This window comes from Desulfatitalea tepidiphila, assembly GCF_001293685.1.
Lineage (GTDB): Bacteria > Desulfobacterota > Desulfobacteria > Desulfobacterales > Desulfosarcinaceae > Desulfatitalea > Desulfatitalea tepidiphila.
Genome location: NZ_BCAG01000003.1, coordinates 519045 through 576715 on the forward strand (window position 1 = coordinate 519045; position 57671 = coordinate 576715).

The 57671-nt window shown below is 60.2% G+C and carries 42 protein-coding genes and 1 pseudogene (2 of these 43 cut by a window edge); 30 read left to right on the forward strand and 13 right to left on the reverse strand.

What is annotated here, in order from left to right; genetic code table 11:
- Positions 1-393: the final stretch of a B12-binding domain-containing radical SAM protein gene (locus DFT_RS06945; protein WP_054030503.1), read on the forward strand. 1206 nt of this gene lie to the left of the window's left edge; only the last 393 of its 1599 coding nucleotides appear in the window; the start codon falls outside the window, past its left edge; the stop codon is at positions 391-393.
- A 71-nt stretch (positions 394-464) separates the two neighbouring features.
- On the opposite strand, the gene DFT_RS06950 is transcribed toward DFT_RS06945, so the two are convergent.
- A complete protein-coding gene (locus DFT_RS06950) occupies positions 465-3044 on the reverse strand; it encodes a hypothetical protein (RefSeq protein ID WP_054030504.1) in 2580 nt (859 codons plus the stop codon).
- A gap of 13 nt (positions 3045-3057) precedes the next feature.
- Positions 3058-3957, reverse strand: coding sequence for a serine/threonine-protein kinase (locus DFT_RS06955; protein ID WP_161807094.1), 900 nt, complete (start codon positions 3955-3957; stop codon positions 3058-3060).
- A 980-nt stretch (positions 3958-4937) separates the two neighbouring features.
- On the opposite strand from DFT_RS06955, the gene polA reads away from it, so the two are divergent.
- The 3 genes from polA to DFT_RS06975 all read left to right on the forward strand — a co-directional run bounded on the left by polA (position 4938) and on the right by DFT_RS06975 (position 9991).
- Positions 4938-7649, forward strand: coding sequence for a DNA polymerase I (polA, locus tag DFT_RS06965; protein ID WP_054030506.1), 2712 nt, complete (start codon positions 4938-4940; stop codon positions 7647-7649).
- 271 nt (positions 7650-7920) lie between these two features.
- On the forward strand, positions 7921-8910 hold the full coding sequence (gene sppA, locus DFT_RS06970) for a signal peptide peptidase SppA (RefSeq protein WP_054030507.1): 990 nt from the start codon (positions 7921-7923) through the stop codon (positions 8908-8910).
- Between the two features lie 265 nt (positions 8911-9175).
- Positions 9176-9991 carry a hypothetical protein gene (locus DFT_RS06975; protein WP_054030508.1) on the forward strand — a complete coding sequence of 272 codons (816 nt, stop codon included), beginning with the start codon at positions 9176-9178 and terminating at the stop codon, positions 9989-9991.
- Between the two features lie 343 nt (positions 9992-10334).
- On the opposite strand, the gene DFT_RS06980 is transcribed toward DFT_RS06975, so the two are convergent.
- Positions 10335-10478, reverse strand: a complete 144-nt coding sequence (locus tag DFT_RS06980; protein WP_235506190.1) for a conjugal transfer protein TraB — start codon at positions 10476-10478, stop codon at positions 10335-10337.
- A 454-nt stretch (positions 10479-10932) separates the two neighbouring features.
- Between DFT_RS06980 and DFT_RS06985 the strand changes: the two genes are divergently transcribed.
- The 14 genes from DFT_RS06985 (at position 10933) to DFT_RS07050 (ending at position 29314) form a co-directional block, all read left to right on the forward strand.
- The gene (locus DFT_RS06985) at positions 10933-12552 is read left to right on the forward strand and encodes an alpha/beta fold hydrolase (RefSeq protein WP_054030510.1); all 1620 of its coding nucleotides are present in this window, start codon (positions 10933-10935) and stop codon (positions 12550-12552) included.
- Positions 12516-13547, forward strand: coding sequence for a T6SS immunity protein Tli4 family protein (locus DFT_RS06990; protein WP_054030511.1), 1032 nt, complete (start codon positions 12516-12518; stop codon positions 13545-13547). The genes DFT_RS06985 and DFT_RS06990 overlap by 37 nt, the downstream gene beginning before the upstream one ends.
- Positions 13548-13917: 370 nt before the next feature.
- On the forward strand, positions 13918-14328 hold the full coding sequence (gene queF / locus DFT_RS06995) for a preQ(1) synthase (RefSeq protein ID WP_054030512.1): 411 nt from the start codon (positions 13918-13920) through the stop codon (positions 14326-14328).
- 37 nt (positions 14329-14365) lie between these two features.
- On the forward strand, positions 14366-15292 hold the full coding sequence (locus DFT_RS07000) for a hypothetical protein (RefSeq protein WP_054030513.1): 927 nt from the start codon (positions 14366-14368) through the stop codon (positions 15290-15292).
- Positions 15293-15481: 189 nt separating this feature from the next.
- Positions 15482-16882: a magnesium chelatase ATPase subunit I gene (locus DFT_RS07005; protein ID WP_054030514.1), complete on the forward strand. Its 1401-nt coding sequence runs from the start codon at positions 15482-15484 to the stop codon at positions 16880-16882.
- A complete protein-coding gene (locus DFT_RS07010; protein WP_054030515.1) occupies positions 16879-18468 on the forward strand; it encodes a VWA domain-containing protein in 1590 nt (529 codons plus the stop codon). Before DFT_RS07005 ends, DFT_RS07010 begins: the two co-directional genes overlap by 4 nt.
- A 279-nt stretch (positions 18469-18747) precedes the next feature.
- On the forward strand, positions 18748-19026 hold the full coding sequence (locus DFT_RS07015; protein WP_054030516.1) for a 4Fe-4S dicluster domain-containing protein: 279 nt from the start codon (positions 18748-18750) through the stop codon (positions 19024-19026).
- A gap of 164 nt (positions 19027-19190) precedes the next feature.
- A complete protein-coding gene (locus DFT_RS07020; RefSeq protein WP_054030517.1) occupies positions 19191-20336 on the forward strand; it encodes a 2-oxoacid:acceptor oxidoreductase subunit alpha in 1146 nt (381 codons plus the stop codon).
- Entirely contained in the window at positions 20336-21181 is an 846-nt protein-coding gene (locus tag DFT_RS07025) for a 2-oxoacid:ferredoxin oxidoreductase subunit beta (protein WP_152971890.1), read from the forward strand. The genes DFT_RS07020 and DFT_RS07025 overlap by 1 nt, the downstream gene beginning before the upstream one ends.
- 28 nt (positions 21182-21209) lie before the next feature.
- A complete protein-coding gene (locus DFT_RS07030) occupies positions 21210-21785 on the forward strand; it encodes a 2-oxoacid:acceptor oxidoreductase family protein (protein WP_054030518.1) in 576 nt (191 codons plus the stop codon).
- On the forward strand, positions 21782-25165 hold the full coding sequence (locus DFT_RS07035) for an FAD-dependent oxidoreductase (protein ID WP_054030519.1): 3384 nt from the start codon (positions 21782-21784) through the stop codon (positions 25163-25165). The genes DFT_RS07030 and DFT_RS07035 overlap by 4 nt, the downstream gene beginning before the upstream one ends.
- Before the next feature lie 3 nt (positions 25166-25168).
- Positions 25169-26755 carry a hydrogenase iron-sulfur subunit gene (locus DFT_RS07040; protein WP_054030520.1) on the forward strand — a complete coding sequence of 529 codons (1587 nt, stop codon included), beginning with the start codon at positions 25169-25171 and terminating at the stop codon, positions 26753-26755.
- Between the two features lie 126 nt (positions 26756-26881).
- The gene (locus DFT_RS27520; protein ID WP_076750642.1) at positions 26882-27520 is read left to right on the forward strand and encodes an FAD-dependent oxidoreductase; all 639 of its coding nucleotides are present in this window, start codon (positions 26882-26884) and stop codon (positions 27518-27520) included.
- Between the two features lie 15 nt (positions 27521-27535).
- Entirely contained in the window at positions 27536-29314 is a 1779-nt protein-coding gene (locus DFT_RS07050; RefSeq protein ID WP_054030522.1) for a hydrogenase iron-sulfur subunit, read from the forward strand.
- Here the strand turns inward: DFT_RS07050 and DFT_RS07055 are convergent.
- The 4 genes and pseudogenes from DFT_RS07055 to DFT_RS07070 form a co-directional block, all read right to left on the reverse strand.
- A complete protein-coding gene (locus DFT_RS07055) occupies positions 29303-30340 on the reverse strand; it encodes an adenylate/guanylate cyclase domain-containing protein (protein WP_054030523.1) in 1038 nt (345 codons plus the stop codon). The two genes, DFT_RS07050 and DFT_RS07055, sit on opposite strands and share 12 nt — an antisense overlap.
- 567 nt (positions 30341-30907) lie before the next feature.
- Positions 30908-32002, reverse strand: a pseudogene (gene dusB / locus DFT_RS07060) (tRNA dihydrouridine synthase DusB).
- Complete coding sequence (locus tag DFT_RS07065; RefSeq protein WP_054030524.1) at positions 31929-32843, reverse strand: DUF1848 family protein; 915 nt, start codon at positions 32841-32843, stop codon at positions 31929-31931. The pseudogene dusB and the gene DFT_RS07065 overlap by 74 nt, the downstream one beginning before the upstream one ends.
- A complete protein-coding gene (locus DFT_RS07070; protein WP_054030525.1) occupies positions 32844-33167 on the reverse strand; it encodes a hypothetical protein in 324 nt (107 codons plus the stop codon).
- Positions 33168-33457: 290 nt separating this feature from the next.
- Here DFT_RS07070 and DFT_RS07075 point away from each other — a divergent pair, with 290 nt between their 5' ends.
- Together DFT_RS07075 and DFT_RS07080 are read left to right on the forward strand one after the other, a co-directional pair.
- Positions 33458-35863 carry a 3-hydroxyacyl-CoA dehydrogenase/enoyl-CoA hydratase family protein gene (locus DFT_RS07075; RefSeq protein WP_054030526.1) on the forward strand — a complete coding sequence of 802 codons (2406 nt, stop codon included), beginning with the start codon at positions 33458-33460 and terminating at the stop codon, positions 35861-35863.
- 56 nt (positions 35864-35919) lie between these two features.
- Complete coding sequence (locus tag DFT_RS07080; protein ID WP_054030527.1) at positions 35920-37104, forward strand: thiolase family protein; 1185 nt, start codon at positions 35920-35922, stop codon at positions 37102-37104.
- 86 nt (positions 37105-37190) lie between these two features.
- Here DFT_RS07080 and DFT_RS07085 read toward each other — a convergent pair whose 3' ends face one another.
- The 3 genes from DFT_RS07085 to serC form a co-directional block, all read right to left on the reverse strand.
- Positions 37191-37796 carry a hypothetical protein gene (locus DFT_RS07085; RefSeq protein WP_054030528.1) on the reverse strand — a complete coding sequence of 202 codons (606 nt, stop codon included), beginning with the start codon at positions 37794-37796 and terminating at the stop codon, positions 37191-37193.
- Positions 37797-37864: 68 nt separating this feature from the next.
- Entirely contained in the window at positions 37865-39607 is a 1743-nt protein-coding gene (locus tag DFT_RS07090; protein WP_054030529.1) for an aldehyde ferredoxin oxidoreductase family protein, read from the reverse strand.
- Between the two features lie 428 nt (positions 39608-40035).
- The gene (gene serC / locus DFT_RS07095; protein ID WP_054030530.1) at positions 40036-41124 is read right to left on the reverse strand and encodes a 3-phosphoserine/phosphohydroxythreonine transaminase; all 1089 of its coding nucleotides are present in this window, start codon (positions 41122-41124) and stop codon (positions 40036-40038) included.
- 602 nt (positions 41125-41726) lie between these two features.
- Here serC and hisD point away from each other — a divergent pair.
- The 3 genes from hisD to DFT_RS07110 all read left to right on the forward strand — a co-directional run bounded on the left by hisD (position 41727) and on the right by DFT_RS07110 (position 46441).
- On the forward strand, positions 41727-43037 hold the full coding sequence (gene hisD / locus DFT_RS07100) for a histidinol dehydrogenase (RefSeq protein WP_369688305.1): 1311 nt from the start codon (positions 41727-41729) through the stop codon (positions 43035-43037).
- A 75-nt stretch (positions 43038-43112) separates the two neighbouring features.
- Positions 43113-44120 (forward strand): HD domain-containing phosphohydrolase, encoded by a 1008-nt coding sequence (locus tag DFT_RS07105; RefSeq protein ID WP_054030531.1) that lies wholly within the window; start codon positions 43113-43115, stop codon positions 44118-44120.
- Positions 44117-46441 carry a nucleotidyl cyclase domain-containing protein gene (locus DFT_RS07110; protein WP_054030532.1) on the forward strand — a complete coding sequence of 775 codons (2325 nt, stop codon included), beginning with the start codon at positions 44117-44119 and terminating at the stop codon, positions 46439-46441. The genes DFT_RS07105 and DFT_RS07110 overlap by 4 nt, the downstream gene beginning before the upstream one ends.
- 48 nt (positions 46442-46489) lie before the next feature.
- Here the strand turns inward: DFT_RS07110 and DFT_RS07115 are convergent, their stop codons facing one another.
- Entirely contained in the window at positions 46490-46948 is a 459-nt protein-coding gene (locus tag DFT_RS07115) for a universal stress protein (RefSeq protein ID WP_054030533.1), read from the reverse strand.
- A 513-nt stretch (positions 46949-47461) separates the two neighbouring features.
- Between DFT_RS07115 and DFT_RS07120 the strand changes: the two genes are divergently transcribed.
- Positions 47462-48331, forward strand: coding sequence for a radical SAM protein (locus DFT_RS07120; protein ID WP_054030534.1), 870 nt, complete (start codon positions 47462-47464; stop codon positions 48329-48331).
- Positions 48332-48511: 180 nt separating this feature from the next.
- The gene (gene tkt, locus DFT_RS07125; RefSeq protein ID WP_054032393.1) at positions 48512-50533 is read left to right on the forward strand and encodes a transketolase; all 2022 of its coding nucleotides are present in this window, start codon (positions 48512-48514) and stop codon (positions 50531-50533) included.
- Positions 50534-50648: 115 nt separating this feature from the next.
- Here the strand turns inward: tkt and DFT_RS07130 are convergent, their stop codons facing one another.
- Both DFT_RS07130 and DFT_RS07135 read right to left on the reverse strand, forming a co-directional pair.
- Entirely contained in the window at positions 50649-51260 is a 612-nt protein-coding gene (locus DFT_RS07130; RefSeq protein WP_054030535.1) for a DUF3786 domain-containing protein, read from the reverse strand.
- A 16-nt stretch (positions 51261-51276) separates the two neighbouring features.
- Positions 51277-51810 (reverse strand): hypothetical protein, encoded by a 534-nt coding sequence (locus DFT_RS07135; RefSeq protein ID WP_054030536.1) that lies wholly within the window; start codon positions 51808-51810, stop codon positions 51277-51279.
- Positions 51811-52078: 268 nt separating this feature from the next.
- On the opposite strand from DFT_RS07135, the gene DFT_RS07140 reads away from it, so the two are divergent.
- From DFT_RS07140 to DFT_RS07160, 5 genes are all read left to right on the forward strand, one after another.
- Positions 52079-53074 carry a 2-hydroxyacid dehydrogenase gene (locus tag DFT_RS07140; protein ID WP_054030537.1) on the forward strand — a complete coding sequence of 332 codons (996 nt, stop codon included), beginning with the start codon at positions 52079-52081 and terminating at the stop codon, positions 53072-53074.
- Positions 53075-53154: 80 nt separating this feature from the next.
- On the forward strand, positions 53155-54378 hold the full coding sequence (locus tag DFT_RS07145) for a molybdopterin molybdotransferase MoeA (RefSeq protein WP_054030538.1): 1224 nt from the start codon (positions 53155-53157) through the stop codon (positions 54376-54378).
- 43 nt (positions 54379-54421) lie between these two features.
- Positions 54422-56347: a molybdopterin biosynthesis protein gene (locus DFT_RS07150; RefSeq protein WP_152971891.1), complete on the forward strand. Its 1926-nt coding sequence runs from the start codon at positions 54422-54424 to the stop codon at positions 56345-56347.
- A gap of 26 nt (positions 56348-56373) precedes the next feature.
- A complete protein-coding gene (locus DFT_RS07155) occupies positions 56374-56811 on the forward strand; it encodes an archease (protein ID WP_054030539.1) in 438 nt (145 codons plus the stop codon).
- A 46-nt stretch (positions 56812-56857) separates the two neighbouring features.
- Positions 56858-57671 carry the 5' portion of an RtcB family protein gene (locus DFT_RS07160; RefSeq protein ID WP_054030540.1) on the forward strand. Its footprint extends 620 nt past the window's final position, so only the first 814 of its 1434 coding nucleotides appear in the window; its start codon is at positions 56858-56860; the stop codon falls past the right edge of the window.

The window sequence follows — 57671 nt, forward strand, 5'->3', positions numbered from 1 at the left end:
GCCCGGCGGACCATGGATTTCATGCGTCGACACGAGGCCGCCCGACACCCGGGGTGCCTCAGCTGGTCGATCTTTCCCTTTTTGCTTACACCGCTCAGTCCCGTCTATGAGAAGGAGGCCCGGGCCGCTTATGATCTGTCCGGTTACATGAAGACATGGCGTCATGCCACCATGAATAACGAACAGGCCATGGGTTATGTAATCCGGGCATTTTTAGAAATTGAACATTCGGGAGCGATCTACAGGGATGACAATCAGGATCTGCTCAACGGCCTCGACCCACATCGCCGCAAATGCTTCATCAGCGTGCGCCACGCGCTGTCCAAAGCGGCCATGCAAACGGAACTTACGCTGGAGGCGCTTCAAAATGCGTTCCAGCCGCTCTTTGAATGATAAGTCCCGTGGCGGATCAAGTTTTTCAGGCAACGCCGGTATCGGAAAGATTGCCCATTTGTGGATGGTCCCTAAAACAGGACCTGGATGCTTTTCAGGCGCGCCACCATATCTGACAGCTTCTGGGCCAACTGCTTTGTGAACACTTGGGCTGTGGGCGTTTGTTCAGGGTCGAAACCGTCGGCCACCCCTGCCACGCGCAGATTCACCGGTACGCCGTTGACCTGCAGCGGCATGGAGTGAAGCACCCGAAGCACTCGGGCCAAAGCCTTCTTGGCTTCTTCTTCCGGCGCCATGGGCAGAAGCGCCACGATCTTGTTTTTCCCGATCTGGCCGATATAGTCCATGGCGCGAAAAGTGGTGGAGAGTTTGTCCAGCGCCGCTTCCAATACGGCTTCATTGGTGATTTGGCCATTGGCGGCTTTGTGCTGCGGCTTGGCCGATACAAACGAAAAGGCGAGGGCCGACAATGGCGAGGCGTAACGTTCGGCCCTGGCGATCTCTTTTTCCAGGATGAACATGATCTCCTCGGAGGTCAACACCCCTTCGGGCAATTCATCGCCCTCCGCAGTCTCCCTTCGCTTCTTCTTCAAATGGATGATCGCTTCATAAATTTGGCTGAAGTTGTTTTCCTCGATTTCGCCGTCTTCGACCTTGAGACGAATCTCCTGCAGGACCTCCACCAGCTCGTCGTCTTCGCCCACGTTGTGCTCCAGGGTTTGCAGCACGCTCAGTTGCTTGACCGGCGCCTCGGCGGCTTTTTGACCGGCCTGCATCTGCAACCACTGCACACGCATGTTGTCGAGGGCTGATTCCATTTTGGCATTAAGACGCGCCTCCATTCGGGAAAGCACATCGGCATTGACGTTCATCTCTCCCAGCTTTTTAAGAATCGATGACTCGACACTGCCCAGCACCTGTCTGACATGGGCGTCGCCGTCCACTTCACCGGACTCGGCTGCATCCTTGGCCATTTTCTGTCCTAAATGCTCCACGTACTCCACCAGGATGTCTGCCAACAGATTCTCGTCGCCGCCACCTTTGCGCAGTTCCGACGCCAGGTAGATCAGTTCGGCGGCCTGGGTGGGGTTGCGCTTGATCTCTTCAATCAGGCCGTCGCCATCCAGTCCGATACTTTCGGAACTCTCCTCGAGTATCCTGGAGAGTTCGTCGCTTTGCAGTTCGTTGCGTAGTTCGTGCAGCAGATTGAGGTATTCGGCCATGGGCATGCCGGCTTCCAGCAACGTTTTGCGGATCTTGGGCAGCAGGCGGCGCAATTCGGCGGCCTCGGGAATCATACGCCGGATGATATGAGCGAACCGCTGGATACTGATCTGACCCTCCCGATATTCCTCCTTGATCAGTTCGAGCAGGACCTGGTCGGCCAGCTCGTTTGCTTTTTGGATGATGGCCGCCTCGTTGGCATAGGCGATGCCGAGCGCTTTCTGGGCCTGGATGCCCTCGAGCAGCTGCTTTTTCATGTCGAAAATGGCCTGGGCCAGATCGGAAAGACCAACTTCGCCTTCCCCATGGAGGTGTCGCTCCACCTCTTCGTGCATCAGTTCGAGTTGATGCAACAGCATGGGACCGGGTTGCTTACTGGCGCCATCTTGAGCGTTTGCCGCGCTTCCGGGTGAACCGGCGCCGGCCGTTTCCGGCCCGGCTTCCGCTCCGGTTTCGGCATCGGAATGGGCGCCGCCCCCGCCCCGCACGTTGGCAGCGGCGGATGGCACCGCGCCCAGCGCCGCGATCGTCGCCCCGTCGCTTCGGCCGCTCGCAGCCCCCTGCGCACCGCCGGAAAGATTCTGGCCGGCAGGCCGGCCGCTTCCCAGTGAGGCGTCCACCAGCGTGTCGGCCTCTTCTCCCGAAAGGGTGTCATCGGCATTGCCATCGACTGCTGCGCCTGTGCCCGCAGTCGCGCCATGCACCGGTGCGCCTCCCTCCTGGGCCGCGACGTCGCCGCTGATCACGGCCCCACCTCCGGCTCTGGCCTGAAACTCTTGCGAGGCGGCCAAATCCGCTTCGATCAGCTGTTTTGAAAAGGCTCCCGGGTTGGCCATCAGGTTCGTGATGCTGAGGGTCTTGGCAAACTCCTCGGACAAGACACTCTCCAGCAAGGTGTCCATGAACCGTTTGCGGGTCTCCTGATCGTCCGAGTCGAGCAACGGCGTGACCTTTTTCAGCGCATCGCGGGAAACCACCTGATCGTCTTCGGTCACTTTTTTAAAGATCACGTGGTTGATCTTGATATTGAAGACGCCCTTTTTGATCAGGGTCTCTTTCGCGGCATCGATATCGGTGATCTGAGGAAGCGACGATGCGAGCTGTGAAAAGAGGGTCAGTTCGCTCTCGGTGACCCCTTTTTCAAATGAGATGGATTGAATCCCCACTTTTTTGAACAGGGCCGCGACGCGGTTGACGTTGATGCGCGGATCCAGGGGTTCCTCATCGATAAAAAACTGTCCCCGATTGAGTATGAAGACCAGCGGCGAGATATGATCGAGCAGCCGTGTGGCCGTGACGAAGACATCGGCGACCGATTGTTTGATCAGCGGATGGGTGGATTGATACATGAGCGTGCGGTTAAGCAACAGGGCGAACGAGCGTCCGAAGTAACCCAATTTGATCTTCAAGTTGGCGATATGCTCCATCGTCGCTTCCTTTTCAAGTTTGGGATGGCCTGTTGGCGAGCCAGTTTTCCAGAGCCTCGGCAAAATCCCGGCAGGAGGAGTAGCGCCGTTCCGGGTCGTAGGCGACCGCCCGCAGCACGACGTCGTCCAGTTCCTTGTCGGCCTGCGGATTGACCTGAGAGGGCGTCTTGCTGAAAATCCGGTCCTGCAGGCGCAATTTTATTTTAAGCAGTTTGACGGCCGAATCATAAGGGGGGTATGGCAGGCCGCCGCAAAGCATCTCCAGTAACATGACGCCGGTGGCATACACATCCGCCCTGCCGTCGACGACGCCTGAAATGATCTGCTCGGGCGCCATATAGGTGGGGGTGCCGACCATGATGCGATGATCGTCATCCGAGCCTCCGTAGGAGCGCGCCACGCCGAAGTCGGTGATGATCGGACGTTTGGAGTGGCTTTCGATCAGGATGTTGCGCGGCTTGATGTCGCGATGCACCACACCGAGGCGGTTGGCGTAATCCAGGGCATCCAACACCTTGAGAACGATTTTAAGGGAGGTCTGGACCGGAATCATCCGTTTGGAGGGCAGCACGTTACGCCGTGCCTGGCGGATGTAATAGGCCAAGGATTGCCCCTTGATCAACTGCATGGTGAAATAGAGAAAATCTTCTGTTTCCCCCACTTCGTAGACCGGAATGATGCTGGGGTGCGAGAGGAACGCGGCCGCCTCGGCCTCCTGCTGGAAAAGCTCCGCGATCCTGGGTGTCATCAACGCCTTGGGCAGGATCTTTACGGCGATCTGGCGTTTCAACGATTTCTGGAAGGCCACGAAGACCACGGACATGGCGCCGCGATCGAGTTGTTTCAGCAATCGGCTGGTGCCGACCGTCTGCCCCACCAGATGGTCGAAATTCATTGTTCGGATGGAAGCCATACGCAGGTCTCCGCGCCGTTCGCAGGGCCGCTGCCGCTGCGCTTGTTTTTGCATCACATGCGAGGCCGAAAAGGTCCCCACCTTTCTTATCGGCCAGGATGAGTGAAACCTAAAATAGCAACAAGACCTTTGTATCGTCCATCATTTTTGACGGCAACCAGCGAATCCAACTGAATGCAATGCATTAGACCCGACCCGGGTGGAGCAGGTGGCCGATGCCACACGCCAAGCGGTCAAGTGCCGGTAGAATGCACGGCGGGCGGCCCGGAAACTCGCTGCGCTCAAACAGTCTGGGCCGCTTGTCCGCCGTTTGCATTTAACTGGCCCTAAGACCGCTGGCTCACGTGGCCCTGGCCACCCGCCCCACCCGGGCCTTTAATAGCTGATGCCATCCGAATTTTTATCTCGAACAGCGCCTGTAAAGCATTCCCTTCAGGGCGAATCACATTCAATAAGAATTGCTGACCGGCCACAACTTATACGAGGTGATCATTTTTATGGGGGCGGGGCGGTTATTGGTTTCCGAATCCGTTCAAGTCGCCGCAGTCCGGGCATTGCCAGGTGATGCCGTTGCAAGACATACCCCAGAGGTTTTCCTGCATGCACGCCTGACAGATTTCGAATCCGCATCTGCAGCGCCAGCAAAAAGGAAAGGTCTGACCACAGCAGTGACATGTTTGTTCGGCCGGCCTCCGCCAGCGGCCTTTGCGGGGGGAAGGTTTGGAGGTGCCTGTTTTTTCCATTTCGATCGGTATCGTATCAGATCCATCATGCCGGTGAACCACTGGATGCACCATGCGTGCGCCTTGTCGTTTCCCGGTATCCATGTTAGTAAAGCGCAACCGCCGGATGTCGCAAGAGACACCCGGTCCGGCCACAGGCCTGAAGAAGACGCGAAGCTAACGCAGTTGGATCACACTGTCAAGCAGCGCGCATGCGGTCAGCCAGCATACCCAAGACTTCCAACGTGCGAGAAAATCATGGCTTCTGAAGCTACACCGTCAACCGCCGGCGGCACGGCCCGACCCTGTATCTACCTGATCGATGGCAGCGCCTATGTCTACCGCGCATTTCACGCACTGCGTGATCTGGCCAACTCCGAGGGGTTGCCCACCAATGCCGTTTTCGGTTTTACCCGTATGCTGATCAAACTGATCCAGGAGCGCCAGCCCCAATACATGGCGATGTTTTTCGATGCCAAGGGGCCGACCTTCCGCCACGAGATCTATCCCGAATACAAGGCCAACCGGCCGCCCATGGCCGACGAGCTGGTCGTTCAACTGCCCTATATCAAAGAGGTCACCGCCGGCTTCAACATCCCGGTGATCGAGATGACAGGGTACGAAGCCGACGACCTGATCGGTACCTATGCCCGGTTGGCCGAAGCCGCCGGCTGCGATGTGGTGATGGTGACCGGCGATAAGGATTTCATGCAGCTGGTCAGCGACCACGTGTCGATCTGGGATCCCATGAAGGACAAGGTGATCGATCGGGACGGCATCGTGAAAGAGTTTGGGCTTGAACCGATGCAGATGATCGACGTGATGGGGCTCTCCGGCGATACCGCCGACAACATTCCCGGGGTGCCGGGCATCGGCCCCAAGACGGCCGTGACCCTGATTGGGGAGTTCGGCAGCATGCAGGCCCTCTATGAGCGCATCGACGAGGTTAAGGCCGCCAAGCAGCGCGAGAAGCTTGTGGCCAACAAGGAACAGGCCCTGCTCAGCCGGGAATTGGTCACCATCCATCAGACCATTCCCCTGGAGCTCGATCTGCAGCAGTTTGCGGTGCAACCGCCCGATGACAAGGTGTTGGGCGGCTTGTTCCAGAAGCTGGAGTTCAGACAGCTGCAGCACGAATTTCAGAAGGGCCGGACCGGGCCGAAAACCGACTACCGCAGCATTCTCGACCGTGAGGCGCTCCAGGATTTGGTGCATCGTTTGAGCGGCTGCAAACGTTTCGCCATCGATACCGAAACCACTTCCCAGAATCCCCTGGAGGCCGTGTTGGTCGGTATTTCGGTCGCGCTCGAGCCCCATCGTGCCTACTATATTCCCGTCGGGCATCGCTACGTCGGCGTGCCCGAGCAGCTCAAAAGAGACGTCGTGCTCGAAAGCCTCCGGCCGGTGCTGACCGATCCGCGGGTCGACAAGATCGGGCAAAACATCAAATACGACTGGATCGTGCTGAAGCGGCACGGCGTCGATCTGGCGGGGGTGCGCTTCGATACCATGCTGGCCTCCTATCTGCTCAATCCCGCCAAGCGTTCCCACGGCCTCGACCAGATCGCCCTCGATTTCCTGGATCACAAGAACATCAGCTATACCGATGTGACCGGCACGGGCAAAGCAGCAGTGACATTCGACCAGGTGACGTTGAAGCAGGCAATTCCCTATGCCTGCGAAGATGCCGACATCACTTTGCGGGCCTATGAGGTGTTGCGCCCCCAGTTGGAGGAGTTGGGGTTGATGCCCCTGCTCGATCAGGTGGAGATGCCCCTGGTACCGGTGCTGATGGCCATGGAGATCACCGGCATCCGCATCGACCAGGAGAAACTGCACGAGTTGTCCAAGATGCTGCAACACCAGCTCCAGAAGGTGGAGGGCGATATCTACGCCATGGCCGGCGAGAGTTTCAATATCAACTCTTCCCAGCAGCTGGGGCGTATCCTGTTCGAAAAGTTGGGCCTGCCCACAGTCAAAAAAACCAAGAAGAAAACAGGCTACTCCACCGACGTGGAGGTGCTGACCAAGCTGGCGGAACAGCATGAACTGCCGGCCCTGCTCCTGCGGCATCGCAGCCTCTCCAAGCTGAAATCGACCTATGTGGATGCCCTGCTCGACCAGGTGGATCCGGCCACCGGCCGCATTCACACCTCGTTCAACCAGACCGTGGCCGCCACCGGCCGCCTGAGCAGCTCGGATCCCAATCTGCAGAATATTCCCATCCGCACCGAAGAGGGGCGGGAGATCCGCAAGGCATTCGTGGCACGGCCCGACTGGTACCTGCTCTCGGCCGATTACTCCCAGATCGAATTACGCATCCTGGCCCACTATGCCGACGATCCCATCCTCATCCAATCCTTCCAGCGCGACGAGGATATCCATGCCCGCACGGCCAGCGAGGTGTTTGAAACGCCGCTGGATGCCGTACCAGCCGAACTGCGCCGGCAGGCCAAGGCCATCAATTTCGGCATCATGTACGGCATGAGCGCCTATGGTCTTTCAAGGGAGCTGGGCATCAGCCCAAAGATGGCCCAGACCTACATCGATCACTACTTCGAGCGTTACAGCGGCATCAAGGCTTACATGGAGCGCACCATCGCCGAGGCGCGCGAGACCCGGCGCATCAGCACGCTGTCGGGCCGCATCCGCCTGCTGCCCGATATCAACAGCAGCAACAACAATCTGCGCCAGTTCGCCGAACGCATGGCCATCAACACGCCCATCCAGGGCACCGCCGCCGATATGATCAAAATGGCCATGATCCGCATTCACGATGCGCTGAGGGAGAAAAAGCTGGAGACCGTCATGTTGCTTTCGGTGCACGACGAGGTGGTGTTTGAAGTGCCGCCCGGGGAGTTGGCCACCATCGAGCAGCTGGTGCCCGAGATCATGGAGAACGTCATGGCCCTCAAGGTGCCGTTGAAGGTGAACGTGGCCTGGGGACGCAACTGGGCGGAAGCCCATTGACGCATGCCGGTCCAGCTTGCGAGGCGTTTTAATTTTGACGGCCATGTAAAAGTCGTTGTAGGACGGCGGCGTAAGAGATCCAAGATCAAGGCGCGCGAAATTCCGTGTCCTGAGGCGTACTTGTCGTACGCCGCAAGGACGACGGGACGAGTGCAACGCAGATATTGGGCTTCTTACGGTGTCGTCAATTTCGGATGTCTTGCATGAACTGGATTAAATTCTTATCGTATGGATCCACACGAGTGTGTGGAGAAAATGGAGGTCGGGCCTTATGAACAAAACGACTGTCACACTGTTGGCAACACTGGCCGCTTTGGTCTTCGCGGCCGTCGGCTGCTCCATGCCCAGGGTCACCCTTTTCGGTGACCAGGCCGAGCCGCTTAAAGAGTTCACCCTGCAAGGCACGGCACAGGGCAAGGTGCTGGTGCTGCCCGTTGAAGGTACCATTTCGGATAAATCCAAGAAGCAATTCGTTCGCACCCAGCCGAGCATGCTGCAGCAGACGGTTGCTTATCTGAGGCGCGCCGAGAAGGACCCCGAGATCAAGGCGGTGTTGATCAAGGTCAATTCACCCGGCGGAACCGTTACGGCCAGCGATATTCTCTACCATGAAATCAGCGCTTACAAGCAGCGCACGGGAGCCAAGGTCGTGGTCGCCATGATGAATGTGGCCGCTTCAGGGGCGTATTACATCTCGCTGCCGGCCGACCATATCCTGGCCCATCCCACCACCGTGACCGGCTCCGTCGGGGTGATCTTCATGCGGCCCGGCGTCAGCGGGCTGATGGAAAAAGCCGGGCTTTCGGTGGAGGTGAACACCTCCGGGGAGCAGAAGGATATGGGCACCCCGTTTCGACCTCCCACGGAGAAAGAGACGGCCATTTTCCAGGAGTTGACCGATGAAATGGCCGAACGCTTTCTCTCCCTGGTGGTCAAACACCGCAATTTGACGCCTGCCCAGCGCGAACAGATCGCTACTGCGCGGGTCTACCTGGCACCCCAGGCGCAAACGCTGGGTCTGGTGGACCAGATTGGTTACCTGGACGATGCGGTGCGCAAAGCCAAAGAGATCGCAGGTCTGCCCGCGGATGCGCGGGTGGTCACCTATCGCCGTTACGAAGTGCAGGACGATACCATCTACAACCCCAACATTGTATATCCAGGAGCCGATATCGAATCCATGTTGCCGCTGCTGTCACCGCTGTCGGCAGCCGGCGAGGCTGATTTCTGCTATATCTGGCCGGCGGCGCTGGCGCGTTGAACCGCGCTAAAACCGCCGGGAATCCACTGTATACCCCCAATTGCTTCGGGGCGGGCGCTGTGCCCGCCCCAGCTTCGCGCCTGTTCATAGCCCCGTACGCGATCCATGCTAAAGTTCGCCCCCCTATACGGCGATATCCTTATTGGCAGACCGTCAGGCAGCAGGCGCCTTCTTCACTCCGACACCACTTGAATCGACTGGCTTCCCGCAACCTGAAGTCCCGCTGTGGCTGCCCTGAAATAACTTTGCCAAGGGAGAAATAGACATGGAAATCAACATGCCCGCGATGTCTACCGCCGCATCGGGCACCCGGAGTGACCTGGATGCTTATCTGGGCGCATTTCGGGCCGAGCAAACCAAGGTCGCCGCGGTGAGCACCAGCCGACAGATGGAGGTTCAACTGACGACCCGGGAAGGCGACCGGGTCACCATTTCGCTGGATGCCAGGAGTGCAGCCCTGTACGGCGCCTATTCCACTGTCGCTGCGGACGAAAACGGTGCAGCTTATCAGAAGCATGAGCTTTCGGCATCGCTTTACGAGCGGGAGATGACCTTCACGGTGGAAGGCGATTTGAACCGGGAGGAGCGGCGGGACATCTTCAAGGCGCTTAAAACCTTGGACCGCATGATGCATCAGTTCAGCGAAGGCCATTTGAAACCGGTCCTGGCCGGCGCCGGAAAACTGCAGAGGCTGGATACCCTGGCCGGTCTCGATGCCACCCTGTCCATTGAAAAGCAGGTGCTCGTGGCCGAGCAGACTCGGATCGCCGCCGTGTCCGGCGCCCTCGGGGCAGACGCTTCCGCGGCCCAGGTGCCGCTCGAGGATGCGGGAACCGTCGATCAGGATTCGGTATCGCCGCTACTCGCGGCGGCCGATGCAATGGCCGAGAAAATGGCCCGAACGGTGGCGGAAACACCGGCGCCGAAGGACCGCCTGATGTCGTTCGTTGAACAGCTCATGGCGGATTACCGGGAGCAGATGGCCCATTTCGACCCCATGGGCGCCGACGTCGTCGATCGTATGACCGGCCGTCTCCACGATGCCCTGGCGCGGTTCAGCGGCGCGGCCAAGGGGTTCTAACTGAACTTGATCCATTAAACCCGGCGTGGGTGGAACAGGTGGCCGATGCCACACGCCAAGCGGTCAAGTGCCGGTAACATGCACGGCGGGCGGCCCAGAAACTCGCTGCGCTCAAACAGTCTGGGCCGCTTGTCCGCCGTTTGCATTCAACCGGCACTAGTGACCGCAGGCTCACGTGGCCCTGGCCACCTGCCCCACCCACGCCTGCCATGTCCGTTGCGATGCGAATTTTGTTATCAAAAAACTTTTGGAAGGCGCACCCTTCAAGGTCAATCGCATTCAGTTAGAATTGCTGGGAGCGGCCCACCGGTCCACCGCCGACATGGCCTGATGCCGCTGGGGTTCACGGCTTTTGGGCGCTGCCGCTCGCTGTGGCCTCGGCGCCGCTCTCTTTCGCTCTGACGGTGTCATCAATGGCATCGTATATGATCTTGAACGTCTCGCCAAAATTGCTGGGCGACAGTCTACCGACTTCGATGAATTTCACCGCGATTTCCTTGCTGGCCCGCAGGACTTGGGATTGTATCGACTCTTTTGACATTTTGTGGCTCGCTTTTTATATGTAATGATTTTGGTTTGTTAACAGCTGTCGGCATGCATGTCAAGCATTGCTGCAGGAAACCGGGTAATGAACTGGGGGTTTGAAAAATGGGTTGACAGGATTGTATTCCCGAGTGCATATGTCCCCCCGACATTTTCAAGTGCAGTTCAGCACCATTTCTGTATGCCGGCCATTCAGGCCCGCAAAATAGACGCATCCCGTCCAGCGGATGATCCAATAACCCGAACACCTTTTACCCTGCGTGAAGTCGTTGTCCTCCAGTCGGTCTATCACGCGCCCGCCTGGCAAGTGAACGTGAATGCCGTTTTCATCGCTCCTGTGCAGGCTTGCTGCCCGGAACATGGAACGAGGTTTAAAAGAGATAGAAAGCCTTTGGAATATGCCCGCAGAACGCATCCACCGTATCGACATCGGCTGGCAGGACCTGTTCAAGCCGATCTTGGGACTCAAGACCGCACCGGAAAATGATCCATTGATCAATCAGATCGCCATCCGCAAGGAGACCCTGCCCATCATCCTGGTTCCCGGCATCATGGGCAGCCGTCTCAAAAGGGCCTCCGGCGGAGACAAGACGTGGGACCCGGACGCCAACTGGTTTATGCTGAGCCGGTTCGGCCTGCCCCATGTTGATGCCAAAGACCGTAAAAACATGCTGGTGGGAGAATCCTCTCATCGAACCGGCCACCTGTCCGTCGATCCGGACAACGCCGAAGTGCCCGAACCGGGAAGAGATCGCGGATGGGGCACGGTGGCCTGGCAGCATTACGGCAGCCTGCTCGGCGCCCTGGCCGGCCACGAGTGGCCCACGACTTTGGATGTCTGCTTCGACCTTCCGGTGTACGCCTTCGGCTACAACTGGACCGATTCCAGCCACGCCTCGGGCCGGGCCCTGGCGGACTACATCGACCGGGTGATCGATGAACAGGGCCGGATCCAGCCCTGCCGGCAGGTGATCCTGGTGACCCACTCCATGGGCGGGCTGGTGGCCCGCTCGGCCTGCAAGCTGCACGGCGCCGAATCCAAAGTGCTGGGGGTGCTGCACGGCGCCCAGCCCGCCTTCGGGGCCCCGGCCGCCTACCAGCGCATCAAGCACGGGTTCCGGGAGCTGGACGGCTCGCTGTGGGACTGGCTGTGCCATCCGATCCGCAAGATCTCCGACACGCTCACCGAACGGGTGCTGGGCGACGAAGGCCCTGAGGTGACCCTGCTCATGGCCCACATGCCCGGCGGCCTGGAGCTGCTGCCCACCCGGGCGTACCGCACCAACGAGGGCCGCGCCGAGTGGCTGCACTACCGGGGCCGCCACGGCCACAGCCTCGATCTGCCCCGCCGGGGCGATCCCTACGATGAGATCTATTGCGCCAAAGAGGCCCCCTTTCGCTTGATCGATCCCCGGTGGCTGGGAGCCACTTCGGCTGGAGAATATGATCAGATGAAAGCAGGGCAATGGGGCGACTATATTGAAAACCTCAAGGTAGCAAAACAATTCCATGTCAGTCTCGGACACTACAGTCATCCCGAAACCTACCAGTTTTACGGTACGGCGCTCGAGACCCCAGATCGCATCGAAATCGGCTGCCAGAAGTTTTCCGGCCGGCAGCTGTTCGACCTTCAGTATCTGGAGGGCAAGCACTTTTTCGAGTTCCGCGACGCGCACAACCAGGTGATCGACACCGATCGCGATATGTATCTGGACGATCCGGCGGCCTTCGAGATCCCCAACCGCTGGCACACCGAATCGATCTGGGCTTACGCGGTATCGCCGCCCACAGGCTCGGGCGACGGCACGGTGCCCGACGCATCGGGCCGTGCCCTGGCCGCCCGCCCCAGTTTTTACGACAAGGGCCCCAACGGCACGGTGTCGATCGACGCCGACGATGAAAACGACCATGCCCGAACCCACGACCGGATCTTTAACACGGCGACGGCCCGGCACATCACGATAAAGGTGATTGAAAACCTATGCAAAGCCAAGATCAGACGCGAAACCGGCGCATGAGCCGCATCTTTTGCAGATGGGCGGCCGCCCTGGCAACAGTTGCCATCATGGCCGGCTGCGCCCCAACGAACAGGAACCAACCCATGCACCGTTTCAACGAACCTACCCGCACCTGCGGCGTCGGCCGCTTTGTCGTCGACATCCCCGCCGCCATGACTTTTGCCGGCGGCTACAGCATGCGCACGTTCGATTTGAAGGAAACCGTCTGGGATACAAACCATGCCCAAGAGCAGCCAGAAAACCTTTGGAATGAAATAATTGCCGAAATTCAAAAATTGCCTTTTCCTGAAGGCATCCCCAACGCCCTCTTGGAAGCCAAGCAAATCGACGACATCGGAAACGGCCTACGTTTTGCGTTTTCTCACAAAGATGCGCTTCGACCGAAAAGAGGTTATCTGGACGCACTGCTGATCACGGACACCACAGGTCTTTGGATTGCGGGCTTTGGGAAGGCGACCGGTAAAGACTTCATGTATCGAAAGTCCACCGACATAGCCCGGGCCTACCGTGCCCCGGAAAAGCGCTTCGACCGTGCCGCGGTCATCGACGGCCGCGATGCCTTTTACCTGCGCTACGGTGCCGTCGATCTGCCCTTCGAGTATAAAGAGAGCGTGGATATCGTCTTCAGGAAACACCCCCTGGACAAGCAATTGGTGTTGACCATCAACACCCGGGTGGTGGACAGGGTCAACCCTGTGGGTATGCTGGAAGGGCTGGCAGCGGCGCTGGCGGCCAACATTGCCCCCGGGGTCGAGGTCGAGAAGATCCGGACTCGAAAACGCACGGTCGCCGGATTGGCCGGCGAAGAGATGATTCTGAAAGGGACCGAACGAGGGAAAACGATGTTGAATTTCCAATGGTACTACCCTGGCCAGGCCAACGACAGCCTCCATCCCAGAATGCTGTTGATCATGGATGCGAACGATGGAGGGGTAGAAGATAAAATAGACCTCTGGGATGCGATCCTGGACTCCCTCCGTCCCGCCGGCCGATAGTATGGGTCACCGGCCGCGCCAAAATTTTTTATATAAAAATTCGCATGGCAACGGACATGGCAGGCGTGGGTGGAGCAGGTGGCCAGGGCCACGTACGCCTGCGGTCCTAGTGCCGCTCGAATGCAAACGGCGGACAAGCGGCCCAGACTGTTTGAGCGCAGCGAGTTTCTGGGCCGCCCGCCGTGCATTCTTAGCGGCACTTGACCGCTTGGCGTGTGGCATCGGCCACCTGTTCCACCCACGCCGGGTTCAATGAATAGCATTCAGTTAGAACCGCCGCTTCCCTGGATCTCTGTTTGACAGGGATTCCGAAATTCTCTATGTTCTTTGAATTTCAAAATCTAATCGCATTTTTGGAGTTGACCGGCTCATGACAGACCAGACCCGGCACAAGGTGCCCTACGCCATCGAACCCATCGCCTCGGTGCGTTCCGATTTGCTCGAACCCATCGATTATGCTTACAAAGGGCGTCGAGAGATCACCGTGACCATTCATCAACCGGAGTTCACTTCCGTGTGTCCCATGACCGGTCTGCCGGATTTCGGCACCATCACCATCAAATATTGCCCTTCGGAAAAGATCATCGAACTCAAATCGCTGAAGTTTTATCTGCTGCAATATCGTAATGTGGGCATATTTTACGAGCACGTCGTGAATCACATCCTCGACGACCTGGCGGGGGCACTCAAGCCCCGATGGATGGAGGTCCACGGTGCCTTTTCGGCCAGAGGGGGCATCACCACCGAAGTGGTGGCCGCGTATCCCGCGAACCAAAAATAATGGATCAACACTAAGGGTGGATCGGAGATCAGGGAGAATGCGCAAACCTCTCGTTCTGTTGTTTTTAGCTTTTCTGGCCCTCTGTTTCCTGAATGCCTGCGCCAAGGACCGGTACCAACGCGTCGAGTCGCGCAAGAGCTTTTTCGAGACCGATGTGGATCATCGCGCCTATGTGAAAAAGGCCTTCGTCGTATTGAATCATGGCGCGGCTACCCCCTTCGGCCCGGCGATCGATACCCTTTTTCTCCAATCTCTGGTCGAAACGATCGACGACGAGGTCGACCATTTTGTCGCGGTTTCGCCTCACAGCGCAGGGTCGGCAGATGCCTTGAAATCCCAGGATCTCTTTTCCACGCCCGCCCAAATCTTCGATATGGCAAAGGCGGCCCGCATGCAGGGCTATCACTATCTGATGGACGCCGGCGTATGGCAAATCGAGCCGACCCTGAAAAAGACCGGGACCTGGATCTTCCGCAAGGAGCGCGGCTACCTTCATCTCGTCACGGCCCTGGATGTTTACGATGTCTTTACGGCGGCCAAACTGCTCAGCCTGGTGGAAGAGAGTACCGTCAAGATCAGCCTGAATGCCTACGAATCCCTCGTGGCGGGATTGCAGGACGGCCTGGAGATCGTCGAGGAGGAACTCGTCGAACATGCTGTGCGATTGGGCGAGCAGGCGGCCGAAGCCATCGATGGGGCACCATGGATGGCCGTGGTTTCGGCCGTTGAAAGCGAACAGGTGACCCTGGCCGCCGACGGTGCGTCGGGTTTGAAGGTCGGCCACCGGTTGACCGTGTATGAAGGCCGCCGCTTCGTCACCGGGCCGGACGGGGCGAGGTTTATTGCGCCCGGCTACCAACTGGGCCGTATCCGAATTACGGGTATCGAATCGGACCAGATCCGCGCGACAATGGAAACGCCGGCCGATATTAAACCCGGCGACATCGCGACGGCGGCAGAGTAGAAAGCGTCCGTCCACAAACGACCCATTGGCCTCGTATCGGCGTCGCGCTAAAAATGTAATCCTCGACATATCAATTCAAAGAGCCTTCCGTCACATCCAGCCATTGTGATATAAAATGGTGCATTTCATATAGGCTGTTGCACCTAAATGGTCGCAACCCGCCGCCCCATCATTATTTAAGGAGTCATCATGCCCCAGGACAAACCCGCTACCTTCGGGGAGCTCAAACACATCGTCCCGCGTCTGCCCAACATCCGCCAGGAGATGCGAGGCAACCTCATCCGTAAACTCAAAAACAGGGAGCGCCTCTTTCCGGATATGATCGGTTATGACGACACCGTGATGCCCGCCTTGATCAACGCGATCCTCTGCGGACACAACATTATTTTTCTCGGTGAACGGGGTCAGGGAAAAAGCCGTATGATCCGGCGCATGATCGATTTTTTGGACGAAGAGATGCCCGCCGTGGCGGGCTGCCCCATTCATGACGACCCCTTCCATCCCATCTGCAGCGCATGCCGTCAGCGCAAGGCCGAGTTGGGCGACGCGCTGCCCATCACTTACATTCCCCGGGATCGCCGCCTGGTGGAGAAATTGGCCACCTCGGACGTGAGCACGGCCGATCTGATCGGTGAGGTGGACCCGATCAAAATCGCCAGAGGCCGAACGCTGGACGACGAATCGGCCATCCATTTCGGCCTGGTTCCCAGGGCCCATCGAGGGATCTTCGCCATCAACGAGCTGCCCGACCTGGCCGAAAAGATCCAGGTCGCCTTTTTCAATATCATGGAAGAGAGCGATTTCCAGATCAAGGGATTCCCGGTCCGCCTGCCCCTGGACATTTTCATCGTGGCCACGGCCAATCCGGAAGACTATACCAACCGAGGACGCATCATCACCCCGTTGAAGGATCGCTTCGATGCCCAGATTCGCACCCATTACCCACGGAAGCGGCAGCACGAAATCGAGATCATGGCACAGGAGGCGCGCGGGCTTTCGGTCGACGGCATAGATGTCCAAGTGCCTGATTTCATGAAGGAGATACTAGCTGAAATCACATTTCAAGCGCGCGCCAGTTCCGACATCAACCAGCATTCGGGCGTCAGTTGCCGGGTCTCCATACGCAGTTACGAGGCGGTCTTGGGCAGTGCCGTACGACGTTGCCTGGAGTTGGACGAGAAATTGGCCGTACCCAGGATCACCGATATCGACATGACCTTTCCCGCCATTTCCGGAAAGATCGAGCTGGAATATCAGGTGCCGGACGGCAGCGGTGACGATATCGTGGCGGATCTGGCCCGGCGGGCGATCAAGAACGTGTTCGACGGCTATTTTCAGTTGGAAGGATTGACCGGGATCATCGACGCCTTCGAAAAGGGCATGAGCGTGGAGATATCCCGCTTTCAGCCGTCGGACGCCTATCTCGACGGCTTGAAATTCATCCCGGGGATGCAGGCGGCCGTCGAGCGGCTGACCGGCCTCGACAGCGCCCCGCGGGTCGCCGCGGCCCTCGAATTCGTGTTGGAAGGACTTCACCTGTCCAACAAGCTCAATCGTGAAGCCCTGGAAAACGGAGTGCGTTACAAATGAAGTTTTGGCGTTACAGCCGCTGGGACGGCACCCAGCCACCGTTCGACCATCGCAGGAAAGAGATGATCGACCACTTCATGGAAAACATCATGAAGGGCATGTCGCCCGGCACGTCGCTGGCACAGATGCTTTGGGAGGGGTTTCCCCTGGCGGGCATGGACTTCCGGGTCATGGGGCTCGAAGAGATGGTCGCGGCCCTGGAGGAGCAAAAGGACGATCTGTTTTCGACCTACACTCTGGAGAAGATTTTCGAACAGCCCATGGAAGATTTCAGGTTTCTTCTCCAGAACGAAGCAATGAAGAGGAGAGAGATCGACGCCAAGCCCCCGCCCTCCTATGATTCGCTGCCGCCCGGCCTCCTGGAAAAGCTGCACAGCTTGAAAGCCTTCGATTTTATTGACGATGAGAGCAGGCGAATGCACGATGCCTGGCAAACGAGACGGCAGGATATTCGCGACCTCTATGACTTTTACAGCGAATATGCCGATCGCTTTTACGGGGAGCAGGAACTGGATTTCGATAAGGCCCTGGCACTCATGCGGCAATTCCAGGAATTGGACCGGCTCCAGCGGAAGCTCTTGAGCGGCCGGCTCGAAGCGATCGATCCCGAACAACTGCGGCGAATGCTCGGTGACGATGCCCAGACCTCCTTCAACATCTTGCTGCAGCTGCCCCCCACCCTCTCCGGGGAAGGGCTGGTGCAGGGAGCGGGCGGACGACTGGAGATGACACCGAGAGGCTTGCGACGATTGGGCGAAAGTGCCTTCGGTCGATTATTTTACCCTATTCAGAAGGATCGGCGGGGAGAGCATCAGGGCCATGCCCCCCAAACCGGGGATCTGCTTCCCGATTCCTCCCATGCCTATCGATATGGTGATCGATTTGACCTGGATTTGACCCGAACCCTTTTACAATCCATACCGCGGGGCGCGACACCGGCAGGGGCCATCGCACTGGACCCCGACGGGTTTTTCGTGCGCGAACGGGAGCAGCTGGTGACCACGACCACCGTGGTGTTGCTCGATCTTTCCTGGTCCATGTCGCGCGACGGCCGATTCGAGGCCGCAAAGAAGGTGGCCCTGGCGCTGGATCACTACATTCGTTCCCGGTTTCCCAAGGACAAGGTGCACACCATCGGTTTTTCTACGGAAGCGGTGGAGCTCAAGGGGCGCGAGCTCGCCATGGCGGTATGGGATGCCTACCGGCCCTTCACCAATCTGCAGGGGGCCCTCCAACTGGCCATGCAGCTGATCAAGCGCAGCGGCAACCGCAACAACCGCGTGCTGGTCATCACCGATGGCCAGCCGACCGCCTACTATGTCCATGACGAGCTGCATGTGGAGTTTCCAGAGACGATCAACGGCCTGAGCCGCAACGCCTGCATGGCGACCCTGGCCGAAGTGCGGCGCGTCACGGCCCAGGGCATGCACATCGACACCTTCATGCTGGACGACAGTCCGGTCTTGTTGGAATTTACCCGCGAAATGGCCCGCATCAACAAGGGTCGGGCCGTGCTCTGCCGGCCGGGCAAGCTGGGCGAACTGATTCTGGTCGAAGAGATCAAACGCAGGGGAGGGCGCACTTAGGAGCCCCGGACCTCCCTTCGTAAATTTCGTGACCCGGTCAATGCGGATTCGACATCCTTGTTTGAGAAACTCCTTGCAAAAAGTGAGGGGTCTCTCAAATAAAGTGCCAAAATGAAATTTCCCGCCTTGATGTCTGCTCTTGGATCCTATATAGAGGCTTGTCTGGTTTCGGCACCCTTTGGTGCCTCCAAGCACGAGTCCGAGTGATCCCCCGAGTGCTTGGTTTCCTTTCATAGCAGAACAACACCAGCCAGCGTGTCGCCGGTACGGGAGTGGAAAATGGATTTTTGGCGCGTGCCTCTGGATGCGGGAAGCATCAACGTATCGCAAGGCGTGGTTCACATCATCGAGGATCGCTGCAAAGGCTGTGGGTATTGTATCGAATTTTGCCCGCGCAACGTTCTGGCATTTTCCGAACGGTTCAATAAAAAGGGCTACCATCCGCCGGAACTCGTGCAACCGGAGGGGTGTGTCAATTGCCATTACTGTGAAATCATCTGTCCGGAATTCGCCATCTTTTCGGTGGCCGTCGAAGCCGTCGACGGACGGACCGGATAGCCCCTTGCTTCCCCAATATGCGCCGAGCATGAGCCAGCGCTCCGCCTCCGAAATCGAGGCAGGCCTTTAACCGGTTCAATGCGGCGGCCAGGCGGGGGCGAAGCGAAACGCATCGGTTTTGGGCGGCTTTGTAAATACTTTTTGTACGCAATGACGAGAGACCTATGAAACCAGCTGTACTTACCGGAGAGCATTACATGACGGGCGACGTGGCCTGTGCCGAAGGCGCCATGGCGGCCGGTTGCCGATTTTTCGGCGGCTACCCGATCACACCGGCCACGGAGATCGCCGAACACATGTCCGGCCGGCTGCCCGATGTGGGCGGCACCTTCATCCAGATGGAGGACGAGATCGCGGCCATGGCATCGGTGCTCGGCGCGGCCTGGTCGGGATGCAAGAGCATGACCGCCACATCGGGGCCGGGTTTCAGCCTGATGATGGAAAACATCGGGCTGGGCGTCTGCACCGAAACCCCCTGCGTGGTGGTCAATGTGCAGCGCGGTGGGCCCTCCACCGGCCTTCCCACCATGGGGGCCCAGGCCGACATGATGCAGGCGCGCTGGGGTTCCCACGGCGACTACGAGATCATCGCCCTGGCCCCCTGTTCGGCCCAGGAGATTTTCTATCAGACCATCACCGCGTTCAACCTGAGCGAGCGCTACCGCACACCGGTGTTCATCATGACCGATGAGATGATCGGCCACATGAGCGAGAAGGTGATTATCCCGCCGGCCGATCAGATCACGACCGAATGGCGGCCCAAACCCAAGGGTCGCAAGGATCGTTTCCTGCTCTTCAAGCCCGACGCGAACGGTGTGGCGCCCATGCCGGCGGCCGGCGATGGCTACAATGTCCACGTCACCGGATTGACCCACGACGAAAAGGGCTATCCCGTGATGTCGGTGGAGGCCCAAGAGGAGATGATGGCGCGCATCAAGCGCAAGATCCTGGGCAACCGCGACGACATCATCATGACCGAGGCGCATGGCCTGGATGACGCCGACATCGTGCTGGTGTCCTATGGCATTTCGGCCCGCACCAGCATGGCCGCCATGCAGCAGGCGCGGGTCCAGGGCCTCAAGGTCGGCCTGCTGCGGCTGATCACGGTCTGGCCCTTTGCCGAAGATCTTATTCAGCGGTTGGCCGAAAGGGTCAAGGGATTCGTGACCGTCGAAGTGAACCTGGGGCAGATTCACCTGGAAGTGCTGCGCGCCGCCGCCGGCAGGGCGCCCTGTCACCTGGTCGGCCATTCGGGGGGTACCATCATCTCGCCGGACCAGGTGTTGGCCAAGATAAAGGAGGTGTTCTGATGTCCGCCACCGCCCAAGCATCTGTCATGGCTCCGCCGGAGCATCCCCTCGAGGACCTGATCCGTTCGGACCGTATCCCCCACATCTGGTGCCCGGGCTGCGGCATCGGTACGGCCTTTGCGGCGTGTCTCACGGCCATGAAGGCCAGCGGCATCGATCTGCAGAAAACCTGCATGGTTTCGGGAATCGGCTGTTCGGGCCGGGCCGCCGGCTACGTGAAGCTCGATTCGTTTCACACCACCCACGGCCGGGCCATTCCATTCGCCACCGGACTGAAGCTCGGTAACCCGGAACTCAACGTGGTGGTCTTCAGCGGCGACGGCGATCTGTTCGCCATCGGCGGTAACCATTTCATCCATGCCGCCCGGCGCAACATGGACCTGACGGTCATCTGCCTCAACAACCTCAACTACGGCATGACCGGCGGCCAGGTGGCGGCCACCACCCCGCATCTGGCGCGCACCACCACCACCCCGGTGGGCAATCCCGAATCCCCGTTCAATCTGCCCCTGCTGGCCTGGGCTTCGGGGGCGACCTACGTGGCCCGCTGGACCGTGCTGCATACGCGCGAGCTGACCGATTGCATCAAAAAGGCGATCACCAAGAGCGGTTTTTCCTTTATCGAGGTATTGGGGCCCTGCCCGGTCAACTATGGACGGCGCAACCGGGAAAAGCCCCTCGAAACCCTCAAGCTCTACCGTGATCAGACCATTATCCGGAATAACGCCGATCCCGGCGATCTGGAGGTGGATTTCACCAAGAAGGTGGTGCTGGGTGAATTCGTGGACAAGGAGCGGGCCACCTGTATCGAAAACTACGACCGAACCTGCCGCCCGGCATTATGATCCGGTTCGCCGCAGCGAGGAGTTGACGATGTACAAACAGATCACGATAACCGGTTTCGGTGGCCAGGGGGTGATCCTGGCCGGCCGCATCATGGGCGAGGCGGCCGCCATCCTGGACCACCTGGAGAGCACCCTGGTGCAATCCTATGGGCCCGAGTCGCGCGGCGGCGCCTGCAGTGCCCAGGTGACCATTGCCGATGGACCGATCTATTTCCCCTACATTCAGAACCCCGATATCCTGGTGTGCCTCTCCCAGTCGGGCTACGACAAGCACGCGGCCACACTCAAAAAGGACGGTGTGTTGATCGTCGAGCAGGACCTGGTCAAGCCCGAAGGCGGGCGGGACTATTTCGCCGTGCCATGCACCCGGTTCGCCGAAGAGTTGGGCAACAAGATGATGGCCAATATCATCATGGTTGGATTTTTCACGGCCATCACCGGTGCCATTTCATTGGAGGCCGCCCGCGCTACCGTGGAGAAATCGGTGCCCAAGGCCACCATCGAGAAGAACGTCAAGGCCTTTGAACGCGGCTGGGAGTATGCCCAGGCCACCCTCAAGGGGCGGCGCGAAAAAGCCGCGGGACGGATAGGAGTCGTGGCATGAAACATCCCAAGAACAGGTTGCACAGCGTGGTGATTCTCGGTGCCACCCCGGCCGGCGTGGCGGCGGCCAACAAGCTGGGCGAGCTGGGAGTTCCCATCACCCTGGTCGATGTAGACGCCGATCTGGATCGGAAGCTGGCCGCCGAGACCTATCGTCTCGAATCCGGGGTCCCGTTCAATTATGCCCATCGTCCCGGCCTGATTCGCATCCTGCGCAATGCCAATATCCGCTGCGCCATGCCGGCCCGTGTCCGTTCGGTCAAGCACAGCCAGCAAGGTTTTCGGGTACAGATCGATCTGCAGCCGACTTACGTGGATGCGGAGCGCTGCACCCTCTGTGGCCGATGCGTCGAACAATGCCCGGTATGCGGGCCCGACGGCCACCGCCCCATCCAGATGGAAGGCCGGACGGCCCTGCCGGGTCGGGTGGTCATCGACAAGCGGCGCGAACCTTTGTGCCAGGCCAACTGCCCGCTGGGCGTCAATGTCCAGGGCTACATGGCCCTGACCGCGGCCGGGCGTTACCAGGAAGCCCTGGACCTGATCCGGCAGGACAACGTGCTGCCCGGCATTTGCGGACGCGTTTGCACCCATCCCTGCGAGGCCGCCTGCCGGCGCAGCGAAAAAGACGGCGCCCTGGCCATCCGCGACATCAAGCGTTTCGTGGCCGACCGGGCCGCCGACCGCAGCGAAACGCTTCCCGAAGCCAGATGGCACGGAGACGGCCCGCCCGTCGCCGTGGTCGGATCCGGTCCGGCCGGTTTGGCCGCGGCCGCAGATCTGGCCCGTCAGGGATGCGCGGTGACGGTCTATGAGCGGGAAAAAGAGGCGGGCGGACTGCTGCGCTACGGCATCGGTCCCCACCGACTGCCGCGGGAGATACTGGACGCCGAGCTGGCCGCCATCGCGGCCGAAGGCGTGCGTTTCGTCACCGGTCACGAGGTGACCTTGCCCGAGGGGCTGGTCGAGTTGAGCCAAAGCCACCGGGCCGTGATCGTCACCACCGGCTCGTGGCTCGACCGCCGCCTGGGGGTCGAGGGCGAGTCTCTCGAGGGGGTGCAGGGGTGCCTCTCCTTTTTAACTCGCTACTATCGCGGGAAGGCCGGCGACGTCGGCGGCCGGGTGGCCGTTATCGGCGACGGCAATGCCGCCTTTGACCTGGCCCGGGTGCTCAACCGCATCGGCGCCCGGGTGACCATCATGTCGTGGTTCGGCCGGGAAGAGATTCCCGCAGACAGCGACGAGGTCGAGGCAGCCCTCCAGGAGGGAATCGACATCCAGGATCGTTGCCAGGTAGTGGGTTTTGCCGGTCGCAACGGGCGGTTCGAAGCGTTGCAGATCCGGGCCACCCGGCCGGGGGCAGCTGACGCCAACGGCATCGCCTGGCCCGAGATCGTTCCAGAGAGTGCGGTGGTGGAACAGCCCTTTGACCGGGCCTTCGTGGCCATCGGTCAAGGCGGTGCCTACCGCGTCACCGGCGCCACCGCCGGCTGGCAAATTAGCGACCGGGGGCTGCTCGTGACCGATGCATCGGGGCAGAGCGGCCTTTCCGGTGTTTATGCGGCCGGCGATGCCGTTGCCGGGGCCACATCCGTCGTGCATGCCATGGCCGCCGGCCGCCGGGTGGCCCGGCAGGTGATCCAGGAGCTGCACCTGAAAAGCAATGGCACTGCCTGCAAACAGATCCATCCCATCCGACCCACGGGACGGGATTTCGATCCGATTCCCGACGATCTGCCGCTCCAGCCGAGAACCGTCATGCCGGAGTTGCCCCCGTCCCGACGCCGGGCCAATTTCAGTGAGGTGGCCATGGGGTTCGACGAGCGGCTGGCGGAGGCCGAAGCCGGTCGTTGTCTGCAATGCGGCAGCTGCGCCCAGTGTCTGGCGTGCCTGCCGGTTTGCGAGGCCAACCAGGCTATCCGGCATGACGATCAGATGGAAACCATCCTGGAGAATGCCGGCGTGTTGATCGTAGCGGACCCTGACCTGGCGCCGGGTATCCGCGGCGACGATGTGATTCGGGCCTACGGACCGCCGGCGGCCAAAAGCGACGTCCACGCCATGATGCTGCGCGGTTTTTCAGCCGCGGCGCGGGCCATGGTGCTGCTCCAGCAGAATGGCATGCGCATGAAGGGGCAGGGCATCACCTTCGCACCGCCCGATGCCGGCCTGGACCGCCATGTCCGCATCGGCGTCTTCGCATGCCGATGCAACGATTCCCTCGGCTGGCTGCCCGAGATGGACGCCTGTTTGAAAAGACTGGGTGACCAACCGGACGTCGTTTACACCGAAGTGCTGGCCTCGGCCTGCACGCCCGAGGGTATTCAGCGCATGGTCGACAGCGTCCGTGACCGGGGCCTCACCCGACTGGTGGTGGCCTCTTGCGTCTGCTGTCCGCTCAATTTCGTCTGCAGCGCCTGCACCGATCAGCGCAGCCGGCTCAAACGGGGGCTGTTCGAAGGTACGGGGATCAGCCGTTCCATGGTGCAGACTTTGAACCTGCGCGGCGAAGTCCTCCGGCACGCGGCGAGTGACGCTGAGCTGGCCGTGCGCCTGTTCGAAGGCATTATGGCGCGCAGCGTCGGCCGTGCGCGCAAGCTGCTGCCTTTTCCGGCCCCGGCACGCAGTTACAATTTTACCACCGCGGTCATCGGGCAGACCGAAGCGGCCCGCTATGCGGCGCTGACCCTGGCCCAGGCCGGTTTCGAGGTGCTGATGTTCGGATCGGCGCGTCATCCTCTCGGCGAGTCACCGGACCATCCGAACGTTTTCGCTTTTGAAGGATCGACCGCCCATGCGGTGAGTGGCACCATCGGAAATTTCCAGATCCATGCCATGTTTGGCGACGCCCCGCGCACCTTCACCGTGGGCGGCGTCATATTGGGAGAAAAATCCCGCAGCATCGCCATTTATCGTCCCCATGCCGACCTTCCCGGCATGAAGGTGCAGGCCGGCATGCAAAAAGCCGGTTTGCCGGGTATCCCCTACATGTACCCCTGCGGCACCTCCATATCGGGGCTTTTTCTCGCCGATCCGCCCGGGATCCAGATTTCCAAGCGGACCAAGGGCGAAGCGGCGGCGGTTCTCACGGCGGCGGCCATGCCCCGGGGACCGCGTCAGAGCCGGGGCTTTTCGGTGGTGATCGATGCCGCCCTCTGCCGCGGCTGCGGCCGCTGTCTGAAGGCATGTCCCTATCAGGCGGTCAACCTCAAGCCCAACGGCGATATCGGATTCACCGCAGTGGTGGACGAGGCCCTGTGCAAGGGCTGCGGTAACTGCATATCGGTCTGCCCATCCAACGCGGCCGATAGTCCTTTTCGCGATCAGGTCTACCTGGAGCAGACCCTGGAAGAGTTGCTGGTCTCCAGCAGCAGGAGTTGATGCATGCCGACCGAGTTTAAAATCGTTTTGTTTTTGTGCAGCTGGGGGCCCCACGCAGCCTTTCAGCGCCTGCAGGACCAGCGGGCGGATATTCCCCCGGAGATCAAGATGGTCCGCATCCCATGCAGCGGCCGAATCAGCAAGGCATTGCTGTTCAAGCCGTTTGAAATGGGGGCCGACGGTGTCATCCTGGTGGGCTGCGCGCCCGGGGCCTGCCGGTACGGCACGGGAACCGAGACGGCCGCCGAGAACACCGAGGATACGCGCCGGATCCTGGACCTGATCGGGTTGGACGGCGAAAGGGTGCAACTGGGCAATTTTCAGCCCGATGCCGCGGATGATCTTCTGGCCTTTCTCAAGGCGTTTGCGGCCCGCATACGCGAACTGGGGAAAAGCCCGGTTCGGACTCAGGCGGGCCGGGATCGGTTTACAAGCGAACCGGAGACGGTCGAGGCCATCGTGGCCCGGCACGATGTGTTTGCCTGTCAGGACTGCGGCAAATGCACGTCGGCCTGCTCTCTGGCCCTGGCCGGAAAGCCTTTCTCGCCGCGTTATGTGGCCGCCGAGATCATCGCCGGGCATGCCGACCGGCCCGACGTGCGGGAGTCGGTGAACGCCTGTTTAACTTGCGGCGTCTGCTACGAGCGCTGTCCTTCGGCCGTCAATTTCCCGGAATTCATCAAGGACATGCGCGCCTATTATCACGAGCGCGACGTATCGGCCGCTCCGGCCCACGGCGGTTTTTTCCAGAGCATGATGCGCGCCATGACCTCCGAACCCCTGGTGCCGAGGCGCTGGACGCACCTGCCGGAGAGCATTCGCACAAACCCGAAGAGCCGGGTGCTGTTCTTCGGCGGCTGCGCGTCCTACTTCGACATCTTCTTTCATAAATTCCTCGCCGTACAGACCGAACGCATCGTCGAAGACAGCCTCAGGCTGCTCAACTTCTTCGATGTGGAACCGGCCCTGATGAGCGACGAGCGGTGCTGCGGGCACGATCTGCTCTGGTCCGGCGACCGCGAGAATTTTCTTCGCCTGGCCCGGATCAATGCCGACGCCATCGCGGCAACCGGCGCCGAAGAGATCATCACGGCTTGTCCCGAATGCTGTCACACCCTCGGCACCGAATACGCGCGTTACGGCATCGAATTGTCGGTGAAGGTGACCCACATGCACGCTTTCCTGGAACGGGAGATCGGCAAGGGAGCCGTGGCGTTCAAGGCCCCCCAGGGCCGCATGGCCTTTCAGGATGCCTGCCGCCAGAGCCGTTTCGATGGCCAGGCCGATTTGCCCCGAAAATTGCTCAAACATCTGTGCGCGGATACCACCGATGCGCTGGACGACGACGGGGCGCCGACGCCGTGCTGCGGCAACAGCGCCTGGATCGGTTGTGATGCCTTCAGCAAACACTTCCAGGTCCAGCGTCTGCAACGGGTGTGTCAAAGCGGTACCACCAACCTGATCACGGCCTGCCCGAAATGCCAGATCCACCTGCGCTGTGCCATGGAGGACGTGCTGCGCGGCGACGACCTGAAAGTGGAGACGATGGATCTGGTGAGTGCCATCGCCAGGTCGATTTATTGGGCATGAAAAAAAGTAGGAAAGTATGAAAGTACGAAAGTATGAAAGCAGGGATGTGGCAGAGCAGCAAGGCAGAACGGTATGAATGAGGGAAGATTCAGGTATTCTGCCGAATTTCTAAAATAGGAAATGATCATGACAACATCGACTGTTTTATCTGTGCCAGGCGTGCTGCCGTCCGCTGACAGTGAGGTGCGCATCGGGGTGTATGTCTGCCACTGCGGCATGAACATCGCCCAGACCGTAGATTGCGACGGGGTGGCCGAGGCCATGGTCAATCTGCCCGATGTGGTGGTGGCCAAAGGCATCGGGTATGCCTGCAGCGAGCCGGGACAGCGCGAAATCCGCGAGGACATCGCCACCCACGGGCTGAATCGCATCGTGGTGGGATCCTGTTCGCCCCGATTGCACGAGCCCACCTTCCGGCAGATGCTGATCGCCGCCGGCCTCAACCCCTATCTCCTGGAGATGGCCAATCTGCGCGAGCAGTGCAGCTGGGTGCACATGAAGACCCCCGAGGCCGCCACGGCCAAGGCCCACGATCTGGTCAAGATGGCGGTGGCCCGGGCCCGAAGGCTTCAATCGCTGACCGACCCCATGCTGCCCATGACCCAGAGGGCGCTGGTGATCGGCGGCGGCGTGGCCGGTATCCAGGCGGCCCTGGACATGGCCGACAACGGATACGAGGTGGTGATGGTCGAACGCCAACCGTCCATCGGCGGCGTGATGGCCCAACTGGACAAGACCTTCCCCACCATGGATTGCTCGATCTGAATTCTCGGTCCCAAGATGACGGATGCCGGTCGGCATCCCCGGATCAAGATCCACACGCTGAGCGAAGTGGTGGACGTCAAGGGCAACGTGGGCAGTTTCGAGGTGAAAATCGTCAAAAAGGCCCGCTACGTGGACGAAAAGGCCTGCACCGCGTGCGGTGAATGTGCCAAGGTGTGCCCGGTGGTGCGGCCGGACGAGTTCAACATGGGTCTATCGTCGCGCCATGCCATCTACTCGCCGTTTCCCCAGGCCGTACCGTCGGCCTATGTCCTCAATCCCGGCGAGTGTCTGGGCAACAACCCGGTGGTGTGCAGCAAATGCCTGGACGCCTGCGAGAAGAAGTGTATCGATTTTCACATGTCCGACGAGACCATCGCCGAGCGCGTGGGGACCATCGTGGTGGCCACCGGTCTGACACCCCATGACCCGCGGGCGCTGGATGAATACGGCTACACGCGCTTTGAAAACGTGCTGACCAGCCTGGAGTTCGAGCGCCTGGTCAATGCCGGCGGCCCCACCCAAGGCCACCTGGTGCGGCCCTCGGATCGCAAACGGCCGCGATCGGTGGCCTTCATACAATGCGTGGGGTCGCGGTCGGCCCGCCGCGGCAAATCATACTGTTCCAACATCTGCTGCATGAATACAATCAAGAGCACCCTGGTACTCAAGGAGCACTACCCGGACATGGACATCAAGGTATTCTACATCGATATCCGTGCCTTCGGCAAAGGTTTCGAGGACCTGTACACCCGCAGCCGGCGGGCGGGGGTGCACTACGTTCGCGGACTGCCCGGACATGTGGAAGAACTGTCCGACGGGCGGCTGCGCGTGGCCGTGGAAAACACGGCCGGGTCGTCCCTGGATTTCTACGACCTGGATATGCTGGTGCTGGCCGTGGGCATCGAACCGGCCGCCGGAACCCACAGGCTTCAGGAGATGATGGGGCTTCAGCTCTCGCCGGACGGCTTTTTCCTCGAGGCGCACCCCAAGCTGCAGCCGGTGGATGCCGCCACGCGCGGCGTTTTCTACGCCGGATGCGCCGAAGGGCCAAAAGATATCAAGGAGAGTGTTACTCAGGCTTCGGCGGCCGCGGCGCGGGCCATCCGCCTCATGCAATCCAGCCAGATCCGCGCCGAGGCCATTACTTCGGAAGTGATCACCGAGCAGTGCAAGGCGTGCGGCAAATGTGCCGAAGTGTGTCCGTACAACGCCATTACCGTGGATCCCAAGAAGAAGATTCCGGCCAAGATCGCCACTGCCGCCTGCACCGGCTGTGGGACCTGTGCGGCCGAGTGCCCCTTCGGGGCCATCGTCATGAATCACTTTACCGACCGCCAGATCTACGACCAGATCGACGCCCTGCTCGACGACCGGCCGGCGGATAAAATTCTCACCTTTGCCTGCAACTGGTGCTCTTACGCCGGGGCCGATTACGCCGGCGTGTCCAGGTTGCAGTATCCGCCCAACGCGCGCCTGATCCGCACCATGTGCTCGGGGCGGGTCGACGAGGATTTCATCTGGTACGCATTCAAAAAAGGGGTGCCGGTGGTCCTGGTGAGCGGCTGCCACATCGGCGATTGTCATTACATCGACGCCAACCATTGGACGGTCAAGCGGGTCGAACGGGTGCGCAAGAAGATGGAAAAGCGCGGCCTGCGAACTGATCGTCTGCAACTGGAGTGGATCAGCGCCGCCGAAGGCATCCGTTTCGCGGAAGTCATGACGCGCATGGAGCAGTTGCGGCAATCGGTATCTGAAAAAGAGATCGCCGAAACCATAGCCCTATTGAGTTGAATTTGTTCTGGTCAGGCCGTGGCCGATGCGGAAGACCCGGATCGGTCGGTCCAGGCCTTTGACAGCGGTATCGGGCAGTGCCTCGATGTCGTTGGTTCCATCCAGTTGCGCGGCCGTGGCGGCATCCACCAAAATTTCGCCGCTACGGGCCAGCCCCTGCAAGCGGGCGGCGATGTTGACGGCCATGCCCACGCAGGTGAACTCCTTTTTGCGCATGGATCCCATGATGCCCGAAAAGACTTTTCCGCTGGCGATGCCGATCCCGGTCTGCAGGCGCAGATGGGGATGGCCGATATACTTCCCATCGATTTCGGCGGCCTTGCGCTGCATGTCGATGGCCGTACTCACGGCCCGACGGGCGTCGTCCGGCCGGGCCACCGGCGCACCGAAAACGACCATCATGCTGTCTCCGATATGTTTGTCCAAGGTACCTTGATGCTGGTAGGCGATGTCGCCCAGGGGGGTGAAGTAGTCGCCGTTGAGAAATTCGACCAGTGCTTCCGGCGACACGTGCTGGGACATGGCCGTGAAGTTCCGGATGTCCGAGAATAAAATGGTGACATCCTGGAGACGGGGGGTCAGCGAAAGAGGGGACCTGTTGATCTCTTCGTAGATCTGCTCGGAGACGAACTGGCGCAGGTGCTTGCGAACCCAGATGTCGCGGATCTTGGCGCGCAGCTCCACGTTATCGAAGGGTTTGGTCAGGAAGCCGTCGATGCCGCAGTTGGTCGCTTCGATGGCCGCCTCCATGGTGGCATAGCCGGTCAGGATGATGCGGGTGATCTCAGGATTGATGCCCCCGATGATCTTCAGGGTCTCCAGGCCGTCGATGCCCGGCATTTTGAAATCCGAGACCACCGTCACGATCTCTTCCACATGATTCTCGACCACCCCGATGCCTTCGCGTCCGTCGCCGGCCGTGTAGATGTGGTAGGGTTCGCGCTTCAGGGCGCGTTGCACCGAGCGGCGAACCCCTTCTTCGTCATCGATGAATAGAATACTCTGGGCTGAATTCCGGATGTCCATTTTTATTCCTCGGGTGTTGGATACTCAACGTCAGACCGGATGAAGTATCTGAAGTACTTTAGAACGGCGTGATGTCGTCAGCGACCGGAACGAGCACCTGCAGGTGTCGATTTGTCATCGGCGTGCTGAATTCTACAAGGCACAATATGAGGCAGAATCAAGCGTAAGAAATGAACAGCGTACGATTCTATTGTGCGAGATGTGTGTCGGCCTGATATCATATCTATTCATACCTGGCAATACTTCTTTTATCAAAACATTGGTTCTAATTGAATGCTGTTCATTAAACCCGGCGTGGGTGGAACAGGTGGCCGATGCCACACGCCAAGCGGTCAAGTGCCAGTAAAATGCACGGCGGGCGGCCCAGAAACTCGCTGCGCTCAAACAGTCTGGGCCGCTTGTCCGCCGTTTGCATTCAACCGGCACTATTGACCACAGGCGTATGTGGCCCTGGCCACCTGCCCCACCCACGCCTGCCATGTCCGTTGCCATGCGAATTTTTTATCAAACACCTTTTGGAAAGGATGCTCTTCAGGGTGAATCACATTCAATGAGAATAGCCACAGTTCAGAAATTTTCGGACGACAAGACTTCGCTTTGAAAATCGGCGATGATTTGCATGGCCTGTGCCCGGCTTTCGATCCGGCGGATGGCATGGCGAAATTCCCTGGCACCGGGCAATCCTCTGGCGAACCAGCCGAGTTGGCTGCGAAGCATGAAGCAGGCCCACGCTTCGCCGAAGCATGCCACCGTGGATTCCACGTAGCGGATCATCACTTCGAAGCGTTCCCACAGGGCAGGGGCGGCGGGCGGCCGTCCGGCGAGTAATGCCCGGGTCTGGGTGAAGATGAACGGATCGCCGATGGCGGCGCGGCCGATCATCACGGCATCGCATCCGGTTTCGTCGATCATCCGGGCCGCGTCCCCGGCGCACGTGATGTCGCCGTTGCCCACCACGGGCAGGGAGGTCGCCGCCTTGATCCTGGCGATCAAAGACCAGTCGGCGCGGCCGGAAAACCCCTGGCGGGCGGTTCGGGGGTGTACGGTGATGGCGTCCACGCCGCAATCCCTGGCGATCTGCGCCAGAAGCAGGGCCTGATCCCCGGAAGGCTCCCACCCGCTGCGGATCTTGATGGTCAGGGGTACATCGATGGCGGCCCGCACGGCCTGCAGGAGTCATGCGGTGGCGTTTGGATCGCGCATCAATGCCACGCCCGATCCGCTCTTGAGTATTTTTTTGACCGCACAGCCGCAGTTGATGTCCACCAGGTCGGCCCCGGCCGCTTGCGCCTGGCGGGCGGCTTCGGCCATGATGGCCGCATCGCTGCCGAAAATCTGGACCGAGAGCGGCTTTTCTTCCGGGCGGCTGGCGAGCATGCGCTTCGTTTTTTCAGAACCCTTCACCAGCCCCATGGCACTGATCATTTCCGAGCAGACCAGGGCGCATCCGGCCGCTTTGGCCATCAGGCGCATAGGCAGGTGGGAGATTCCGGCCAGGGGTGCGAAAATCGTGGGGTTGTCCAGGACGATGCCGCCGATGCGGGGACGGAGAGGACGGGGCATGGCCGCGGTCGCCTCTCTGGCTCGGTCATCCATTGGCGTTGTCCGGTTCCGGCAGTGTCTTATGCCGGTCGCCGGCCGTGTCGCTGGCCGGATTGGCATAGCAGAACAGACAATCGTGATAACAGGGGTGCAATCGGTAGCTGCCGATATCCCGGGAATGCCGGCACCCGCACCCGGCCGCCACCCGCTGGCCGGTGTCGTGTTTCAGGGTCACGTCCGGACCGTACAGGTCGGCCAGGCGGTGGTTGGGGATGCACGCCGCACCCGCCACGTTGACACCGGTCGGCATGGCGGCCAGCACCTCTTTTTCACAGCAGAGCATCAACTGGATCTCCAGCTTTTCCAGGCGCCCCGTCATGGACACGATCTGATCGACCTTGCGGGACAACGGCGGGTCGTACAGGCTCAGGCCTGACGCAGAGGTGCGCCGGACGACCTTGCGATACAAATCCACGAAGCTGGTGATGCAGATGCTTACACCGGCCCCGGCGGCGCGCTCGGCGATGTCGAAAAACCGGTCCAGGTTATCGCCCTCCCGGCCGTCGTCGGTTATGAAATAGCAGATGGGATCGAAACGCCACTGAATGGTCCGGGCTCCGAACAGATCGGCCAGGCGCTCGATCTGGGCCAACCGGTCGCTCAATGGCGGCACCCCGGGTTCCAGGATCGGGTGGGGGGAGTTGATCGTGAAATTGAAGAAGAGATGGTATCCTTTTTGGATCAATGCTTGTCCATACTCACCGTCGATAAAGGGGTCGAAATTTTTGGACCAGAAGACGATGCTGTGCACCTGATCGGCGGCGGCCGGTACCCGCACCGGTGCGGCGCCGTATGGATGGGGGACTTCGAACACCCCCTTTTCGATCTGGGCCATGAACCAGGGCATGTAAAAGGCGGGAATATCTGTGCGGCGCGAAGCGGATAAAACGATCCGGTGCATCTATTTCTTTTTGAGGTCGGCCAGGGAGATCACCTTGCCTTTTTCACCCCCGGCCTCCTTTTCGGATTGTCCCACGGGTTTTTCCCTCGATTCCGGACTTTTTACCCGTTCCAGGCGCATGGGCTTGCCCTCCATGGTAAAGGTTTCGCCCTCGATATAGACGTCTCTGAGGATCCAGGTGACCACCATCAACGGAACTTGGAGCAGCAGCAACTTGACATGGTACCAACCCCGTTTCACATCCGGTTCGATGGCTTCGACGCGGGCAAACGCCTGGGGTTTATCTTCAATATAAATCAATACGATATCATTTACATCCGTCATGATTGGGCGCCTCTGCGGTGGTCGGTCCGGGATGATCCCATAAGTGATCGGCATGATGTCATAAAGCCCTTTTATTGTAAAGAGACAGCCGTGTGATGGCATTTATCCCTTGACATGGATTTGTCTGTTCTGCTAACTGAATGAACGTTCATTCATAATTGGTGTCCATCCATACATGATACCTTCTGTGGATGGACAGCACGTGGTTCTTGATGTGCATAACCTACGACGCCGGGGTATCAAAGGCATCTTACCGGCGAACAAACCGCATTTGGGTATTAGGAGGGATCATGACAAGGAAAATCAGGAAAGCGGCGGTCATCGGGTCCGGTGTGATGGGCGGAGGCATTGCGGCCCTTTTGGCCAGTGCCGGAATCAAGACACTTTTGCTCGATATCGTTCCGTTCGATCTCAAAGAGGAAGAAAAAAAGGACCCCAAGGCACGCAATCGCATCGTCACAGCCGGTTTGCAGGGTATTCAGAAGGCCAGGCCGGCGGCCCTGATGCACCCGAGCGACATCAATCTGATCTCGATCGGCAACACGGAAGATGATTTCGACAAGTTGGCCGATTGCGACTGGATCGTGGAGGTGGTCGTCGAGAACCTCAAAATCAAACAACAGCTTCTCAAGCGCATCGAGCCGGTGCGCAAAAAAGGCGCCATCGTTTCCTCAAACACCTCCGGTATCCCCCTTAAGGCCATGAGCGAAGGGTTGAGCGATGATTTCAAACAGCACTTCCTCGGAACCCATTTTTTCAACCCGGTGCGTTACATGAAGTTGCTGGAGATCATCCCCGGCGAGCAGACGCTTCCCGAAGTCTTGACATTCATGGCCGATTTTGGTGAACGCAAATTGGGCAAGGGCATTGTCTGGGCCAAGGATACGCCCAATTTCGTGGGCAACCGCATCGGTGTGCACGGCTCGACCCGCACCATGCAGATCATGCTCGAAGAGGGACTGACCATTCCCGAAGTCGACGCGCTGTTCGGGCCGGCAATGGGACGCCCCAAGACCGGCGTTTTCAAGACCACCGATCTCGTGGGCCTGGACATTGCCGCCCATGTGTCCAAAAATACCTACGAGCTGGTGACCGATGACGAAGCCCGCGACGCGTTCGTCCTGCCCGAATTCGTCCAGAAGATGCTCGACAAAAAGATGCTGGGCAACAAGACCAAGGGCGGGTTCTACAAGACCGATCTGACCCCGGAATGGAAAAAGATCCGCAAGGTGCTGGACCTCAACACCTTCGAATACAAAGAGTATGACAAACCCGACTTCCCCTGCCTGACGGCCGCCAAGAAGGCCAAGACCGATGAAGAGAAGATCCAGGCCATGGTGTTCGGCGACGACAAGGGTGCCAGGTTCGTCTGGCGGGTGACGGCAGAAGGGTTGATTTACGCCGCCAACCGGATTCCCGAAATTGCCGACACCATCGTGGAAATCGACAACGCCATGCGCTGGGGCTACGGCATGGATCGCGGGCCGTTCGAAGTGTGGGACCTGCTCGGCGTCGCCCGCGTGGTCGAACGCATGGAAAAAGATGGATTGGTGGTGCCGGCCAAGGTCAAGGAGATGCTCGCCGCCGGAAACACCTCTTTCTATAAGGTCGAAAAGGGACAACGCTTCTTCTACGACTTTGTCACCAAGAGCTACAAACCCATCGTCACCAGCGACACCGTGATCTCCCTTGCCATGCTCAAAGCGGCCAAGGGCGTGGTGCTGGGCAACGCGTCGGCCTCGTTGATCGATCTGGGCGACGGCGTTTTTTGCGCCGAGTTCCACACCAAGATGAATGCGCTCAACGACCAGATCGCGGAGTTCCTGGAACAAGCGCACGACTATGTGGATGCCAACGGCGTCGGCATGGTCATCGGCAACCAGGCCGGCGGCATGCCCGGGGCCTTTTCGGCCGGCGCGGACCTGGTCCAGGTCAAGGAGGCGGCCGCCCAGGGTTTGTTCGATGACATCGAAAAGGCGGTCAAGCGTCTTCAGGATGTGATTCAGCGCGAACGTTACAGCTGCTATCCGGTCGTGGCGGCGCCGTTCGGCCTGGCCTTGGGCGGTGGTTGCGAGATCTGCCTGGGCGCGGATCGGATCGTGGCCCATTCGGAGCTTTACATGGGATTGGTCGAGGTCGGCGTCGGCCTGCTGCCCGGCGGCACCGGTTGTCACGCCCTGTGGCGCAAGGTGATCGAGAACATTCCGGCATCGGTGCCTGATTACGAATTGACCAAATTCTTTATTCCCGTTTTCCAGGCCATCGCCATGGCCCAGGTCTCCACATCGGCGGCCGAAGCCCGTGCCAGGGGCTTCCTTGGTCCCAAGGACCGCGTCGTCTTCAACCGCGATCATTTGATCGGCGAGGCGAAAAAGGAAGTGCTGCGCATGGCCGACGACGGCTACACCCCGCCGGTGAAACGGCCGTTGCGGGTGTTGGGCGAAGCGGCCTTCGGCATCGCCAACGCCGAACTGCTCAACATGACCAATGCCGGTTACGCAAGCGAGTATGACGCCTATCTGGCCAGCCGCATCGCCTTCGCCATCGGCGGGGGGCAGAGTCGGACCGGGAGCCTGATGAGCGAAGATTCCATGCTGGCCCTGGAGCGGAAGACCTTCGTCGACCTGCTGAAACAAGAGAAGACCATTGCCAGGATCGAACATATGCTCAAGACAGGCAAGCCGTTGCGCAACTAACACATTAGCGAAAGCATACCCATTAAAATAACCCAACCTATTTGTGGAGGGATATCATGAGAGAAGCATATATTGTCAGTGCCGTCCGCACGCCGGGATGCAAGCGGGCCAAAGGCGCTCTGAAAGATACACTGCCCCTGGATCTTATTTCTTTTATTCTGAAAAGCGCGGTGGAAAAAGTGCCGCAGCTCGATGCCAACGATATCGACGACGTGATGATCGGCTGCGCCTTTCCGGAAGCCGAGCAGGGACTGAATATCGGGCGAAATGGGGCCAAGCTCGCCGGTTTTCCCGATAAGGTCTCCGGCGCCACGGTCAACCGGTTTTGCGCCTCCGGCCTGGAAGCCATTGCGGACAGCGCCATGCGCATCATGGCGGGCTGGTCGGATGTCACCATCGGCGGAGGTATCGAATCGATGACCTACGTGCCCATGGGCGGCAACATGCCGAGGCCCTATCCGGATCTGGAAAAAAGAGAGATCGATCTGTTCGTCTCCATGGGCATCACGGCCGAAAATGTGGCCAATCGCTACAACATCACCCGCCAGATGCAGGACGAGTTTGCTTATCAATCCCAGATGAAGGCCGCCGCTGCCCAGAAAGAGGGGCGTTTTACCGAGATCGTCCCCACGCCGGCCACCAAGTTCGTGCTCCAGAAGGATGGGACCTACAAGCGCGAAACTTTTATTCAGGACTTCGACGACGGCGTGCGGGCTGAAACGACCCTCGAAGGCCTGGCCAAGTTGCGTCCGGCTTTTGCGCTGACCGGCTCGGTCACAGCCGGTAACTCCTCCCAGACCACCGACGGCGCGGCCGCCACGGTGCTGATGAGCGGCGAAAAGGTCAAGGAACTGGGCATCAAACCCCTGGCCAAACTGAAATGCTACACCACCGTGGGCTGCCGGTCGGACGAAATGGGGGTGGGTCCCCGATATGCCATTCCCAAGCTGCTCAAATTGGCCGGCATGACCATTGACGACATCGGTGTCTGGGAGATCAACGAGGCCTTTGCCTCCCAGGCGCTGTATTCCATCCGCGAACTGGGCCTGGAAAAGTATATGGACCGCATCAATCTCAATGGCGGCGCCATCGCCTTGGGCCATCCGTTGGGCTGCACCGGCGCCAAGCTGTGTGCCACTTTGATCGCCAATATGCAGCGCACCGGCGCCAGGTTCGGCGTCGAGTCCATGTGCATCGGCGGCGGCATGGGTGCCGCGGCCCTGTTCGAACTCTGCGACTAACCCCTTCCGTTCCTCACGAAAGGGTTTCGTTGACCTGAAGTCCTTCCTTAAAAGACCGAAGCTGCCGAGAGGTGGCTTCGGTTTTTTTATGGGGAGGGGGAAAGCACGACCAACCGTATCCAACCCTCGGGCCAGGCGACAGCAGGCAGCCGATCGGGCGGAAGGGATTGGCCGTTCCAGACCACGCTATCTATGGCGGCCAGGGCCGAAGGCGATAGCTGCGCGAAGTGGCGGGCGAGGGACGGGCCTTTGAGCCATATTCCCTGCTGCAGAAGCATTGGGCCCAACTCTTTGGCCACCATATTGAACAGTTTCAGGGTCACCATGGTGTCGTGGTGTCCGGCTTCCAGGCGGTCGGTGGGCCGTTGCGATATGTCTTTGCGGAAGACGGCCAGCAGGCCGCCTTTGCGCAAGGTGGCGCCCATCAGGCCGGGCATGGCCGCAGAGAGGGCCACGGTGGCATGTTCCGTCACACGGATATCTTCCGGGCGATCCACGGTGCGCCCGTCGACGAAGATCGTCTGCACCCGCTGGTCGAGATAACCGGGGGTAATGCCGATCCGGCCGCAGAGCAGTTCGATCAGCGGCATGCCGACCTGGGCCGGTATCCCCACACCCGATCCAAAGAGGGCTGAGGATAAGAGGCCTTGCGGCTGGCCCGTGGTGATGACGAGGGATGCGGTGGTTGTCATGGCGGCAAAATCAAACGGGGCGCCGGGTTGCGGCGCCCCGCGGTTATTGGCGGTTGACGGGGAAGGGATTAAAAGTTGAATACCTCATCGAGTTCCTTGTCGCTCACATCGAAGGTCACATTGTGGGGCGGCAAGGCCTCTTTGAGCAAGTAATCCGGCAGGCGATCGTGTGCCTTGGTCAAACCGGCGGCCGCGTTGAAATCCCGTTCCTGTTTGAGGATGGTTTTGCCCAGGGCGGTCACGTCGTCGGCCGTCAGGTTCGCTCCCGTGAAACCGTTGATCAGGTCGATCAGGGACTGGAAGGTTTCCGGCTGATCCAGAATAGCAAACGCGATGAACAGACACATGCCGGTGGCATCGATGGCGGCGGTCGCAATCTGCAGATTCCGGGACAGTTCGATCTGACCCTTGGGGCTGAGAGGATCCACGCTGCCGCCCACGCCCAGCAGGTTGGCCGTCACCGCGTAACCGGCGGTATGATCCGCACCCATGGTCGTCGTCGCATAGGTCACACCCATTCCTTTGACGGCCCGGGGATCGTAAGCGGGCATGGACTGGCCTTTGACCACCGGCACGCGCTCGATGCCGAACACCCTGCCGGTGACCGCGGCGCCGCTGCCCAGGATTCGGCCCAAAGGAGTGCCTTTGCCGACCTCTTCCAGGAGTCGGATGGCCCCCTCGGCATCGCCGAATTTGGCCAGGCCCGCGTCCATCGCCACGGCGATGGTGGCCCCCATTTCGATGGTGTCCAGGCCGAAGTCGTCATCCATGCGGTCGATCCTGGCGATGGCGTCCAGGTCGTCGATGCCGCAGTTGCCGCCGTGGGCCCATACGGTTTCGTACTCCGGCTGCTTGCTTACGAAGCGGCCGTTTTTGTCGTAGAAGGTTCCCGAGCACCGGATGACACATCCGCGATGGCACCCGTGGGTGGCCGATCCCTCGCCGCCCCGGCTGTTTTCCAGTTCGGCCTGGGCTTCGCCGCTGATTTTGGCGGCGCCTTCGAACTGGCCGGTTTTGAAGTTGCGCGTCGGGTAGGCGCCGGCCTCGTTGACCACATTGGTCAGCACGTTGGTGCCGTAGGCCGGCAGCCCCTGGCCGGTGACCGGATGTTTGCGCAGACCGGCCACGAATTCCTTGTTGGCAGCCTTGAATTTTTCTGGGTCTTTGGGGGTGCGCATCGACGTGCCGGCATCATCGATGACGATGACCTTGATTCCCTTGGATCCCATGACCGCACCCACACCGCCCCGGCCCGCATGGCGTGTCGGACGCTGCTCCATGTCGGTAAAGGCCACGGAAGCGGCGCTCAGTTTCATCTCGCCGGCCTGGCCGATGGAGATGCAGCTTACCTTTTCTCCGAACTCGGCCTTGATCTTGTCGACCAGGTCGTAGTTGCCGAGCATCTTGAGGCTGTTGTCCGCCTGGATGGTCGCGCCGTGCTTGTTGATCACCACTTTGTAGAGCGTGTCGTCCTTGGGGGCGCCTTCGAGGATGATCGCCGCATAGCCCAACCGGGCAATCATCTGGGATGGCTGGCCGCCCGAATTGGCCTCTTTGATGCCACCGGTCAAGGGGCTTTTGCAGCCCACGGAGATTCTGCCCGACATGGCCGCTGCCGATCCGCTGAGCAGGCCGGGCGCAATGACCAGTTTGTTGTCGGTGCTGAGCGCATGGCAGGTGGGGGGCACTTCCTTGGCCACGACGGTCGATGTCATGGCGCGTCCGCCCAACCCGGCGTAGGGTCCGAGGGGTTCGGTTTTGATCTCCGGACCGGCGCTGCCACTCATGTTGATACGTAAGATTTTGTCCATGCCAAGCCTCCCGTTAAGATTGGTATTGGTTAAGCCGAACAATCATAAGGCATCTAAGATACAATAGGGGTCTCTGGGAAAAGTGATCCTGTTAATAGGTTTAATTTAACATGTAATTATGGGTAATCATCGGTATTGTCAAGCAGAACCGGGAGCGACAGCATCTCGCGTAAGGGAACGTTCGGCGGGTGTCATGAACCGGGTGTCGGGTATGGAAAGGGGCTTCGATAAAGGACGGGATGACGACCTGAGAAGATGACAAAAAAACCAGAAGCGACATTCGGCACCTTTCGGGGGTTCGACGGCCCAAAAGGCGTTTGGCCGGATGCGGAGGTGGGGTGGAGCGAGAAGACCACTGGGCAGACGCTCAGGTGACGCCGCCTGTCCAGTGGGTGATGGCGCGTGAGAAAAGCGAAGGCGATGAACGATCAGCCGTTGCTCTTTTCGAATTGTTTCATGAAATCGACCAGGGCTTCCACCGCTTTCAGTGGGGTCGGATTGTAGATCGATGCCCGGCAGCCGCCCACCGATCGGTGCCCCTTGAGTCCGCCCAGGTCGTTTTTCAGGGCTTCGGCCACGAATTTTTTCTCCAGCTCTTCGCTGGGCAGCCGGAAGGTCACGTTCATCCGGGAGCGGCTGTCCGCATCCGCGGTGCCTTTATAAAAGCCGCTCTGGTCGATATAGCCATAGAGCAGATCGGCTTTCTGCTGGTTGATCCGGGCCATGCTGTCGAGACCGCCGATTGTCTCCTCCAGCCATTTGAGGACCAATTGAACGGTGTACACGGAAAAGCAGGGCGGCGTGTTGAACATGGAGTTCTTTTCGGCATGGGTGGAGTACTTGAGCATGGTCGGCAAATTTGCCGGTTCCAGCTTGAGCAGGTCATCGCGCGCTACCACCAGGCAGACGCCGGCCGGCCCCATGTTCTTCTGGGCACCGGCGTAGATCAGGCCGAAACGGCTGGCGTCGAAAGGCCGCGAAAAGATGTCCGAGGACATATCGGCCACCAGGGGAACCTTGCCGGTGTCGGGCATCTCGGCCCACTGGGTTCCCTTGATGGTATTGTTGGTGGTGATGTGAACGTAGGTCGCATCAGGGGTGAACTGGATATTTTTGGGAATGTAGGCAAAGTTTCGATCTTCCGAACTGGCCACGACATTGACCTTTTTCCCCAGGATCTTGGCTTCTTTGATCGCCTTGGTGGACCAGGTGCCCGTGTTGACATAGTCTGCGCTGCGGCCGTCGGCGAGAAAGTTCATCGGAATCATGCAAAACTGCATGCTGGCCCCGCCCTGCAAAAACATCACCTGATAGCGGTCGTCCAGCTTGAGCAGGCGTTTCACCCGGGCCACGGCGTCGTTGATGACATCATCGAACCATTTCGACCGGTGACTGACCTCGGTGATGGACATGCCCGAGCCCTTGAAATCGAGAAAATCTCTCTGGATCTCTTCCAGTACGCTCAAGGGGAGTGCAGCCGGGCCGGCGTTGAAGTTGTAGATGCGTTTCGGACTCATGAGATGACCTCCATTGATATGAGTGATGACGGCAGATCCCAGCAGTCAAGGATGTGATGACGCTAACCTGTCGAGGCATTCAAAACGTCTTTCTATCTTAAATTCCGATGGATAAGTCAATGCCAATTTGGACGATCCAAAGAGGGGGCAGGGGCCTGTGCATTTGGCCACGGCCGCGGGCCGACACCAGCAGTTCTAACTGAATGTGATTCACCTTGAAGCGCATGGATTACAGAAGTTGTTTGATAAAAATAATCGCATGGCAACGGCGATGGTAGGCGTGGGTGGAGCAGGTGACCAGGGCCACATACGCCTGCGGTCAATAGTGCCGGTTTAATGCAAACGGCGGACAAGCGGCCCAGACTGTTTGAGCGCAGCGAGTTTCTGGGCCGCCCGCCGTGCATTTTACCGGCACTTGACCGCTTGGCGTGTGGCATCGGCCACCTGTTCCATCCAGGCCGGGTTTAATGAACCGCATTCATTTAGAATCCCTGGGCCGACTTTGCTACTTGACACCCATGCGGCAATTGCCCATATTCGAATTTTTTGCTGACAAACCGATATTTTTTGGCGGATGCCATCACACCGACAAGGGGAAGACAGTGATTAACATATTGGAATATCCATCGGAAGCTGCCGTCAAACGGCTCGACCGCATCGTTGCCCGTGATCTGGCTTTCAGCCGCAAGGAGTTGGCGGCGGTGCAACGCATCCTGGAAACCGTACGGAAAGAGGGGGATCAGGCCCTCATCGCCTATACCCGCCAATTCGACGCCCCCGATTTCTCGGTCGACCAGATCGCTGCCACCCCGGAGGAGTTCGCGGCGGCCGAGCGCAAGGTCGATCGAAAATTCAAGCGGGCGCTCGGACGCGCCATCGAACAGATCAGCGAATTTCATCGCAAGCAACTGCCGCGCTCCTGGTTCGATACCCCGCGTCCGGGGACTTTCCTGGGGCAAATGGTCCATCCGGTGGATGCGGCCGGCGTCTATGTGCCCGGTGCGAAAGGCGGGGAGACACCGCTCGTCTCCTCGGTGCTGATGGGGGCCATTCCGGCCAGAATCGCGGGCGTCCCGCGCGTGACCATGGTCACGCCGCCCACCCGGGACGGTGCGGTCAGTCCCCATCTGCTGGTGGCCGCAAAGATGGCCGGCGTCGATGCGGTTTGCAAGGCCGGCAGCGCCTGGGCGATCGCCGCCCTGACCTATGGGACGGAAACGATTCCCAAAGTCGATGTGATCGTCGGGCCGGGCAACATTCACGTGACGTTGGCCAAAAAACTGGTGGCGGGTACCGTGCAGATCGATATGATCGCCGGGCCGAGCGAGGTGCTGGTCGTCGCAGATGAATCGGCCAACGCCGATTTCGTGGCCGCCGATCTTCTGGCCCAGGCCGAGCACGACCCCCGCGCATCGGCGGTTCTGTTGACCGACTCCAAGACGCTGGCCGTCGCGGTTCAGAAATCCCTTCAACGCCAGGCCGCCCGGTTGGCGCGCAGGCAGATTGCCGAACAGGCGCTCAAAGCTTATGGCGCGCTGATCTGCGTGCCCGATCTGGATAGCGCCATCGACCTGGCCAATAGCATCGCGCCCGAGCATTTCGAACTTCAGGTGAAGGCACCTTTCGATTATCTGGGGCGCATCAAACATGCCGGCGCCGTCTTCATGGGCAGCTTCACGCCGGAACCGGTGGGAGACTACGTGGCCGGTCCCAACCATGTGTTGCCCACCGCCGGTACGGCCCGGTTCTCTTCGGCCCTGAGCGTCAATAACTTTCTGAAAAACACGAGTGTGATTTACTACACCCCCGATGCTTTCAAAGAGGAGGCCGACGACATCATGTGCCTCGCGCGCATCGAAGGGTTGGAGGCGCACGCCCGTTCCGTCGAGCTGCGTCTGATACCGGAAAAGTAACAGCGCCACCCACAGCCGGCCGGAACCGATTGGGGATAGAGTTGATCCCGGGCTGGTTTTCAGGATGTGAAGAACATGGTCCATAACACCATTCTGATCGTCGATGACGATCGGGTCATCCGTGAGATGCTGCGAAGCGGAATTCAGTTGGCCGGCTACCAATGCTTCGTCGCCGAGGGGGCGAGTACTGCGCTCGATCAAATGGCCCGGCACAACATCGATGTCGTCGTCGCCGATATCCGCATGCCCGAGATGAGCGGCATCGAACTGGGCCGGCTGATCAAGTCCAGATATGCCGCCGACGTGATCATCATGACCGGCTATGTCGATGACTTCAACTACGAAGACATCGTCGAACAGGGTGCCAGCGACTTCATCCAGAAACCCTTCCGCATCGCCGAGTTCGTGGCGCGGCTCAAACGCGTGCTCTCCGAAAGGGCATCCCGGCAGGAGCTTAAAAAGGCGCTCGGCGACCTCAAGATCAACCTGGATAAGTTCAGGCGCGCCATGGAGGGCATCGTTCAGGCCATGTCCGTGGCCGTGGAAATCCGCGACCCCTATACGGCCGGCCATCAGCAGCGGGTGGCGGATTTGGCCTGCGCCGTCGCGGCCGAGATGGGCATGACGGAAGACGATGTCTACGGGCTTCGAATGGCCAGCGTGATACACGATCTTGGAAAGATCGCTGTTCCGGCGGGGATCCTGGCCAAACCGGGACGACTGTCCGACCTGGAATACGAATTGATCAAAAACCACGTCAAGGCCGGTTACGACATTCTCAGGCAGATCGAGTTTCCCTGGCCCTTGGCCGATATCATCCTGCAGCATCACGAGCGGATCGATGGCAGCGGTTATCCCCAGGGCTTGCAAGGGTCAGATATCCTGCTGCCGGCGCGCATTCTGGCCGTGGCGGATGTATTCGAGACCATTGCTTCCCACCGTCCCTACCGCCCGTCGCTGGGCCTGCAGCACGCCATCGACGAGCTTCAGAAAAACAGCGGAAAACTCTACGATTCCGAGGTGGTGGCGAGCCTTCTCAAGCTGGTCGAAGAAGGTCGCTTTTCCGAGTTGGTGCAATCATGATCAGCCTTTTCTTCTCAAACACGCCCAAGTTGCCTGCGCTCAGCCATTTCGATCTTAAAAAATATGTCGTCGGTTTTTCCGTGGATCGCCTGGTGCCGGGGGTGGACAACATCCGACACGATGTGTTCGTCAGCCCCATCTTTACCGCCGCAACCCGCAAGATCGTCACCCAGCTGGTCAAACGGCATGCAGGCCTCGAAAAGCGCAAACCCGATCATCAGAACGTCAGCTGGGCCAAGGAGATCGAGAGCTATAAACAGCTCTACAAAGAGATCATGCGCGATGCGCTCAACAAGGCCAAGGCGCTTCGCGAACCCCAGGTCGAATGTCTGGCCCAGGCGGCGGTCGTCAAAATGCTTCTCGAAGAGGTCCGTTCCCAGTACGACCACCTGGTGGGAAGCCTGAAAAAATCGGCTCGTAAATCGGAACTGGCCGTCCATAACGATGCCGGCGAGTCGCCCAAGCTCAAAAACAAACTGCAACTCATCCTTCAAGATCGGGCCGCTTTACTGGAGCGGGTGGGAAAGGAGATCTGCGGTTTCTGGATCGACATCGAGCGCAAGGAGATCCAGCCGATGCGGGAGGCGATCTTCGGCAACAGCGGTTCCTTTTTCGGAGATGTGCTCGGTACCTCTCTGCTGCACCTGGAAAGTGCGGACAATGAGCTCTTTGTCCTGTTGGAGTACGATGTCGCCTTGGGGCGCCGCATCGAGGACCCGGATCGCTACGAGGGTCTGCTTTACTTCGTCCGGCATCTGATCAGCACTGCCGATGGCCCGGATCGATCCAAAAAGGTATTTCCCGTGGACAAACGGGCGGCACTTCCCGGAGTGCAAACGCCTGAAATGGAAGAACAAGCGCATAAGACCTACCTGCAAAAGATCGAAGCGTGGCTGCTGCACCTGGACAACATGGATCATCTGTTCAACTGGCAGCGCACCCGCGCGGAGGTGCAGGCACTTCGAAATAAAAAGACGGATCCCGAGGAGATCGCGAGGCTCAAACGGCTGGGAAAGAGCCAGAAGTTGATGTTGAATTACTTTTACCGGCAATTTCTGAAAAAGGGTCTCGTGGAACGTATTTCGGCCGCATACGAGATGCAGCCCGAGTATCTGGAATACTGCCCCCCACTCGTCCCTCAGCAGATCATGCAGTATTTGGCACTGCCAAAGTCGCGGCGGCTGGTCAGGCAGCGACTGAAACGACTCTCCGCCGTGTATGGCCGCAGCTTCAGCCTGGCGCCGCTGAACAGGAAGATCAAGTCCATGGAGCAGATCACCACCGCCAAGCGCAAAGCGTACCTGGTTCGCTTCATGCACGCTTTTGCCCATTACCACCGCGACGTGAGTATCTGCGACGTCATCAAGGATGCCATCCAGCGGGTGCAGATCGCGACAGAGGAGAAGATCGTCACCCTATCCCGCGAGAACAATACCCTCTATGAATTCCTGCTTCCCAACGAACAGGATTCTTCGAAAAAGCCCATCATCAACCACGTGGTCCTCAAGGCGGACGTCAGGGGATCGACCGATTTGACCCACCGCATGAACGAAAGAGGACTGAATCCGGCCTCCTATTTCAGTCTCAATTTTTTCGACCCGATTTCGGAGATATTGACCGATTACGATGCGGCAAAGGTGTTCATCGAGGGGGATGCCATCATCTTGTCGATTTTTGAACGCCAGGATACGCCCGGCGATTGGTACAGTGTGGCCCGGGCCTGCGGGTTGGCCATCAATATGCTGATCATCATCCAGCGGTCCAACGAAAAGAGCCGCAAACACGATTTGCCCGTCCTGGAACTGGGCATCGGCATCAGCTACCTGAACAAGGCCCCCACTTTTCTTTTCGACGGCAACAACCGCATCATGATTTCATCGGCCATCAATCATGCCGATCGGTTGTCGAGCTGCTCCAAGACGGTACGGCGGGCCATGGCCAATCACAAGGGGCCTTTCCGGTTGTATGTCTTCCAGACGCATTCGGAGGAGGAAATTGCCGCCACGGCCGACGATCTGTCCCTGCGTTACAACGTCAACGGCATCGAATTGAATGCGGAAGGCTTTGAAAAACTGACCAGAGAGATCGATCTTAAAATGCTGCCCGATGCTCCCGGCGCCGGCAAAAACCACAAGTACAATCTCTACCTGGGAAAATTCCCCACCAAAAGCGGGCGCTATCAGCGTCTGATAATCCGGGAGGCCCAGATTCCCGTGGTCCATCCGGTATCGCTGAAACCGGTTCGCTTCACCTTTAAAAAGTACTACGAAGTGTGCACCAATCCCGGCCTCTATAAATGGGCACGTAAACTGGAGCCCTAGCACACCTTCGATCCGGTCCCGCGGCTGCCCGCGCGTTGTGCCGATGCGTTAAGCGTTCTTCTCGTGATAGGGATTGACCACCAGCACCGGAATACGGGCCGTTTTGATCACCCGCTCGGCCACGCTGCCGAACAGCACGCGATCCAGCCCCTTGCGGCCATGGGTTCCCATCACGATCATATCGATGTCCTTTTCCTGGACATAATTGATAATGACATCCGATGGATCACCCAGCAACACTTCCCCCTGGGTGTTGGGCAGATGATTGAAATGCTTTGTTAAAAACTCGTCCATTTTTTTGCGGGCGCCTTCGACCAGCTCGTTTTCAAAGATGGAAATCGACGGCGGGGCGACATAGATGTCGGTGAAATACTGAAAGATCCGGACCACAAAAACGACGTGCACCGTCGCGTTGAATTTTTCCGCCATGGTCAGGACATTGGGCACCAGCCGTTCGGAGCTTTCGGTCAGATCGACGGGGAACAGGATGCGTTCGATGGTTTTCATCTGTCTCTCCTTTCCTGGATTGTCTGCGTTCTTTGCTGTTTCATCATTATAATGGGAATCCGGCGGATTGAAAGCGAAAACTCGAGCGTGTCGATGGCCGCCATGGACACAGCGATTCTAACTGAACTTTATTCATCCTGAAGGGCATGCTTTTCAGAAATTGTCTTAAAAAAAATTCGCATCGTAACGGTGATGGCAGGCGTGGGTGGGGCAGGTGGCCAGGGCCACGTGAGCCTGCTGTCATAGAGCCAGTTAAATGCAAACGGCGGATAAGCGGCCCAGACGGTTTGAGCGCAGCGAGTTTCTGGGCCGCCTGCCGTGCATTTTACCGGTACTTGACTGCTTGGCGTGTGGCATCGGTCACCTGTTCTATCCGCGCCGGGTCTAATGAATGACATTCAGTTAGAAACGCTGCAATTGACACGCACGCCTTTTTTTACCGCCTTAAATCTGATAAAGCGCATGGACTTGGACCGGCGACGGTCTAAATTATTTCAGGAGGTAGGATCGACAATGCATTACGAAGGCAACATCATCCGGCCGCCCAGCGAGGCCAACTCCATTCTGCTGCAGGTAACGGTCGGTTGCTCGCACAACAAGTGCACTTTCTGCGGCACCTATCGGGGCGAGCGTTTCAGAATCAAACCCGACGACATCATCATGCAGGACATCGATTTCGCGGCTGAACATTGTCGGCGCCAGCGCCGCGTGTTTCTCTGCGACGGCGATGCCTTGATCATCCCCCAAAAGCGGTTGCTCAACATCCTGCAAACCATCCGCCGCAAGCTGCCCTGGGTGACCCGGATCGGTTCCTATGCCAACACCAAGAGCATCGCCATGAAAAGCGATGAGGAACTCAAGGAGTTGCACGCCAATGGATTGGGCATTCTTTACATGGGACTCGAGAGCGGGGATGACGACACCCTGAAGGCGATCAACAAACGCGCCACCGCCGAAAAGATGATCACCATGGGCCGACGGGCCAAGGCGGCTGGTTTCAAGCTGTCGATTACGGTCATTCTCGGCATTGCCGGACGCGAACGCTCCCAGATCCATGCCGAGGCCACGGGCCGGGTGCTTTCGGCCATCGATCCCGATTACGTGGGCGCCCTGAGCCTCATGCTGGTGCCCAACACCCCCCTTTACCAGGATTACCGCGAGGGCCGCTTCCCCCTGCTCGAACCCGAGGAGATGCTCCGGGAACTGCGCACCATTTTTGCCCACACCCATCTGTCCCAGGGGCTGTTTCATGCCAACCACGCATCGAATTATCTTCCCATCCGGGCCAGGCTGCCCCGGGACCGTGAGGCCGTGCTCGATCTCATCGACAAAGCCCTGGCCGGCCAGGTGCCCTTGAAACCGGAATGGCTCAGGGGATTGTAAGGGGTAGCGGCCTTCAATCCGTGACTTGCATACAACCTCAATCCATTGTAACAAGCCTTGCCGTCCGGCCGGAAGCGATGCCGACGGACAGCAAAAACAGAAAGAGCATCGGAACGAAACCGCGTCATCATGAATATGGTCCCGGTCGCCAGGCCGGCGGACCCCAAGGAGAAACGACAGATGGATAGCCCCAAGACGGATCAGGACCATATCCTTTCGCAATGTTGTGTCAACACCATTCGGACCCTGGCCATGGATGCCATTCAAAAGGCCAACTCGGGTCACCCCGGCGCCCCCATGGGGCTGGCCCCCCTCGGTTACGTGCTGTGGACCCGAGTGATGCAACACAACCCCAAAAATCCGGATTGGCCCAACCGGGATCGGTTCGTTCTCTCGGGCGGCCATGCCTCCATGCTGCTCTACAGCCTGCTCTACCTGACCGGCTATGACGTGACCCTGGACGACCTGAAAGCCTTCCGGCAGTGGGGCAGCAAGACGCCCGGCCATCCCGAGTACGGCCACACGCCCGGTGTGGAAACCACTACCGGACCGCTGGGCCAGGGTCTGGCCAATGCCGTGGGCATGGCCATGGCCGAACGCCATCTGGCGGCGCGCTACAACCGGCCGGAATATGCCATCGTGGACCACTATACCTACGCCGTGTGTGGCGATGGCGACCTGATGGAGGGCGTGGCCTCCGAGGCGGCCTCGCTGGCCGGCCATCTGGGCCTGGGCCGACTGATCTGCATTTACGACGACAACGACATCTCCATCGAAGGGCATACTGATATCGCCTTTACCGAAGATGTCGCCAAGCGCTTCGAGGCGTACCACTGGCAGGTGCTCCAGGTGGCCGACGGCAACGACCTGGCGGCCATCGAGCAGGCCTTGAACGCGGCCAAGGCCGAAACCGGGCGTCCTTCGCTGATCGTTTTAAAAACCCACATCGCCTACGGCAGCCCCAACAAACAGGATTCGGCCGATGCCCACGGCGCCCCCCTCGGCGAAGAAGAGGTCTGCCTGGCCAAGGGTTTTCTGGGATGCGACAAAGACCAGCATTTTTGCGTGCCGCAAAATGTATTGGATCACTACCGTCTGGCCGTGGAACGCGGGCGGGAGGCAGAGGCCGCATGGCAGACCCGTTATGACGCTTTCAGGCGCGAACATCCCCAGGCGGCCGACGAGTGGGTCAATGCCATTACCGGATTTTTGCCGAGGGGTTGGGATGAGGATCTGTTGACTTTCCGGCCGGAAGACGGTTCGGTGGCCACGCGGGCCGCCTCGGGCAAAGCGCTCAATGCCCTGGCCAAACGCATTCCCACCCTGATGGGCGGATCGGCGGACCTGGCCCCATCCAACAAGACCTTTCTCGAAGGGCTGCCGGTGTTCCAGAAGGGCGCCTACGAGGGACGCAACATCCGTTTCGGCGTGCGCGAGCATGCCATGGGCGCGATCATGTCCGGTCTTTTCCTGCACGGCGGAATCCGTCCGTACGGCGGCACCTTCCTGGTCTTTGCCGACTACCTGCGGCCGGCCCTGCGTGTGGCCGCCCTGATGAAGCTGCCGGTGATCTATGTGATGACCCATGATTCGGTGGCCGTGGGTGAAGACGGTCCCACCCATCAACCGGTGGAACAGATCGCTTCGCTGCGGGCCATGCCCGACGTTCTGGTCCTGCGGCCGTGCGATGCCAATGAGACCGTGGACGCCTGGATCCAGGCCGTGCGCACCAACAACAGGCCGGTGGTCCTGGCCCTGAGCCGCCAGAAGCTGCCGGTGCTCGACCGCAAACAGACCGGCGGACGCCTGTCCCGCGGCGGGTACGTCCTGTCGGATTGCGACGGCACCCCCGACATCCTGCTCATCGCCACCGGCGCCGAAGTCCACCAGGCATTGGCCGCCCAGAAGCTGCTGGCCGAAAAGAAGATCGCCGCCCGGGTGGTGAACATGCCCAGCTGGGAATTGTTCGAAAAGAACAGCGACGCCTATAAGCAGGAAGTACTGCCGCCCCAGGTCACCGCCCGCCTGGCCGTGGAGGCCGGTGTGCCCATGGGGTGGGAGCGTTACGTGGGCAGCGCCGGCAGGGTCGTCGGCATGAACGGCTTCGGTGCATCCGCACCGGGCGGAACGGTGCTGAAGAACTTCGGCTTCACCGCCGAAAATGTGGCCGCCCAGGCCGAAGAGATGTTAAAAAATCTTTAGAACCAATTTCGTAGGGGCGGGCTTTTCGCCCACCCGTGACATCGCACGGGCCATGCGCTCGTGCAGCCATTGATTCAAGAACATGGGCAGGCCGCGCGTCTGCCCATTTCCATTTCTATCCAACCTGCTTCGCTAAAGCCAGAATCGCCTGGCTCGTATATTCCCCCACGTCGGCCAGGGCGTCGGTGGGCAGGAACAAGTGCGCATTGTGGCTGTAGAGACAGGTGACGCCGGCCGGAAAATCGTCGTCCGGCAGGTAGCAGACGTAGCACAGGGCGATTTTGGGCAACGGCCGCACCACGAAGGCGATGTCGCCGCTCACTGCGGCCGGCGCGTCGCCACCGTCGAGCCGGGCGCGGATCGTCTCTTGCAAGTCGCCCAGACGCGGGACCAGGGGGACCAGGGACTGCTCGGTGCGGTTGGCGAAAGCGCCCACGTAAGGCGCGCTGTTGGGGGCCTCTTTGAACGACTGCAGGGGTTCAAGAACCGAGTCCTCGCCGGTGGCATGCAGCCCGTAGAGGGAGATGATGATGCCCCGCGGCCCGTCTTCCGGTTGTCCGTCCAGCGTGATACCTGCCGGGGTCAGGCGGCACGCGGCGCCGAACGCCATGAACTGCAGGGCGTCGCCGTCGCGTCGAGCGCCCATGGCCGCGGCCCGTTCGTCCAGGTCGAGTGAGAAGAGTCGTTCCAGATTGTCTTTAATGATCGTGGCGTAAGCACCGGCCATAAAAATTGATCCTTCTTCAGGCAATCACCTTTCCGATGCGGTCGCCGATCTCCCTGGCGCCCGATTTGGAAAGCGTGTTCTGCAAGGCGCGCAGGACGGCCTTGATGACTGCGGTTTTCGGTCGGGGAGAGAGCATCTGCACGTCGATGGTCTTGATGTCGATCACCATCTCTTCGATGCGGTCGAAGTCGGCCTCGATCCTGGCGACGGCCGATTTGACGGCGGTGAGGATCTGCGCCACGGCCTGCCGGCCCTGGTCATCGAGAAAGGGATTGCTGCCGATCTTCGCATCATCCGATCTGGCTGCCGATCCGCCGTGCTGAACGGCCGCCTCGATGCCATCGGCAGTGATGCCGATGCCCCCGGACAGGGTTCTGACCTCGGCCCAACCCCGCCCGATCAACTCTTCGGCCACCTTGCCGGCTTGCTCCTTGGCCAGACCGATGGCCGCGCCCGTTTCGAACATCGATTTCTGGACATTAGGATTGCCTTCCGTAGCACGATGCAGTTCGAGCAGGAAGGCGATTTCCGTTTCTTGCGTGATGGACATTGACGTTTTCCTTATGGGTAGATGTCGCAGTTTTTGTGAGTGTCCGCGGCCACCATAACATAGCGGCCATGGGAATGAAACGGGACGGCCCGGTCTTCAGCCAAAGGCAATCTGTCCTGCACGCCATCTTTATCATTGAAGGGACCACCGATTTCATCTACAAAAAAGCGGCGGACAAACGGCCAATGAAATGAGATGAAACCACAAAAAGTCCGTATCGGACGGCGTCGTCCAACATTAATCACAGATACGACTAAGGGAAGATGCCTTGAAAATTCTGGTGACCGGCAATCTGCCGGAAGACATCACGGACCGCATACGCGCCGATTATGCGACCCGCATCCATGATCTGGATCGCCCCATGGGCCGCGATGCGCTGCTTTCCGCCGTGCCCGAGGTCGACGGACTCCTGTGCATGATCACCGACCGCATCGACGCGGAATTGCTCGACCGGGCGCCGCGCCTCAAGATCGTGGCCAACTTCGGGGTGGGCTACAACAACATCGACGTGGCGGCGGCCACCCGGCATGGGGTGATGGTGACCAACACGCCGGGCGTGCTTACCGACAGCACGGCCGATCTGGCCATGGCCCTGCTTCTGGCCGTCGGGCGCCGCATCGTTGAATCGGACCGCCACACCCGGGAAGGCCGCTTTCAGTTCTGGGCCCCGTTTCATTTCCTGGGGCACGAGGTGTCGGGCACCACTCTCGGCATCGCGGGCATGGGGCGCATCGGCCAGGCCGTGGCCCGCCGGGCCAAAGGGTTCGGCATGCGGGTGATCTATCACAACCGCAACCGCCTGCCGGCCGATCAGGAAGGCCGCCTGGAGGCGCACTATGTGGAATGGCCGGCCCTGCTGGCCGAGTCCGACTACCTCTCGCTGCACGTGCCCCTGACCGACGAAACCCGCCACCTCATCGGCCCCGCCGAGCTGGCCGCCATGAAGCCGAGCGCTTTCCTGATCAACACGGCGCGCGGGCCGGTGGTGGACGAGGCGGCCCTGGTCGACGCGCTCAGGTCGGGCCGCATCGCAGGCGCCGGTCTGGATGTATACGAAAACGAACCCGAGCTCACCCCCGGCCTGACGGATCTGGACAACGTCGTGCTGCTGCCCCACGTGGGCAGCGCCACCGTGGCCACGCGCCGCCGCATGGCCGCCATGGCGGTGGATAACCTGCTGGCCGGTCTCGACGGACGCGAACCGCCGAACTGGGTCAACGCGAACGACATGAAAGCCCGGCCTGCATCCGGCCAAAACACGTGATGGATCTGCGGCCGCCTCGATGCGCGCCGGATCGGGAGAGCGAACGTCTCTATCGGGGCCTTAAGAATTGGAATGGATGAATGAAACCATTTTTTGACGTGATGGATATCGATGCGGTGCTGGCCCTCAAGGCGCGGTTCGAGCCCGTGGGCGCCGCCCGGATTGCCCTGGAACAGGCCCTTGGAAGATTCCTGGCCGAAGATCTGGTGGCCGATCGCGACCTGCCGGGATTCGACCGCGCCACCATGGACGGGTACGCGGTCCGCGCCGCTTCCACCTATGGCGCCAGCGAGGGCAATCCCGCCTATCTGAACCTCGTGGGCGCGGTGGGCATGGGCCGGACGCCCGATCACCGGGTCGGCCCCGGGCAGGCATCGCGCATCGCCACCGGCGGCATGCTGCCCGAAGGCGCCGATGCCGTGGTGATGATCGAGCATGCCGAAGCCGTCGACGACACCACCCTCGAGGTGTACCGCAGCGTGGCACCGGGGCAGCACATGGTGGCCCGGGACGAGGATGCGGCCAGGGGCGAGGTGTTGCTGCCCGCCGGCCGGCGCCTCAGGGCCCAGGAAATCGGGCTGCTGGCGGCGTGCGGTCACACATCGGTGCGGGTGTTCGACGTGCCCCGGGTGGGGATCATCTCCACCGGCGACGAAGTGGTTCCCGTCACCGCCGAGCCGGCCCCCGGCCAGGTGCGCGACGTCAACGCCTACACCCTGGCGGCGCTGGTCGCCCAGGCCGGCGGCGCGCCGGAGCGCTACGGCATTGTCAAGGACCGCTACGAGGACCTGCTCGACGTGTGTCGCCGGGCCCTGGCCGAAAAACGCATGGTGCTGGTATCGGGCGGCAGTTCGGTGGGCACGCGCGATCTGACCGAGGCGGTGTTGTCCGCCCTGTCCGAAAGCAGCATCCTGGTGCATGGGGTCTCGATCAGTCCGGGCAAACCGACCATCCTGGCCCGCTGCGGCACCAAAGCCTTCTGGGGGCTGCCGGGGCATGTGACATCGGCCATGGTCGTGTTTATGGTATTGGTACGTCCCTTTCTGATACATATCGGCGGCGGGACCGGCGAAACGCCGGTGCGGGTGCGGGCCCGTCTCGCCCGCAACGTGGCCTCGGCCCAGGGCAGGGTCGATTATGTGCGCGTGCGGCTCGCGGAAAAGGAGGGCCAGCTGTGGGCCGAGCCGATCCTGGGGGCCTCGGGGCTGATCCGCACCATGATCGCGGCCGACGGGTTGATGGCCGTGGACCTGAACAGCGAAGGGTTGGAGCGGGGCGCCGAGGTCGAGGTGCTGTTGGCGTGATGATCGTTTTTCGTCCTTGTAATCTATTGAAAAGGAAATCCTTGTGGTCCCGAAACGTAATGTCTATTTGAAGATGAAATCCCTGGAAGAGGCGCGGCGCATCGTGCTGGAGGCGTTCGGCGACCGGACACCCGATGCGGAGACGGTGCCGACGCCCGAAGCCGTGGGCCGGGTCCTGGCCGAACCCGTGGCCGCGCGGCTCTCCTCTCCCCATTTCCACGCGGCCGCCATGGACGGGATCGCCGTGCGCGCCACCGACACCTTCGGCGCCCATCCAGCCAAACCCAAGACGTTGACCGTCGGCGAGAGTGCGATCTTCGTCAATACCGGCCATGTGATGCCCGCCGGCACCGATGCCGTCATCATGATCGAAAACGTGCAGGAACACGAGGCGGGCCGGGTGGTGATCGAGGCGCCGGCCTTCCCATGGCAGAACGTGCGAAAAATGGGCGAGGACATCGTGGCCACGGAAATGCTGTTTGCCCGTCGGCACCGGGTGACGCCTTACTGCGTCGGCGCCCTGCTGGCTGCCGGTCACTTCCAGGTCAAGGTGCTGCGCAAGCCATGGCTGGTCATCCAGCCGACCGGTTCCGAACTGGTCGATTGGCGGCGCCAGGGCGAGTGCCAGTTGCTTCCCGGCCAGGCCATCGAATCCAATGCTTACGTGCTGGGCAAACTGGCCGAGGCGGCCGGCGCCCGGTATGAGCGTCTGGAATTGCTGGGCGACGACCTCGATGCCATCGCCGGCGCCGCGCGGGCGGCCGTCGAAAAGGGGGCCGACGCGGTCCTGATCGTGGGCGGTTCCTCTGCGGGGTCGGAGGATTATGCCCGCGCGGTGATCGAGCGCCTCGGCGAGATCCTGGTGCACGGGGTCACCATGATGCCGGGCAAGCCGACCATCGTGGGCCGGGCCGGGTCCACGCCCGTATTCGGCATGCCCGGATACCCGGTGTCGAACATCATCGCCTTCGAACAGCTCGTGGAGCCGCTGCTGGCCAGGATGCTGGGCCAGCCGCCGGCCCGCCGGGAGCGGGTCGATGTCTACCCCACGCGCAAGATTCCCTCCAAGCTGGGACTCGAAGAGTTCGTGCGCGTCAAGATCGGGCATGTGGGCGACCGCCTGGTGGCCACCACCCTGCCGCGCGGGGCGGGCCAGATCACCAGCATCACCGAGGCCGACGGCATCATCCGCATCCCCTCCCAACTCGAAGGGGTGGCCGAGGACGAACCGGTGACGGCCGAACTGCTCAAGCCCCTGGCGGCCATCGGCCGGACCGTGGTGGTCGTGGGCAGCCACGACAACACCCTGGACCTGCTGGCCGACGAACTGCGCGCCCAGGGGGCCGACCTGAGCCTGTCATCGAGCCACGTGGGCAGCCTGGGCGGGCTCATGGCCGTCAAGCGGGGCGTTTGCCACGTGGCCGGCACCCATCTGCTCGACGAGCGCACCGGCACCTACAACCTGGCCGACATCAAAAAGTACCTGCCCGATGTCAACGTGCGGCTGGTGCACCTGGTGATGCGCGACCAGGGCCTCATGGTGCCGGCCGGAAACCCGAAGGGCATCCAGGGGCTCGAGGACCTGCGGCGCGAGGACGTCCGCCTGATCAACCGCCAGAGCGGTTCGGGCACGCGCATCCTGCTCGACTTCCGGCTCCGGCAGTTGGGTATCGACCCGGACCAGGTCGCCGGCTACACCAACGAAGAGTTCACCCACATGGCCGTGGCCGCGGCCGTGATCAGCGGCGCGGCCGACGTGGGTCTCGGCATCTACGCAGCGGCCAGGGCTCTGGGCCTGGATTTCATTCCAGTGGTCACCGAGCAGTACGATCTGTTGATTCCAGGCGCCTGTTTCGACAGCGATCCGATTCAAACGATGCTGCGGGTGATCCGCAGCGAGGCGTTCAAACGCCGGGTCAACGCCCTGGGGGGGTATCACACCGAGCGTACCGGAGAAATACTTCTCTAAGGTGGTGCGGGCGGGAGGAATGCGGCATGGCTCAACTCGATCCCGGTTATTTTCGCCTCTTCGATCATACCGCCGACCTGGGGATGGAGATCTACGGTGACGACGCGGCGGCCCTGTTCGCCAATGCGGCCCGGGCGCTGTTTCAATCGCTCGTGTCGACCGGGGAGGAGCAGCCGGCTGAAAGCTGCCGGAAAACGATCGCTGTCACCGGAGCGGACTGGCCCGACCTCATGGTCAACTGGCTCAGGGAACTGCTCTATCTCTGGAACGGGCATCAGAAGATTCTCATCGACCTTCACATCGAGTCCCTGTCCCAGACCGCCGTTCGCGCGCAGGTCACGGCGGGTGATTTCGATCCCCGGCGGCATACCGTCGACCAGGAGATCAAGGCGGTCACCTACCACCAGATCGAAGCCGGACCGCACGGCGGCCGCTGGCGCGCCAGGGTGATCTTTGATATCTAGCGGCCATGACCTGGTGAAATTCGGGTTTTGACATCAGGAGGACGCCATGGACATCCATCGCATCGACGACTATCGTTGGCGGGTCGAACCCTTTGGGCAGATGAGGGTGCCCGGCATCGTCTACACCAGCGCCGGCATGCTCGACCAGCTGCGCGAGGAGCAGGCCCTCAACCAGGTGGCCAACGTGGCGACCCTGCCCGGCATCGTCAAGGCCTCGCTGGCCATGCCGGACATCCACTGGGGATACGGTTTTCCCATCGGCGGGGTGGCCGCCTTCGACTGGAACAGCGGCATCGTGTCGCCCGGCGGCGTCGGCTACGACATCAACTGCGGGGTGCGCCTGGCGGCCACGGATCTGGACTACGAGGACATCCGCGACCGGAAGCGGGAACTGGTGGATGCCCTCTACCGCCACGTGCCCTCGGGCGTGGGGTCCACCGGTTCGGTCAAGCTGTCGGCCAAGGAGGAGAAGAACGTGCTGCGCATGGGCAGCCGCTGGGCGGTCCAGAACGGCTTCGGCACCGATGACGATCTGGCCCATACCGAGGACGGCGGGTGCCTGGCCCATGCCGATCCGGAACAGGTCAGCGAACGCGCCCTGGAGCGGGGCAAACAACAGCTCGGCACCCTCGGGTCGGGCAACCACTTCGTGGAAGTTGGCGTGGTCGAGGAGATTTTCCTGCCCGATACAGCCGCGGCCTTCGGTTTGCGCGAGGGGCAGGTCACCGTCCTGCTGCACACCGGTTCGCGGGGCTTGGGCTATCAAATCTGCGATGACTTTCTGGCGCTCCTGAGCAAGCATGTGCTGACCTTGGGCATCCAATTGCCCGATCGCCAGCTGGCCTGCGCCTACATTCAAT

Excerpts from the sequence above, each read along its gene's own strand:
- DFT_RS06950 (WP_054030504.1), bottom strand. The coding sequence starts at position 3,044 with ATGGAGCATATCGCCAACTTGAAGATCAAATTGGGTTACTTCGGACGC.
- DFT_RS06955 (WP_161807094.1), bottom strand. The coding sequence starts at position 3,957 with ATGGCTTCCATCCGAACAATGAATTTCGACCATCTGGTGGGGCAGACG.
- polA (WP_054030506.1), top strand. The coding sequence starts at position 4,938 with ATGGCTTCTGAAGCTACACCGTCAACCGCCGGCGGCACGGCCCGACCC.
- sppA (WP_054030507.1), top strand. The coding sequence starts at position 7,921 with ATGAACAAAACGACTGTCACACTGTTGGCAACACTGGCCGCTTTGGTC.
- DFT_RS06975 (WP_054030508.1), top strand. The coding sequence starts at position 9,176 with ATGGAAATCAACATGCCCGCGATGTCTACCGCCGCATCGGGCACCCGG.
- DFT_RS06985 (WP_054030510.1), top strand. The coding sequence starts at position 10,933 with ATGCCCGCAGAACGCATCCACCGTATCGACATCGGCTGGCAGGACCTG.
- DFT_RS06990 (WP_054030511.1), top strand. The coding sequence starts at position 12,516 with ATGCAAAGCCAAGATCAGACGCGAAACCGGCGCATGAGCCGCATCTTT.
- queF (WP_054030512.1), top strand. The coding sequence starts at position 13,918 with ATGACAGACCAGACCCGGCACAAGGTGCCCTACGCCATCGAACCCATC.
- DFT_RS07000 (WP_054030513.1), top strand. The coding sequence starts at position 14,366 with ATGCGCAAACCTCTCGTTCTGTTGTTTTTAGCTTTTCTGGCCCTCTGT.
- DFT_RS07005 (WP_054030514.1), top strand. The coding sequence starts at position 15,482 with ATGCCCCAGGACAAACCCGCTACCTTCGGGGAGCTCAAACACATCGTC.
- DFT_RS07010 (WP_054030515.1), top strand. The coding sequence starts at position 16,879 with ATGAAGTTTTGGCGTTACAGCCGCTGGGACGGCACCCAGCCACCGTTC.
- DFT_RS07015 (WP_054030516.1), top strand. The coding sequence starts at position 18,748 with ATGGATTTTTGGCGCGTGCCTCTGGATGCGGGAAGCATCAACGTATCG.
- DFT_RS07020 (WP_054030517.1), top strand. The coding sequence starts at position 19,191 with ATGAAACCAGCTGTACTTACCGGAGAGCATTACATGACGGGCGACGTG.
- DFT_RS07025 (WP_152971890.1), top strand. The coding sequence starts at position 20,336 with ATGTCCGCCACCGCCCAAGCATCTGTCATGGCTCCGCCGGAGCATCCC.
- DFT_RS07030 (WP_054030518.1), top strand. The coding sequence starts at position 21,210 with ATGTACAAACAGATCACGATAACCGGTTTCGGTGGCCAGGGGGTGATC.
- DFT_RS07035 (WP_054030519.1), top strand. The coding sequence starts at position 21,782 with ATGAAACATCCCAAGAACAGGTTGCACAGCGTGGTGATTCTCGGTGCC.
- DFT_RS07040 (WP_054030520.1), top strand. The coding sequence starts at position 25,169 with ATGCCGACCGAGTTTAAAATCGTTTTGTTTTTGTGCAGCTGGGGGCCC.
- DFT_RS27520 (WP_076750642.1), top strand. The coding sequence starts at position 26,882 with ATGACAACATCGACTGTTTTATCTGTGCCAGGCGTGCTGCCGTCCGCT.
- DFT_RS07050 (WP_054030522.1), top strand. The coding sequence starts at position 27,536 with ATGACGGATGCCGGTCGGCATCCCCGGATCAAGATCCACACGCTGAGC.
- DFT_RS07055 (WP_054030523.1), bottom strand. The coding sequence starts at position 30,340 with ATGGACATCCGGAATTCAGCCCAGAGTATTCTATTCATCGATGACGAA.
- DFT_RS07065 (WP_054030524.1), bottom strand. The coding sequence starts at position 32,843 with ATGCACCGGATCGTTTTATCCGCTTCGCGCCGCACAGATATTCCCGCC.
- DFT_RS07070 (WP_054030525.1), bottom strand. The coding sequence starts at position 33,167 with ATGACGGATGTAAATGATATCGTATTGATTTATATTGAAGATAAACCC.
- DFT_RS07075 (WP_054030526.1), top strand. The coding sequence starts at position 33,458 with ATGACAAGGAAAATCAGGAAAGCGGCGGTCATCGGGTCCGGTGTGATG.
- DFT_RS07080 (WP_054030527.1), top strand. The coding sequence starts at position 35,920 with ATGAGAGAAGCATATATTGTCAGTGCCGTCCGCACGCCGGGATGCAAG.
- DFT_RS07085 (WP_054030528.1), bottom strand. The coding sequence starts at position 37,796 with ATGACAACCACCGCATCCCTCGTCATCACCACGGGCCAGCCGCAAGGC.
- DFT_RS07090 (WP_054030529.1), bottom strand. The coding sequence starts at position 39,607 with ATGGACAAAATCTTACGTATCAACATGAGTGGCAGCGCCGGTCCGGAG.
- serC (WP_054030530.1), bottom strand. The coding sequence starts at position 41,124 with ATGAGTCCGAAACGCATCTACAACTTCAACGCCGGCCCGGCTGCACTC.
- DFT_RS07105 (WP_054030531.1), top strand. The coding sequence starts at position 43,113 with ATGGTCCATAACACCATTCTGATCGTCGATGACGATCGGGTCATCCGT.
- DFT_RS07110 (WP_054030532.1), top strand. The coding sequence starts at position 44,117 with ATGATCAGCCTTTTCTTCTCAAACACGCCCAAGTTGCCTGCGCTCAGC.
- DFT_RS07115 (WP_054030533.1), bottom strand. The coding sequence starts at position 46,948 with ATGAAAACCATCGAACGCATCCTGTTCCCCGTCGATCTGACCGAAAGC.
- DFT_RS07120 (WP_054030534.1), top strand. The coding sequence starts at position 47,462 with ATGCATTACGAAGGCAACATCATCCGGCCGCCCAGCGAGGCCAACTCC.
- tkt (WP_054032393.1), top strand. The coding sequence starts at position 48,512 with ATGGATAGCCCCAAGACGGATCAGGACCATATCCTTTCGCAATGTTGT.
- DFT_RS07130 (WP_054030535.1), bottom strand. The coding sequence starts at position 51,260 with ATGGCCGGTGCTTACGCCACGATCATTAAAGACAATCTGGAACGACTC.
- DFT_RS07135 (WP_054030536.1), bottom strand. The coding sequence starts at position 51,810 with ATGTCCATCACGCAAGAAACGGAAATCGCCTTCCTGCTCGAACTGCAT.
- DFT_RS07145 (WP_054030538.1), top strand. The coding sequence starts at position 53,155 with ATGAAACCATTTTTTGACGTGATGGATATCGATGCGGTGCTGGCCCTC.
- DFT_RS07155 (WP_054030539.1), top strand. The coding sequence starts at position 56,374 with ATGGCTCAACTCGATCCCGGTTATTTTCGCCTCTTCGATCATACCGCC.